General features: G+C 32.6%; 58 protein-coding genes and 3 tRNA genes (1 of these 61 cut by a window edge). 30 read left to right on the plus strand and 31 right to left on the minus strand.

What is annotated here, in order from left to right; translation table 11 throughout:
- The 3 genes from dnaA to ACXHHC_RS00015 are packed head-to-tail and all read left to right on the plus strand — an operon-like array spanning position 1 to position 2,604.
- The gene (gene dnaA / locus ACXHHC_RS00005) at positions 1–1,431 is read left to right on the plus strand and encodes a chromosomal replication initiator protein DnaA (protein ID WP_458227597.1); all 1,431 of its coding nucleotides are present in this window, start codon (positions 1–3) and stop codon (positions 1,429–1,431) included.
- Positions 1,432–1,433: 2 nt separating this feature from the next.
- Positions 1,434–1,895: a low molecular weight protein-tyrosine-phosphatase gene (locus tag ACXHHC_RS00010; protein ID WP_458227598.1), complete on the plus strand. Its 462-nt coding sequence runs from the start codon at positions 1,434–1,436 to the stop codon at positions 1,893–1,895.
- 4 nt (positions 1,896–1,899) lie between these two features.
- Positions 1,900–2,604 (plus strand): SAM-dependent methyltransferase, encoded by a 705-nt coding sequence (locus tag ACXHHC_RS00015; RefSeq protein ID WP_458227599.1) that lies wholly within the window; start codon positions 1,900–1,902, stop codon positions 2,602–2,604.
- On the opposite strand, the gene mltG is transcribed toward ACXHHC_RS00015, so the two are convergent.
- From mltG to dapF, 3 genes are read right to left on the minus strand one after another with little or no spacing between them, the layout of a single operon-like run.
- A complete protein-coding gene (gene mltG / locus ACXHHC_RS00020) occupies positions 2,601–3,623 on the minus strand; it encodes an endolytic transglycosylase MltG (protein ID WP_458227600.1) in 1,023 nt (340 codons plus the stop codon). The two genes, ACXHHC_RS00015 and mltG, sit on opposite strands and share 4 nt — an antisense overlap.
- 7 nt (positions 3,624–3,630) lie before the next feature.
- Positions 3,631–4,152 carry a GNAT family N-acetyltransferase gene (locus ACXHHC_RS00025; RefSeq protein WP_458227601.1) on the minus strand — a complete coding sequence of 174 codons (522 nt, stop codon included), beginning with the start codon at positions 4,150–4,152 and terminating at the stop codon, positions 3,631–3,633.
- On the minus strand, positions 4,145–4,933 hold the full coding sequence (dapF, locus tag ACXHHC_RS00030) for a diaminopimelate epimerase (protein ID WP_458227602.1): 789 nt from the start codon (positions 4,931–4,933) through the stop codon (positions 4,145–4,147). The genes ACXHHC_RS00025 and dapF overlap by 8 nt, the downstream gene beginning before the upstream one ends.
- A 132-nt stretch (positions 4,934–5,065) precedes the next feature.
- On the opposite strand from dapF, the gene ACXHHC_RS00035 reads away from it, so the two are divergent.
- The 10 genes from ACXHHC_RS00035 (at position 5,066) to ACXHHC_RS00080 (ending at position 15,093) form a co-directional block, all read left to right on the plus strand.
- The gene (locus tag ACXHHC_RS00035; protein WP_458227603.1) at positions 5,066–6,313 is read left to right on the plus strand and encodes a hypothetical protein; all 1,248 of its coding nucleotides are present in this window, start codon (positions 5,066–5,068) and stop codon (positions 6,311–6,313) included.
- Between the two features lie 145 nt (positions 6,314–6,458).
- Positions 6,459–6,809, plus strand: coding sequence for a phage holin family protein (locus ACXHHC_RS00040; protein WP_458227604.1), 351 nt, complete (start codon positions 6,459–6,461; stop codon positions 6,807–6,809).
- Positions 6,810–6,864: 55 nt separating this feature from the next.
- Entirely contained in the window at positions 6,865–8,253 is a 1,389-nt protein-coding gene (locus ACXHHC_RS00045; RefSeq protein ID WP_458227605.1) for a trypsin-like peptidase domain-containing protein, read from the plus strand.
- 133 nt (positions 8,254–8,386) lie between these two features.
- The gene (gene dapA / locus ACXHHC_RS00050; RefSeq protein WP_458227606.1) at positions 8,387–9,271 is read left to right on the plus strand and encodes a 4-hydroxy-tetrahydrodipicolinate synthase; all 885 of its coding nucleotides are present in this window, start codon (positions 8,387–8,389) and stop codon (positions 9,269–9,271) included.
- Between the two features lie 10 nt (positions 9,272–9,281).
- Positions 9,282–10,094 (plus strand): outer membrane protein assembly factor BamD, encoded by an 813-nt coding sequence (locus ACXHHC_RS00055; protein WP_458227607.1) that lies wholly within the window; start codon positions 9,282–9,284, stop codon positions 10,092–10,094.
- A 17-nt stretch (positions 10,095–10,111) separates the two neighbouring features.
- Entirely contained in the window at positions 10,112–10,438 is a 327-nt protein-coding gene (locus ACXHHC_RS00060) for a DNA-directed RNA polymerase subunit omega (protein WP_458227608.1), read from the plus strand.
- A gap of 4 nt (positions 10,439–10,442) precedes the next feature.
- The gene (coaBC, locus tag ACXHHC_RS00065) at positions 10,443–11,654 is read left to right on the plus strand and encodes a bifunctional phosphopantothenoylcysteine decarboxylase/phosphopantothenate--cysteine ligase CoaBC (RefSeq protein ID WP_458227609.1); all 1,212 of its coding nucleotides are present in this window, start codon (positions 10,443–10,445) and stop codon (positions 11,652–11,654) included.
- Positions 11,647–12,543 (plus strand): type IX secretion system protein PorD, encoded by an 897-nt coding sequence (gene porD, locus ACXHHC_RS00070; protein WP_458227610.1) that lies wholly within the window; start codon positions 11,647–11,649, stop codon positions 12,541–12,543. Before coaBC ends, porD begins: the two co-directional genes overlap by 8 nt.
- An 18-nt stretch (positions 12,544–12,561) precedes the next feature.
- Entirely contained in the window at positions 12,562–14,220 is a 1,659-nt protein-coding gene (gene recN / locus ACXHHC_RS00075) for a DNA repair protein RecN (RefSeq protein ID WP_458227611.1), read from the plus strand.
- 57 nt (positions 14,221–14,277) lie between these two features.
- Positions 14,278–15,093, plus strand: a complete 816-nt coding sequence (locus tag ACXHHC_RS00080; RefSeq protein ID WP_458227612.1) for an enoyl-ACP reductase FabI — start codon at positions 14,278–14,280, stop codon at positions 15,091–15,093.
- Positions 15,094–15,170: 77 nt separating this feature from the next.
- On the opposite strand, the gene ACXHHC_RS00085 is transcribed toward ACXHHC_RS00080, so the two are convergent.
- Positions 15,171–15,830: a hypothetical protein gene (locus ACXHHC_RS00085; RefSeq protein WP_458227613.1), complete on the minus strand. Its 660-nt coding sequence runs from the start codon at positions 15,828–15,830 to the stop codon at positions 15,171–15,173.
- Positions 15,831–15,988: 158 nt separating this feature from the next.
- On the opposite strand from ACXHHC_RS00085, the gene ACXHHC_RS00090 reads away from it, so the two are divergent.
- On the plus strand, positions 15,989–17,308 hold the full coding sequence (locus ACXHHC_RS00090; protein WP_458227614.1) for an aspartate kinase: 1,320 nt from the start codon (positions 15,989–15,991) through the stop codon (positions 17,306–17,308).
- Between the two features lie 84 nt (positions 17,309–17,392).
- Complete coding sequence (locus ACXHHC_RS00095; RefSeq protein ID WP_458227615.1) at positions 17,393–17,560, plus strand: hypothetical protein; 168 nt, start codon at positions 17,393–17,395, stop codon at positions 17,558–17,560.
- 142 nt (positions 17,561–17,702) lie between these two features.
- Here ACXHHC_RS00095 and ACXHHC_RS00100 read toward each other — a convergent pair whose 3' ends face one another.
- The 6 genes from ACXHHC_RS00100 to ACXHHC_RS00125 form a co-directional block, all read right to left on the minus strand.
- On the minus strand, positions 17,703–18,959 hold the full coding sequence (locus ACXHHC_RS00100; protein ID WP_458227616.1) for an ammonium transporter: 1,257 nt from the start codon (positions 18,957–18,959) through the stop codon (positions 17,703–17,705).
- 5 nt (positions 18,960–18,964) lie between these two features.
- Positions 18,965–19,303, minus strand: coding sequence for a P-II family nitrogen regulator (locus ACXHHC_RS00105; protein WP_458227617.1), 339 nt, complete (start codon positions 19,301–19,303; stop codon positions 18,965–18,967).
- Between the two features lie 139 nt (positions 19,304–19,442).
- On the minus strand, positions 19,443–19,781 hold the full coding sequence (locus ACXHHC_RS00110; protein WP_458227618.1) for a P-II family nitrogen regulator: 339 nt from the start codon (positions 19,779–19,781) through the stop codon (positions 19,443–19,445).
- Positions 19,782–19,880: 99 nt separating this feature from the next.
- Positions 19,881–21,110: an ammonium transporter gene (locus tag ACXHHC_RS00115; RefSeq protein ID WP_458227619.1), complete on the minus strand. Its 1,230-nt coding sequence runs from the start codon at positions 21,108–21,110 to the stop codon at positions 19,881–19,883.
- 34 nt (positions 21,111–21,144) lie between these two features.
- Positions 21,145–21,483, minus strand: coding sequence for a P-II family nitrogen regulator (locus ACXHHC_RS00120; protein ID WP_458227620.1), 339 nt, complete (start codon positions 21,481–21,483; stop codon positions 21,145–21,147).
- Positions 21,484–21,572: 89 nt separating this feature from the next.
- Positions 21,573–22,613, minus strand: a complete 1,041-nt coding sequence (locus ACXHHC_RS00125) for a porin (RefSeq protein WP_458227621.1) — start codon at positions 22,611–22,613, stop codon at positions 21,573–21,575.
- Positions 22,614–22,828: 215 nt separating this feature from the next.
- Here ACXHHC_RS00125 and ACXHHC_RS00130 point away from each other — a divergent pair, with 215 nt between their 5' ends.
- The 3 genes from ACXHHC_RS00130 (at position 22,829) to ACXHHC_RS00140 (ending at position 25,291) form a co-directional block, all read left to right on the plus strand.
- Complete coding sequence (locus ACXHHC_RS00130; RefSeq protein ID WP_458227622.1) at positions 22,829–23,248, plus strand: MarR family winged helix-turn-helix transcriptional regulator; 420 nt, start codon at positions 22,829–22,831, stop codon at positions 23,246–23,248.
- Between the two features lie 27 nt (positions 23,249–23,275).
- A complete protein-coding gene (locus tag ACXHHC_RS00135) occupies positions 23,276–23,839 on the plus strand; it encodes a YceI family protein (protein WP_458227623.1) in 564 nt (187 codons plus the stop codon).
- Between the two features lie 120 nt (positions 23,840–23,959).
- On the plus strand, positions 23,960–25,291 hold the full coding sequence (locus tag ACXHHC_RS00140; RefSeq protein WP_458227624.1) for a dihydrolipoamide acetyltransferase family protein: 1,332 nt from the start codon (positions 23,960–23,962) through the stop codon (positions 25,289–25,291).
- Positions 25,292–25,368: 77 nt separating this feature from the next.
- On the opposite strand, the gene pafA is transcribed toward ACXHHC_RS00140, so the two are convergent.
- Positions 25,369–27,003, minus strand: coding sequence for an alkaline phosphatase PafA (gene pafA / locus ACXHHC_RS00145; RefSeq protein ID WP_458227625.1), 1,635 nt, complete (start codon positions 27,001–27,003; stop codon positions 25,369–25,371).
- A gap of 93 nt (positions 27,004–27,096) precedes the next feature.
- On the opposite strand from pafA, the gene ACXHHC_RS00150 reads away from it, so the two are divergent.
- From ACXHHC_RS00150 to ACXHHC_RS00170, 5 genes are all read left to right on the plus strand, one after another.
- Positions 27,097–27,837, plus strand: coding sequence for an MlaE family ABC transporter permease (locus ACXHHC_RS00150; RefSeq protein WP_458227626.1), 741 nt, complete (start codon positions 27,097–27,099; stop codon positions 27,835–27,837).
- Between the two features lie 6 nt (positions 27,838–27,843).
- Entirely contained in the window at positions 27,844–28,605 is a 762-nt protein-coding gene (locus tag ACXHHC_RS00155) for an ABC transporter ATP-binding protein (RefSeq protein WP_458227627.1), read from the plus strand.
- A 71-nt stretch (positions 28,606–28,676) separates the two neighbouring features.
- Positions 28,677–28,749: transfer RNA gene (locus ACXHHC_RS00160), tRNA-Lys, on the plus strand.
- 30 nt (positions 28,750–28,779) lie between these two features.
- Positions 28,780–28,861 (plus strand) — tRNA-Tyr (locus ACXHHC_RS00165).
- An 8-nt stretch (positions 28,862–28,869) separates the two neighbouring features.
- Positions 28,870–28,942 (plus strand) — tRNA-Lys (locus ACXHHC_RS00170).
- An 88-nt stretch (positions 28,943–29,030) separates the two neighbouring features.
- On the opposite strand, the gene ACXHHC_RS00175 is transcribed toward ACXHHC_RS00170, so the two are convergent.
- Genes ACXHHC_RS00175 through ACXHHC_RS00185 form a run of 3 tightly spaced genes read right to left on the minus strand, consistent with a single transcriptional unit; the run spans position 29,031 to position 30,356 of the window.
- Positions 29,031–29,363, minus strand: a complete 333-nt coding sequence (locus tag ACXHHC_RS00175; protein WP_458229267.1) for an ISL3 family transposase — start codon at positions 29,361–29,363, stop codon at positions 29,031–29,033.
- Positions 29,270–29,983, minus strand: coding sequence for an ISAon1 family transposase (locus tag ACXHHC_RS00180; protein WP_458229268.1), 714 nt, complete (start codon positions 29,981–29,983; stop codon positions 29,270–29,272). The genes ACXHHC_RS00175 and ACXHHC_RS00180 overlap by 94 nt, the downstream gene beginning before the upstream one ends.
- A gap of 19 nt (positions 29,984–30,002) precedes the next feature.
- Positions 30,003–30,356 (minus strand): ISAon1 family transposase N-terminal region protein, encoded by a 354-nt coding sequence (locus ACXHHC_RS00185; protein ID WP_458227628.1) that lies wholly within the window; start codon positions 30,354–30,356, stop codon positions 30,003–30,005.
- A 450-nt stretch (positions 30,357–30,806) separates the two neighbouring features.
- Between ACXHHC_RS00185 and ACXHHC_RS00190 the strand changes: the two genes are divergently transcribed.
- Positions 30,807–32,345: an aldolase catalytic domain-containing protein gene (locus tag ACXHHC_RS00190; protein ID WP_458227629.1), complete on the plus strand. Its 1,539-nt coding sequence runs from the start codon at positions 30,807–30,809 to the stop codon at positions 32,343–32,345.
- A gap of 236 nt (positions 32,346–32,581) precedes the next feature.
- On the opposite strand, the gene ACXHHC_RS00195 is transcribed toward ACXHHC_RS00190, so the two are convergent.
- The 10 genes from ACXHHC_RS00195 to ACXHHC_RS00240 form a co-directional block, all read right to left on the minus strand.
- Positions 32,582–33,595, minus strand: coding sequence for an ISAon1 family transposase (locus ACXHHC_RS00195; RefSeq protein ID WP_458229269.1), 1,014 nt, complete (start codon positions 33,593–33,595; stop codon positions 32,582–32,584).
- On the minus strand, positions 33,585–33,926 hold the full coding sequence (locus tag ACXHHC_RS00200; RefSeq protein WP_458227630.1) for an ISAon1 family transposase N-terminal region protein: 342 nt from the start codon (positions 33,924–33,926) through the stop codon (positions 33,585–33,587). The genes ACXHHC_RS00195 and ACXHHC_RS00200 overlap by 11 nt, the downstream gene beginning before the upstream one ends.
- Before the next feature lie 73 nt (positions 33,927–33,999).
- Positions 34,000–34,746 carry a carbon-nitrogen hydrolase family protein gene (locus ACXHHC_RS00205; protein ID WP_458227631.1) on the minus strand — a complete coding sequence of 249 codons (747 nt, stop codon included), beginning with the start codon at positions 34,744–34,746 and terminating at the stop codon, positions 34,000–34,002.
- A 7-nt stretch (positions 34,747–34,753) separates the two neighbouring features.
- Entirely contained in the window at positions 34,754–35,245 is a 492-nt protein-coding gene (locus tag ACXHHC_RS00210) for a TlpA family protein disulfide reductase (RefSeq protein WP_458227632.1), read from the minus strand.
- A gap of 15 nt (positions 35,246–35,260) precedes the next feature.
- A complete protein-coding gene (locus ACXHHC_RS00215; protein ID WP_458227633.1) occupies positions 35,261–35,722 on the minus strand; it encodes a pyridoxamine 5'-phosphate oxidase family protein in 462 nt (153 codons plus the stop codon).
- A complete protein-coding gene (locus ACXHHC_RS00220; protein WP_458227634.1) occupies positions 35,722–37,149 on the minus strand; it encodes a DUF389 domain-containing protein in 1,428 nt (475 codons plus the stop codon). The genes ACXHHC_RS00215 and ACXHHC_RS00220 overlap by 1 nt, the downstream gene beginning before the upstream one ends.
- A 9-nt stretch (positions 37,150–37,158) precedes the next feature.
- Positions 37,159–37,752: a SprT-like domain-containing protein gene (locus tag ACXHHC_RS00225; RefSeq protein WP_458227635.1), complete on the minus strand. Its 594-nt coding sequence runs from the start codon at positions 37,750–37,752 to the stop codon at positions 37,159–37,161.
- A gap of 4 nt (positions 37,753–37,756) precedes the next feature.
- Positions 37,757–38,440, minus strand: a complete 684-nt coding sequence (locus ACXHHC_RS00230; protein WP_458227636.1) for an SDR family NAD(P)-dependent oxidoreductase — start codon at positions 38,438–38,440, stop codon at positions 37,757–37,759.
- Positions 38,433–39,839, minus strand: coding sequence for a hypothetical protein (locus ACXHHC_RS00235; protein ID WP_458227637.1), 1,407 nt, complete (start codon positions 39,837–39,839; stop codon positions 38,433–38,435). Before ACXHHC_RS00235 ends, ACXHHC_RS00230 begins: the two co-directional genes overlap by 8 nt.
- Before the next feature lie 52 nt (positions 39,840–39,891).
- Complete coding sequence (locus ACXHHC_RS00240) at positions 39,892–40,920, minus strand: glutaminyl-peptide cyclotransferase (protein ID WP_458227638.1); 1,029 nt, start codon at positions 40,918–40,920, stop codon at positions 39,892–39,894.
- A 121-nt stretch (positions 40,921–41,041) separates the two neighbouring features.
- On the opposite strand from ACXHHC_RS00240, the gene ACXHHC_RS00245 reads away from it, so the two are divergent.
- Positions 41,042–41,293 carry a type B 50S ribosomal protein L31 gene (locus ACXHHC_RS00245; RefSeq protein WP_458227639.1) on the plus strand — a complete coding sequence of 84 codons (252 nt, stop codon included), beginning with the start codon at positions 41,042–41,044 and terminating at the stop codon, positions 41,291–41,293.
- Between the two features lie 131 nt (positions 41,294–41,424).
- The gene (locus ACXHHC_RS00250) at positions 41,425–42,264 is read left to right on the plus strand and encodes a hypothetical protein (RefSeq protein ID WP_458227640.1); all 840 of its coding nucleotides are present in this window, start codon (positions 41,425–41,427) and stop codon (positions 42,262–42,264) included.
- A gap of 59 nt (positions 42,265–42,323) precedes the next feature.
- On the opposite strand, the gene ACXHHC_RS00255 is transcribed toward ACXHHC_RS00250, so the two are convergent.
- The 5 genes from ACXHHC_RS00255 to ACXHHC_RS00275 form a co-directional block, all read right to left on the minus strand.
- Positions 42,324–43,655 carry a PhoH family protein gene (locus tag ACXHHC_RS00255; protein WP_458227641.1) on the minus strand — a complete coding sequence of 444 codons (1,332 nt, stop codon included), beginning with the start codon at positions 43,653–43,655 and terminating at the stop codon, positions 42,324–42,326.
- A gap of 238 nt (positions 43,656–43,893) precedes the next feature.
- Positions 43,894–44,847: a hypothetical protein gene (locus ACXHHC_RS00260; protein ID WP_458227642.1), complete on the minus strand. Its 954-nt coding sequence runs from the start codon at positions 44,845–44,847 to the stop codon at positions 43,894–43,896.
- A 283-nt stretch (positions 44,848–45,130) separates the two neighbouring features.
- On the minus strand, positions 45,131–48,061 hold the full coding sequence (locus ACXHHC_RS00265; RefSeq protein WP_458227643.1) for a glycoside hydrolase family 2 TIM barrel-domain containing protein: 2,931 nt from the start codon (positions 48,059–48,061) through the stop codon (positions 45,131–45,133).
- Between the two features lie 79 nt (positions 48,062–48,140).
- Entirely contained in the window at positions 48,141–49,181 is a 1,041-nt protein-coding gene (locus tag ACXHHC_RS00270; protein WP_458227644.1) for an ABC transporter permease, read from the minus strand.
- A gap of 3 nt (positions 49,182–49,184) precedes the next feature.
- Entirely contained in the window at positions 49,185–51,296 is a 2,112-nt protein-coding gene (locus ACXHHC_RS00275) for a carboxy terminal-processing peptidase (protein WP_458227645.1), read from the minus strand.
- A 141-nt stretch (positions 51,297–51,437) separates the two neighbouring features.
- On the opposite strand from ACXHHC_RS00275, the gene surE reads away from it, so the two are divergent.
- The 4 genes from surE (at position 51,438) to ACXHHC_RS00295 (ending at position 55,715) form a co-directional block, all read left to right on the plus strand.
- The gene (gene surE, locus ACXHHC_RS00280) at positions 51,438–52,217 is read left to right on the plus strand and encodes a 5'/3'-nucleotidase SurE (RefSeq protein WP_458227646.1); all 780 of its coding nucleotides are present in this window, start codon (positions 51,438–51,440) and stop codon (positions 52,215–52,217) included.
- Between the two features lies 1 nt (position 52,218).
- The gene (locus ACXHHC_RS00285; protein ID WP_458227647.1) at positions 52,219–52,500 is read left to right on the plus strand and encodes a hypothetical protein; all 282 of its coding nucleotides are present in this window, start codon (positions 52,219–52,221) and stop codon (positions 52,498–52,500) included.
- A 64-nt stretch (positions 52,501–52,564) separates the two neighbouring features.
- Positions 52,565–53,671, plus strand: a complete 1,107-nt coding sequence (gene lpxB, locus ACXHHC_RS00290; RefSeq protein WP_458227648.1) for a lipid-A-disaccharide synthase — start codon at positions 52,565–52,567, stop codon at positions 53,669–53,671.
- A gap of 25 nt (positions 53,672–53,696) precedes the next feature.
- The gene (locus ACXHHC_RS00295; RefSeq protein ID WP_458227649.1) at positions 53,697–55,715 is read left to right on the plus strand and encodes a ComEC/Rec2 family competence protein; all 2,019 of its coding nucleotides are present in this window, start codon (positions 53,697–53,699) and stop codon (positions 55,713–55,715) included.
- Here the strand turns inward: ACXHHC_RS00295 and ACXHHC_RS00300 are convergent.
- Complete coding sequence (locus tag ACXHHC_RS00300) at positions 55,699–56,223, minus strand: thioredoxin family protein (protein WP_458227650.1); 525 nt, start codon at positions 56,221–56,223, stop codon at positions 55,699–55,701. The genes ACXHHC_RS00295 and ACXHHC_RS00300 overlap by 17 nt on opposite strands.
- Before the next feature lie 48 nt (positions 56,224–56,271).
- A protein-coding gene (locus ACXHHC_RS00305; RefSeq protein WP_458227651.1) for a peptide MFS transporter crosses the window boundary here: on the minus strand, positions 56,272–56,920 show its final stretch. It continues 1,124 nt past the right edge of the window; only the last 649 of its 1,773 coding nucleotides appear in the window; its start codon lies off the right edge, out of view; it ends in the stop codon at positions 56,272–56,274.

Raw genomic sequence — 56,920 nt, forward strand, 5'->3', positions numbered from 1 at the left:
ATGATAAAAACAGCTGGAGATGTATGGGCTTCTTGCTTGCAATTTATTAAGGACAATATTACCCCTGTTGGATTCAAAACTTGGTTTGAACCAATCGTTCCTGTAAAGTTGGAAGGAAGTGCTTTAACAATTCAGGTGCCAAGTAAATTCTTTTTCGAGTTTTTGGAAGAAAACTATGTGAAAATTATGAGAAGTGCTTTGGTAAGAGAATTGGGTAAAGACGCTCGTTTACTATACGATGTTCGTTTAGAAAATTCTTATAGCAGTAAAGTTCCCCAGACTGTAAAAATACCAAGTGCCAACAGAGCACCTATGAAACCACAAGATGTTTCTTTTACTTCTAGAACTGCAAGTAGAGAAGTAAAGAACCCTTTTGTAATTCCAGGATTACAAAAAGTAAAAGTGGAATCTAATTTAAATCCAAACTACAACTTCGATACTTATATGGAAGGAGAATCAAACCGTTTGGGTAGGTCTGCTGGTATGGCTGTTGCTAATAAACCTGGAGGTACCTCTTTTAACCCGTTAATGATTTACGGAGGAGTAGGATTGGGTAAAACACATTTAGCTCACGCTATTGGAGTTCAGGTAAAAGATAAATACCCAGACAAAACAGTATTGTATGTATCTACAGAAAAGTTTATACAACAATATGGAGATGCTGTTTTAAAAAATAATAACAGAAATGACTTTTTACATTTCTATCAAATGATAGATGTGTTGATTATAGATGATATTCAATTTTTGTCTGGAAAGACAAAAACTCAAGATGCATTTTTCCAAATATTCAATGAATTACATCAGAATGGAAAACAGGTAATTTTAACTTCGGATAAGGCACCTGTAGATATGCAAGATATTGAACAGCGTTTGTTGTCTCGTTTTAAATGGGGATTGTCTGCAGAATTGCAAGCACCAGATTATGAAACAAGAGTAAGTATCTTAAAAAACCGTTTGTTTAGAGATGGTGTTGAGGTTCCTGACGATGTAATTGAATTTATAGCAAAACATATCAAAAGTAATGTACGTGAGTTAGAGGGAGTAGTTACTTCTTTAATCGCTCAATCTGCTTTCAACAAGAAAGAGTTTACGCTTACATTGGCTAAGAGTATTGTAGATAAGTTTGTTAAGAACACTAAGAAAGAAGTTTCTGTTGATTATATTCAGAAAGTTGTTTCTAAATATTTTGAAATAGACTTGGCAACATTGCAATCTAAAACAAGAAAAAGACACATTGTTCAGGCTAGACAATTGGCAATGTATTTTTCTAAGAAGTTAACAAAATCTTCTTTGGCAAGTATTGGTGCTCAGATAGGGAAGAGAGATCATGCTACGGTGTTACATGCTTGTAAAACAGTAGATAACTTATCTACTACAGACAAGCAGTTTAAGAAGTATGTAGAGGATATTTCTAAAAAATTATCTTTCTAAATATGGCTACTGTTAAGATTCTAATGGTGTGTTTGGGGAATATTTGTCGTTCTCCATTGGCCGAGGGTATCTTAAAGTCTAAAATTGAAGATTTAAATATAGTAGTAGATTCTGCAGGAACTGGAGCTTATCACGTGGGCAATTTACCAGATGTTAGATCTATAGAAGTTGCTATGAAATACGGAATTGATATTACAGACCAAAGAGCTAGGAAATTAGAAGCTTCAGATTTAGAGGAGTTCGATTTTATCTATGCGATGGATGCTAGTAATTATAGGAATATATTAAGTATAGCAAGAACTCAAGCGCAGGAGGCTAAGGTGAGGATGATTATGAACGAGCTGGTTCCTGAAAGTGATGTCTCTGTTCCGGATCCTTACTATGGAGGAGATCAGGGTTTTGAGAACGTTTATAAGATGTTAGATCAAGCCTGCGATGTAGTTGTCAACAAATTAAAGCAATAATAAAATGAAAGGTAATTTGTATTTAATCCCCACTACTTTAGGGGATAATGAGCCATTGGAGGTAATGCCTATTTCTGTAAAAGCTACGGTAGAGCAGTTAACTCATTTTATTGTTGAGAACGAAAAGTCAGCTAGGAGATTTATAAAAAAAATTACTCCTTTAAAATCACAGCCAAGTTTACAGTTAAAATTAATAGATAAGTATGTAGATCCTGTTGAGGTAAATTCTTATTTGGATGTATGTATGGAAGGGGAATCTGTAGGATTGTTGTCCGAGGCTGGAGTTCCTGCTGTTGCAGATCCAGGTTCTGATGTGGTTAAGTTGGCACATAAAAAAGGGATTAGAGTAGTGCCCTTGGTAGGACCATCGTCTATTCTAATGGCTATGATGGCTTCTGGAATGAATGGTCAGAGTTTTACGTTTAACGGATACTTACCTATTGATAAAGCAGATCGAAAAAAAGAGATTAAGCGTTTGGAGCGTATTTCTAGAGAACAGAATCAATCACAGATTTTTATAGAAACACCGTATAGAAATCATAAAATGTTAGACGATTTAAAAGCGGCTTTATCTCCTAAAACAAACTTATGTATTGCGGCTAATATCACTATGCCTAACGAATATATAAGGACTTTTACAATTGCTGAATGGCAAAGAAAATCGCCAGAATTACATAAAATTCCAGCGATTTTTATCTTACACGCTTAACGATTAATACGTTGTTTCCTTAACCATTTATGATAAGCACTAGCGTTTCTATTGTGTTGGCTTAAGGTTTTGGCAAACTTGTGTGTTCCTAGTTTTTCTGGGTTTACACAAAAGTAATAATATGCGTGTCTTTCCGCATTTAATACAGCATCTATAGCATCTACATCTGGCATGGCAATGGCAGAGGGAGGAATTCCTCTATGGGTATATGTGTTGTACGAGGATTCTATTTTTAGGTCTTTTTTTAAAACTCTTTTAATAATGGTTTCTCTCCCTTGTTGTTCTTTTATAGCGTATATAATTGTTGGGTCTGCTTGTAGTGGTATTCCTTTGCGAATTCTGTTAAGGTATACTCCTGCAACTTTTTTTCTTTCGGGCTTATTTTGAGTTTCTTTGTGTACAATAGCAGCTAAAGAAATTACTTCATTTGTAGTTAAATTCAAACGATGTGCTTTTTTAAGTCTTGTTTTGTTCCAAAAACGCAGGTATGCATTGAATAGTTTGGTGCGTAGTTGGTTTGGAGTGATGTTCCAGTAGCAATCATACGTATAGGGCATGCAGTAGTTAATGGCTGTTTTGTAAGTAAAGCCATGCTTTTGCAAGAAGTTTTTATCAAGTAAACTGTTTACAATAGAGGTAGAATCAGCTTCTATTTGTTGTGCCAACCTTCCTGCTAAATTTTCAATATAGTTTTGATTGTTAAAGGTTACTTTAACTGGGGTTTGATTTCCGCTTCGTAATAGGTTGATAATTTCGTTTGAAGTCATTCCTTGTTTAAGGCTGTACTTACCTGCTTTAACTTTGGTGTACTTTTTAAATTTAATGACTTTCTTAAGTGCTTCAATATCGTTGCAAACATCTTTTAAATGAGATATTACTTGTGGAATTGAATCAGTTGATTGTATGTATATAGCACTGTCTTTGTCAACTTGCTCACTGTTGATGATAGAGTTGAAATAAAAAACAATACCTAGTCCTGTTAGGAAAAAGATTCCTAATCCTATAAATATTTTTTTCATTGTTGATTTAAGAATGAATCAATTGGTAAAAGGCAACATCAGAAAATGTGCCGTTGTAATACATCCAGTTTTTGCGTGTTCCTGTGTGAATGTATCCAGATTTTTCGAATAATTGTATGCTTTCTGTATTGTTAACGTTTATGTTAGCATACAATTGTTTTAGGTTAAGGTAAGGAAAGGCATACTCTCTAATTAGTTCTAAAGCCTCTGTTGCATAGCCTTTTTGCTGGTGCTCTGTTAAAACTAATATGCCAACTCCTGCTCTGGAATGTTGAGGATTAAAGTCGAATAAATCAATAAGTCCTACAGGAGTATTGTTTTTATTTTGAATCACTAATCTTAATTGTTTGGCAGTGTATATGTCTAAATGAGCATTGTCTAAATACTGTTTTAAAATAGCACGAGAATAAGGAGTTTGGGTAGTGCTTACTTCCCAAAACTCCTCGTTATTTTCAACCGTAAATAGAAAATCTAAATCAGAAGGCTCTAAGGCTCTAAGTTTGATATGTTTTCCTGTTAACTTACTCATTGTAGTTTATACTTCCCTTAAAGACAAAGGTAGCAGGGCCTTTTAGGAATACCTCTTTGTAGGTGTTTCCTTCTTTTTTAAACGATACCTCTAGTTTACCACCTTCTACCTGGAGTTTTATTTTGTTGTCCGAAGCTATCTTTTTTTCGAACATTGCAATGGCTACAGCTGTTACACCCGTACCACAGGCTAAAGTTTCGTTTTCAACTCCTCTTTCGTAGGTTCTAACTCTAAAACTATTGTCGTCTTCAAGTGGTTCTACAAAATTTACATTGGTACCTTCTTCAAAATAAGGAGCTCCGTATCTAATTTTTGCACCATTCTCTACTACATTAAAGGATCCTATGCTTTTAACTTCTTGAACATGGTGTGGAGAACCAGTATTTAGAAAACAGTGATTTTCATATATGTTTACACTGTCTACATCTATCATTTGTAGATTGGTAATACCATTTTCAAAACTAGCATAGTGCAGACCGTCTACTGCATCAAAAGTAGTTTCTTTTCCTATAATTCCTAGTTGGTTTGCAAAAGCAACCAAACATCTACCTCCATTTCCACACATAGTACTTTCTGTACCATCGGCATTGTAGTATACCATGGTAAAGTCATATTTGTCAGATGGGTTTAATAACATTAACCCATCGGCACCAACACCAAATCTACGATCACATAAAAAGTTAACCAGTTTGGTGTTCTCTCTAGGAAAGCTTAAATCTCTATTATCGATAATAACAAAGTCGTTTCCTGTTCCTTGATATTTATAAAAAGTAAATTCCATTTTTTAGAATAATTGTGACAGCAAAAATACAAAGAAAAACAATTAGAAAAGCTTGTAATGGATTAGATAAATTTGATGTTTTTTTGATTAGGTGTTTTTTTTGAAAAAGTTATTTTAGCTGCAAAAAAAAATATGAAAATAAAAATTGCTACAGTATTTATATTAATGGTTGTGTCTATCGGTTTTTCTCAGTCGGATTACAGAAAGGGGTATATTGTTAATCATGATAATGATACAATTCAAGGTTTTATTAGCCATCGCGGGGATGTTTCTAATTCAAGGAAATGCTATTTTAAAAAAGAATTAGGTTCAGAGACAATTAAGTACTCACCAAAAGAAATTAACGCCTATCGTTTTGATGAAGGAAAATACTATGTAGCGAAACAGGTAAATATTGATAACAATACGAAAAATGTCTTTTTAGAATTTCTTGTAAACGGTGTTGTTAAGGTTTATTACTTAATAGATTTAGTTCATCATGTATATTATTTTATTGAAGATAAAAATGGTGTTTTACATGAACTCCAAAAGAATAATAAAATTATTGAAAATGGTCAAGGGGAATTCAATGTAGAATCAAACCAATATAAAGGTATATTGAAGTTTTTATTTAAGGATGGGGAAAAAACACTTAAAAAAGTAGATAACATTTATTTAAGTAAAAAATCCTTAATCAATATAAGTGAATATTATCATAATGAGGTTTGTACAGATGGAACGAAATGTATTGTGTATAAGAAGAAAAAGAAAAATACACAAAGGTCTTTTGGTTTTATAGCTTTAGGTCATTTGGCTTTTGTGGATCAAACAAATGTTCCGGAAAGAATCGATTATTTAGAAGGAGCTGATTTTGAAACTTCTTTTTACCCTTCATTTGGAGTGTATTATAAACAGAGTATCCCGAGTTGGAGTGAAAATATTTTTTTTCAAGCTAATTTGTTTTATTCCAAGTATAATCTTTCAACATATATTGATGATTACCACTCAAATTTTTCATCAACAAGACGAACATATGATGTAGATATAGATGTAAATTCAATAGATTTAGATGTTTTATTAAAATTTGAATTAAATAAAAAGTTTATCAAACCAAATTTTCATATTGGTACATTTGGAGAGTATAAGTATAAAAATAAATTTGAGACGGACTTTACAAGTTCTATACTTTCCTCAGGTACTATATTAAGTAAAAGGATAATTGATGAAAGTTATAACTTGTTAGATTCTAATTTAGGTTTTATAGTTGGTGTAGGTATTAGAAAGGAGATGGATAAAAAAGAAATTAATATTGATTTGAGTTACAAGCGTAGCATGGGACATAGTAATTTCAGTGATTTAAATATTATTTATTTAACTCTAGGGTTTGGTTTTCTTAATTAATAAAGTTCTTGGTATCTTTTATTTTTGAATAAACGGCATTTTTATTCCTTTAAAGAATATCATAAGACTTATTGTTCTTGTTTAATTGTTTTGGAGTGTAGTGTGTTTTTGTTGTAATTTCATTTGTACAAATAGACAAAATAAAATGAAAAAATATTTAGCTCAATTACTAGTAAATGCAATTGCGGTGTATGTAATTGCTACTTTCTTGCCAGGTGCTATTATACATAGTTACGGAGCTGCAGTGTTGGTTGCTTTTTGGTTAAGTTTATTAAATGTATTGGTGAGACCTATCTTGGTTTTGTTTACGTTGCCAATTACAATACTAACCCTTGGCTTTTTCTTGCTAGTTATTAATGCTATAATAATTAGTATAGCAGATTCTTTAATAGCAGGTTTTTATGTGACTAATATTTTTATTGCATTAATTTTTAGTTTGTTACTGTCTGTCGTTCAGTCATTTTTACATTCTCTATTTGGGATTGACGACTGGTAGTTTTCTGTTGGCATAGTTTTTGGAAAAATATTTTTGAAATAAAAAATAGAAGAACATGAAACAGAGTATTAAATTATTTGCAGTAGCCTTGTTAGGAGGTTTTATTTCATTGATAACATACAACCGTTTTTTTCAGAAAGAAACGAAGGTGATTGAAAGAGTAAAAGAGCAACAATTGCCTGTTTTTACATCCAATCCTAACGGTTCTATAGTTGCGGCTGAAAATTTGACAGATTTTACAAAAGCAGCAGAGTTAACCTTAAACGCAGTAGTACATGTTAAAAATACAGCTGTAGGTGTGCAACGAGATCCATTTGCAGAATTGTTTTTTGGACAAGGCTATGGAGGTAGAGAGTACGAAAGAGTTGGTACAGGTAGTGGTGTGGTAATTTCTCCTGATGGATACATTGTAACGAATAACCATGTAATAGAAGGTGCTAAAGAAATTGAAATTAGTTTAAACAATCAAAAAAAATATATTGCCGAGTTGATAGGTGCTGATAAAAGCACAGATATTGCTTTGTTAAAAATTAAAGCAGATGACGATTTAAACTTTTTAACTTTTGGAGATTCTGATGTTTCTAAAGTAGGAGAGTGGGTGTTGGCTGTAGGAAACCCTTACAATTTAACATCAACAGTAACAGCAGGTATTATAAGTGCTAAAGGAAGAGATCTAGAAGGGAATAGAAATATAGAATCTTTTATTCAGACAGATGCTGCAGTAAATCCAGGAAATAGTGGAGGAGCTCTCGTAAACACCAAAGGAGAATTAATAGGTATTAATACGGCTATCTCTTCGCAAACAGGTTCTTTTGTAGGGTACTCTTTTGCGGTTCCTTCTAATATTGCAAAACGTGTAATAGAGGACTTAATGGAGAATGGTGCTGTTAAAAGAGCGTTTTTAGGAATTGTAAGAGATCCAGAGAAGCTAAATGTAGATGGTGTTTTTGTAGAGTCTGTTGCTAAAGGAGGTGGAGCAGAGAGGGCTGGAATAAAATCTGGTGATATTATTAAAAAAGTGAATAATGTTAAAATTCATAAGTTTTCAGATTTAGTAGGGCAGTTGGTGGCAAAAAGACCAGGAGATTCTGTGGTTGTAACTGTAGACAGAGATGGGGTTGATAAAGTGATAAAAGTAACATTAACAGAGGTGATTAGTTTTGCATCGGAGGCTTTTGGAATGGAATTTGGAGAGTTAAGTCTTAAAGATAAGAAGCGTTTAGATATTTCTAACGGGGTTAAAGTAAACAGCATCAACAATAAAGATTTACAAAAAATAGGAATAAAACCGGGGTATATAATTTTATCTATTAATAATTATTCTGTGAACAACACCGCTGATATAGAGAAGATTAAAAAGATAGTAAAGTCTGATAAAAACATTAACAAATTGGTAGTGATTAACTTAAGAGGAGAAAAAGAAACTTTTTCTAGAGGTTGGTAATAATACCGTTGCTCATTTCTTATTTTGTTAAATTCTTAAACTTAATAGCTATAGTGATTATTTAAGTGGATATTCTCTAAATAAAATAGTAAATTTGCACGCTAGCACAATTAATAAAGATCAAAAGTAAGAAATGAGTGATTTTTTGGGTACAGGAGTTGCATTAGTAACCCCTTTTGATAACAATGGAAATGTAGATGTACAAGCACTGGAGAAGCTTGTTGAGTTTCAGATTGATAATGCAGTTGAATACTTAGTAGTATTAGGAACTACAGCAGAATCTGCAACATTAACTAACCAAGAAAAAGAGTTAGTTAAGCAAACTGTTATAAACACAAATGCAGGAAGATTGCCAATTGCTTTAGGAATTGGAGGAAATAACACTGCAGCTGTTATAGAAGAAATTAAGAACACCGATTTTTCAAGCATACAAGGAGTGTTGTCGGTATCTCCTTATTACAATAAACCAAGTCAAGAAGGAATATATCAACACTTTAAAGCAATTGCAGAGGCTTGCCCTGTAGATATTATATTATACAATGTTCCTGGTAGAACGAGTTCTAATATAAAACCAGAAACTGTAGTTCGCTTGGCAGAAATTTCCAATATTATTGGAATTAAAGAAGCCAAAGGAGATATGGATCAGGCGTTAAAGTTAATTAAATCGGTACCAGATAATTTCTTAGTAATTTCTGGGGATGATATGTTGGCATTGCCAATTACATTAGCGGGTGGTTCTGGAGTAATTTCTGTAATAGGACAAGCGTTTCCATCGGAGTTTACACATATGATTCGTTTAGGTATTTTAGAAGAGTCTAAAAAGTCTTTTAGAATGCATTACAAATTACAAGATAGTATTGACTTAATCTTTAAAGAAGGAAATCCGGTAGGGATTAAAGCTTTGTTAGAAATTCTAGGATTATCTTCTAGTGCTGTTAGATTGCCATTAGTAGCTGCTTCTCCTGAATTAAAGAAAAAGTTAAGAACTTTTGTAGAAGCTTTCTACGTAGCTTCATAAAAAACAATTTATGATTAAAATAGTAAAATACAGCATAGTAGCTGCTACTTTTATGTTATTACAATCTTGTGGTGAATACAACAAGGTTTTAAATAAAGGAACAAATCCAGAACGTTATAACTTAGGTAATAAGTTATATAAAGAAGGAGATTACGATAAGGCAATTCGTATGTACGAGTTAATATTACCTTCTTATGCAACAAAACCTCAGGCAGAGGTAATTGTATTTCGTTTGGCAGATGCAAACCGAAAAATAAAAGATTATACTACTTCTGTATACTACTACGAAAAGTTTTTAAGAAGCTATCCTAATAGTACAGAAATTGATGTAGCACAATTTAATATTGCAGAAAGTTATTATCAACTTTCTCCAAAATATAGTGTAGATCAGGCTGATACGAATAAAGCGATTCTAGCTTATCAAAATTTTATTGATGAAAATCCTGAGTCGGAAAAAATTGTAGCAGCAAACAAAAGAGTTAAAGAACTAAATTATAAGTTAGAGAAAAAAGCTTTTGAAGTAGCGAAACAATATTATAAAATTGGAAATTACAAGTCTGCTATCAAAGCATTTGACAATGTAATTTTAGATTTTTTAGGAACAAGCTTAAAAGAAGAAGCTATGTTTTATAAGTTTAGATCTGCTTACGAATTAGGAACAAAAAGTGTTCTTTCTAAGAAAGAAAAGAGAATAAAAGAAGCAAAAAAAATATACCAAAGGTTCCAAAAGGCTTTTCCAGAGTCAGAATTCTTAAAGGAAGCTAAGAACTTATATGGTAAATTGTTAAAAATAAAGGTTGTAAAACCAACGTTGAATAGTTAAGATAATAAGATAATATTATGGATTACAAAAAAGTCGATGCTCCATTGTCTACGGTAACGTATGACAAGTCTAAGGTAGAAGAAACAACTGAAAATATTTACGAAGCTATTGCAATTATTGCAAAAAGAGCTACACAAGTTGGAAGTGACTTAAAAAAGGAATTAGTTGATAAATTAGACGAGTTTGCTACTTACAACGATAGTTTAGAAGAGGTGTTTGAGAACAAGGAACAAATTGAAGTTTCTAAATTCTATGAAAAATTACCTAAGCCTCATGCTATTGCTGTAGAAGAGTGGTTAGAAGGTAACATTTACCACAGAAGAGCAGAATCTAAAGAAGAATAGATATATGAGCATATTAAGTGGGAAAAAAGTTTTATTAGGTGTTACAGCAGGTATTGCAGCCTATAAAACGGCTCATTTAGTAAGACAGTTTATAAAAGCAGGTGCTCAAGTACAAGTTGTACAGACACCTGCTTCTAAAGAATTTGTTACACCGTTAACACTTTCTACTTTATCTAAAAATCCAGTGCATTCTACCTTTTACAACGAGGAAGATGAGAATGCAGTATGGAATAACCATGTAGACTTAGGGTTGTGGGCAGACATTATGTTAGTTGCCCCTGCTACAGCAAACACATTGTCTAAAATGACCAATGGAGTTTGTGATAACCTATTGCTAGCTACTTACTTATCTGCCAAATGTCCTGTTTACTTTGCACCAGCAATGGATTTGGATATGTACCAGCACCCATCAACAAAAAACAGCATAGAAAAGTTAGTTTCTTACGGCCATGTATGCATTCCTGCTACTAGTGGAGAATTGGCAAGTGGTTTGGTAGGAGAGGGGAGAATGGCAGAACCAGAAGACATTGTTGCTTTTATAGAAAATGACATAACTTCTAAATTACCATTAAAAGGCAAAAAAGTATTAATTACTGCGGGGCCTACATACGAGGCTATAGATCCTGTTCGTTTTATTGGGAATCATTCTTCTGGAAAAATGGGGTTTGAGATAGCCAAAGTAACGGCCAATTTAGGAGCAGAGGTAATTTTAGTTTCTGGACCATCTAACGAACAAGTAGCGCACTCTTTTATAAACAGAATAGATGTAGTGAGTGCAGAAGATATGTACAAAGCGTGCCATAAACATTACAAAAATGTAGATGTTGCTATTTGTGCTGCTGCTGTGGCAGATTATAAGCCTTTAAATGTAGCGAATCAGAAGATTAAGAAAAAAGATGCGAGTTTGCAAATAGAGCTAACTCCTACAAAAGATATTTTAGCATCATTAGGTGCTGAAAAAGAACAGCAGTTATTGGTAGGTTTTGCATTAGAAACGAATAACGAAGAAGAAAACGCAAAAGGTAAAATTGCTAGAAAGAATTTAGATATGATCGTTTTAAATTCTTTACGAGATAAAGGAGCAGGTTTTGCTAAAAATACCAATAAAATTACTATTATTGATAAGGATTTTAATGCTCAAAAATTTGAGACAAAAACAAAATCTGAAGTAGCAAAAGATATTCTAACAGTAATAATTGAAAAATTGCATGTATAAGCAGTTTCTTTTCTTTTTAATGACATTGGTTTTTACAATTGTAAAAGCCCAGGAATTAGATTGTAATATTACAGTCAATGGCGATCAGATTGCGGTATCTAATAACAGGATTTTTAAAACGATGGAAAACTCTTTAACAGAGTTTTTAAATCAGCAAAAATGGACCAATGTAGAGTTTAAAGAACACGAACGAATTAAATGTTCGTTTACTTTGCTACTAACTGAGCAATCAGGACCTAATACATTTAAAGGAAGTTTACAAGTGCAAGCTTCAAGGCCTGTTTTTAATTCTACTTATTACAGTCCTATTTTTAATTACAAAGACGATAATTTTACAATAAATTATGTAGAATTTCAGCCATTGAATTACAATCCTAATGGTTATGAATCTAATTTAATATCTGTTTTGTCTTATTACAGCTACTTTATACTAGGTCTGTATGTAGATAGTTTTAGTCTTAAAGGTGGAGATGAGCATTTTACAACAGCTTTAACCATTGCAAATCAAGCTCAACAATCTGGGTTTAATGGTTGGTCTAATTCAAGATTAGATATCAATCGTTTTACTTTGGTAGATAAGTTTCTATTACAAGATAATGATCGTTTTAGAGAGGTGTTCTTTAAATATCATTTTGATTGTATGGATGCCTTTGAAAGGAATCAGAGAAGAGCTGTTACCAATATTTTAAGGACTTTAAAACCTCTAAAGGATATATATGATGAAAACCCTAATAGTATTTCAATTAGAATTTTCACCGATGCAAAATCCGATGAGCTGGTAAATATTTTTAGAAAGAACAGAGGTGTAGATGCTTCTGAATTAGTATCTATTCTAAGAAGAGTTGCTCCTAACAACTCAAAAAAATGGAAACAAATTTATACCAATTAATAAAATTTCTTTTTTCATATGTTAACTTCTATAGCTGTTCAAAATTATGCTTTGATCAAGAGATTACAAGTGGACTTTACACAAGGTTACTCTGTAATTACAGGAGAAACAGGTGCGGGTAAATCTATACTCTTAGGAGCTTTGGGCTTGGTGTTGGGGAATAGAGCCGATTTAACCAGTTTAAAAGACAAGGAAAAGAAATGTGTTATCGAGGCTGAGTTTGAGATCGGTTCTTATCAGTTGCAAACTGTTTTTGAAGAATTAGATTTAGATTACGAATCGTTAACAATTATAAGAAGAGAGTTATTGCCTAGTGGAAAGAGTAGAGCTTTTGTAAACGATACTCCTGTAAGTATAAAATCGTTGCAAGCATTAAAAGAATATTTATTAGATATTCACTCTCAACACAATACAATGGCATTGTCTGATAAGAAATATCAGTACTATGTGGTAGATGCTTTAGCGGGTAATTTTGAGTTACTTTCGTTGTATAAAAATTCTTTAAAAGGATATAAGAAGGCTGTAAAAGAATTAGAAGCTTTAAAAGCTAGCCAAGAAGAAGCCAAACAACAGTTTGAGTATAACCTGCATTTGTATGAAGAGTTAGACAATGCTAAACTTAAAGAGTTAGACGAAGTTGAAACTTTAGAAAAAGAGATAGAAAAATTATCGCATGCAGAAGAGATTAAGACCAATTTATTCGAAAGTGTTCAGATAAGTACCGAAGAAGAAATAGGAGCTCAGAGCTTATTAACACGTTTGGAAGTCGCTTTGTCTAAAATAGCATCCTTTGATGATAATTATAGCTCGTTATTTGAAAGAGCAAAAAGTTTAAAAATTGAATTGGATGATTTGGTTTTTGAACTAGAAAAACAAGCGGAAAGAGTAGAAGCAAATCCAGAAGAATTGGAAACTATGAATGCTCGTTTAAGTTTGTTGTTCGATTTACAAAAAAAGCATTTTGTTACTTCTCTAAAAGATTTAATTCAGGTTAGAGAGACATTGTCCGAAAAAGTAAAACAGGTACAAGATGCTGCCGATTTATTAGTAGGAGCAGAGAAATTAGTAGCAAAAACTAAAAAAGAAACTACAGTTTTAGCTAACAAGTTAACTGCAAATAGAAAGAAAGTAGTTGTAGACTTTAAAAAAGAATTGGAAACTATTTTAGCTACTTTAAGTATGGAAAATGCTCAGTTTAAAGTAGAAATAGAAACTTTAGACGATTTTACAGAGTATGGATTAGACGATGTTTCTTTCTTATTATCTTCTAACAAAGGTTCTGCTTTTGGTTTGTTAAAGAAAGTAGCTTCTGGAGGAGAGTTATCTAGAATTATGTTAGGGATTAAAATGATACTCTCTAAGTTTGTGCATTTGCCAACTATTCTATTTGATGAAATTGATACGGGAGTATCTGGAGAAGTAGCGACTAAAATAGCAGATGTAATGCAGGCTATGGGAGAAAATATGCAAGTAATTACCATAACGCATTTACCTCAGGTTGCTGCTAAAGGTAAAGAACATTATAAAGTATATAAGACGGTAAAAGGAGAGCAAACAGAGACTCATTTGGTCTCTTTAGAAAAAGAAGAAAGAATAAACGAGATTGCAGAAATGTTGAGTGGAAAGGATAAGTCTCAGTCTGCGATAGAACATGCCCAACAACTGTTAAGTATTTAAATAGAATCCTTTATATTTGTTGCCATAAAAAAACTTAGAATAATATAAACTACAGATATGTATAATTTATTAAAAGGAAAAAAAGGAATTATTTTTGGAGCTTTAGATTCGAACTCTATTGCTTGGAAAGTTGCAGAAACTGCACATGCCAATGGAGCTGAATTTGTGTTAACAAACGCACCAATTGCTATGCGTATGGGAGCTATCAACGAGCTAGCAGAAAAAACTGGAGCTCAAGTAATTCCTGCAGATGCTACTTCTATGGAAGACTTAGAAAACTTAGTTGAAAAGTCTATGGAGATTTTAGGAGGTAAAATTGATTTTGTTTTACACTCTATTGGAATGTCTTTAAACGTACGTAAGAAGAAGCACTATACAGAAAACAACTACGACTTTACTCACAAAGGATTTGATATTTCAGCATTATCTTTTCATAGAGTAATGCAAGTTTTATACAAAAAAGAAGCAATGTCAGAGTGGGGATCTATTGTAGCATTAACATATATGGCTGCACAAAGAGTATTCCCAGACTACAATGACATGGCTGATAATAAAGCTTATTTAGAGTCTATTGCTCGTTCTTTTGGTTACTTCTTTGGTAGAGACCACAATGTACGTGTAAACACGATTTCTCAGTCTCCTACAGCTACAACTGCAGGTAATGGAGTAAAAGGATTCTCTGGATTTATTAACTATGCAGAAAAAATGTCTCCATTAGGAAACGCTTCTGCTCAGGACTGTGCAGATTACACAATAACATTATTCTCAGACTTAACTAAGAAAGTAACGTTACAGAACTTATTCCACGATGGAGGTTTCTCTAACATGGGAGTTTCTACAGAAATTATGGAAGCTTTTGATAGCGAAGAATAGTTTTTAAAAGAATACCAAATAAAAAATCCCGTTCTAATTTAGAACGGGATTTTTGTTTTATACACAAAGCCAAATAATTAGCTTTTCTTCATATCTATTAAAATAGAGAAAGTTTTGTTAATGTCTTCTTCTTTTACAACAATGGTAATTTCGTGTGTAGTAGAAATAATTTCTTGTACAGGAATATCTGCCCAAGCCAATTGTTTTAAAATAAAGTAATAAATTCCAGATTGTTCCGAGTTAGACTTGGGTAACTTAATAGTAATAGAAGCTAAATCTACAGAAGCAGATAATAATTGTTCTGTTTTAAAAATCTCTTCTACCTTGTCGTGTAACTTTTTACTGGTAATGATATTCGTCTCAAAAATACCCTGAGAAATTGTAAAGAAGTAGTCCTTGTCATCTCCAAATTCATGGATTAAATCGGAAATACATCTAAGTAGTGTAGGGGTGTTTTTAAAAGTAAAATTTCCTAAATCAGAACGTACAATAAAGTCTCCTAATGTAAGGGTAATTTTCTTTATATTTTTACGAATTTTCAAGATGCTTGATGGTGACAATCTATTGATAGCCATCATGATGGCTCCAGATTTTACATCTTTATTCAAATCTTTTTCAACATCTGGCTGAATCACTCTAGCTAGGGAAGATACGTTGATTAATTTGTCGTTTAGAGCTTCTTCTAAAAAAGGAGTTTTTCTAATTATTCCTTCCACAGATTCTTGTATGGTCTTCATACGTGTTCAAATTTTAACAATTCGTATTAAGATGTAAAGATATTATTATTTTTTTGGACACAACCCACAATTATAGAACCTTTGCATTTTTTACACAGATTTTTAACAAATTGTGTAAAAAAAGAACCATTAAAAAAACTAGAGACTAAAATAGAATTATGAAAGTATTAAAATTTGGAGGTACCTCTGTAGGGAGTCCTTCGAGTATTAAGGAGGTAGCTAATATTGTAAGAAATGTAGAAGGACAAAAAACAGTAGTATTATCTGCTATGTCCGGAACTACAAATGCTTTACATGAAGTTGCAGACTTAATCATAAAGTATAAAGAAGAGGAAGCAAATCAAATGATTGATGATTTGATTGCTAAATATGTAGAGGTTATTAATGAGTTATTAGCAGAGAAAGAAAACCAAAACGCTGCTATCTCATTGGTTTCTGAAAGATTTGAATTCATTAGAGAGCATGTTGGAATAGAAATTTCATCTGCTCAAATTGAAAAAAATATCGTTGCTCAGGGAGAAGTTTTATCAACAAACCTATTTAATTTCCATTTAAGAGAAGTTGGTGCAAAGGCTACTTTAGTTTCTGCATTTGATTTTATGGCAATTGACGAGGCAAACGAACCTGTTATTTCTAAAATAACGGAAGAGTATGGTAAAATTGTTGCCGCAAATGCTGAAACTGAAATTTTTATAACTCAAGGGTATATTTGTTTAAGTGATACTGGTAAAATTGACAATTTAAAAAGAGGAGGGTCTGACTATTCTGCTTCTTTAATTGGTGCTGCTATCGTTGCTGAAGAAATTCAGATTTGGACAGATATTGACGGAATGCACAACAACGATCCTCGTTTTGTAGAGAATACATTTTCTTTAAAAGAAATTTCTTTTGACGAAGCAGCGGAGTTGGCATATTTTGGAGCTAAAATTTTACACCCTCAATCAGTAATTCCTGCAAGAAAAGCAAATGTGCCAGTATTGTTAAAGAATACTTTTGAGCCAGATGCACCAGGAACAATTATTAAAAACTGTGAAGTGCCTTCTGGAGTTAGAGCAATTGCAGCGAAAGATGGTATTACCGCTATTAAGATAAAGTCTTACCGAATGTTAATGGCTTATGGTTTCTTAAAAGGAGTATTTGAAGTTTTTGAAAAGTACAGAACTTCTATTGATATGATTACAACATCAGAAGTTGCTGTATCTATTACAATTGATGATACTACTAATTTAAAAGAAATTATTTCTGAGTTAGAAGAGATTGGTGCAGTAGAAGTTGATACTGATTTGAGTATTGTTTGTTTGGCAGGAGATTTTTCTAAAGAGAGAACAGGAGCAAGCTCACCAATTTTTAATAGTTTAACAAACATTCCTATTAGAATGATTTCTTACGGAGGTTCTAATTATAATGTTTCTTTGCTAATTAATACAGAAAATAAGAAAGAGGCTTTAATAGCGTTAAATAAAGGAGTTTTTGCTTAATAATAATTTTAATATAGTAGTGTTACTATTAAAAAAAATTATATTTTTGCTTTCATAAACTAACAGAAAAAAGATTTAGAAAAGATGATGGATTTTTCTCAATTCTCAGGATTTTTAGCGTTCTTATTTGTATTTACAACAGGGTTTTGGTTGTTGTTATTCTTATTAACGTTTGTAGTTCCTTACTGGATTACTGGAACAATTATTGAAAACATTCAATTAAAAGCTGCAGCAAAAAAAGGGAATCAATAAAGAGGAACTTTTATACAATATAAAGTAAACCACAAACAATTTTGTTTGTGGTTTTTTTATGTCTTATAATTAACATCTATGCATAAAAAAACATCCGCTTCTACAAGCGGATGTTTAAAATAAATAAAAGCAACAACTATTGCTAGTTGTTATCGTTTAAGTTGATGTCTTCATAAGCGTTCATTCCATGCTCATGAATATCCAATCCTTGTTTTTCTTCGTTTTCGCTAACTCTTAAACCAATAGTTTTCTTAATTGCAAAAAGAATAACGAATGAAGATGCAATACAAGTAATACCAATTACCATTATTCCGTATGCTTGTGTTCCCAGCTGAGAAAATGAACCTGTTGTAAATACACCTTTATCTCCCCATATACCAACTGCTAGGGTTCCAAAAATACCACATACTAAATGTACTCCAATAGCACCTACAGGGTCGTCCAACCTTAAACGATCTATTATACCAACTGCAAATACAATAATAACTCCTGCAATTAAACCAATAATAATAGCGTCTGTAGGCGACATTAAGTCTGCACCGGCAGTAATACCAACCAAACCAGCTAAAGAACCGTTAAACGCCATTGTAACGTCGTAGGTTTTAAATTTAAGGTAAGATGTTATAAAAGCAGAAACAATTCCTGAAGCTGCAGCTAAGGATGTTGTAACTAATACCAAAGAAACCAATCCTGGATCTGCAGATAAAACAGAACCCCCATTAAATCCAAACCATCCAAACCATAATAAGAATACTCCTAAAGCGGCCAGTGGAATGTTGTGTCCAACAATAGGTTTAATAGTTCCATCGGGTAAATATTTACCTAAACGAGGTCCTAATAAAATAACGGCTACTACAGCAGCCCAACCTCCAACAGAGTGTACAAGCGTAGAACCTGCAAAGTCATAGAATCCCATAGCGTCTAAAAAACCAGCTCCCCATTTCCAAGAACCAACAATAGGGTATACCAATCCTACATAGATTAAAGAAAATAAGAGGAAAGAGTTTAATTTAATTCTTTCGGCTACGGCACCAGATACAATCGTTGCAGCCGTTGCAGCAAACATACCTTGGAATAAAAAGTCTGTCCAATAAGTATATCCCTCGTTGTATGCCTGTGTTAATCCTCCTTCTGGCAGTGCCAATCCCCATCCAGCAAATCCAAAGACTCCTGTAGCACCTTCTTCAAAGCCAGGGTACATTAAGTTAAACCCACACAATGTATAGGTAATTAAACCAATGGCAACAATCATAAAGTTTTTAAATATGATGTTAATTGCGTTTTTAGATCTAGCCAACCCAACTTCTAAAGCGGTAAAACCTAAGTGCATAATAAAAACCAATGCTATGGATACCATCATCCAGACATTGTTTGTAATAAAATTTTGTGTAGCTTCCATCTATATTATCTTAGTGTTTCTTCTCCTTTTTCTCCCGTTCTAATTCTGTAGGTTTCTTTTACATCATAAACAAATAATTTACCATCACCAACTTCACCTGTACCAGCAGCTTTAATAATAGTGTCAATTGTTTTTTGTTCAAAATCATCATTTACTATAATAGATAAGTAACGTCTTTGGATGTCTGCAGTACTAAAAGTAATACCACGATACACTTTTCCGATTCTTTCGTTTCCTAATGCGGTTACATCCCAATAAGAGAAAAAGTTTACACCAATTTCGTGCAAAGCATTCTTAACTTCAGAAAATTTCGACTTTCTGATAATCGCTTCGATTTTTTTCATAAATAAAAAGTTTGTTTTATACTCAGCTACAAATATAAAACCTTATGTTAAATTAACCTTAACAAAAAAAATACGTAGCCAACTTGTTGACTACGTATTTTTTAACTAAAATCGTATTTCTACGTATTTAATATGCTTTTTATCTTAGAGTTTCACCACCTTTTTCTCCAGTTCTAATTCTGTAAGTTTCATCTACATCGTATACAAAAATCTTACCATCACCAACTTCACCAGTGGCAGCAGATTTAATTAATGTTTCTATAGTAACTTCTTCAAAATCATCATTAACGATAATTGATAAATAACGTCTTTGAATGTCTGCAGTACTAAATGAAATACCTCTATATACTTTACCTATTTTTTCATTACCTAAAGCAGTTACATCCCAGTATGAGAAAAAGTTTACACCTACTTCGTGTAAAGCGTTTTTTACTTCGGTAAATTTTGATTTTCTAATAATTGCTTCTATTTTCTTCATAATGTGTGGTTTTATATAAAAGTAAAAAAAATATAAATAAAACAGCCTAATTCTAAAAAGAATTAGGCTGTTTTTTATTCATTATTTTGAACCTAGAAATTAGTCGTTGTAAACTCCAATTCCGTGTTCAGCTTTATCTAATCCTTCGATTTCTTCTTTTTCAGAAACTCTTAATCCGATAGTGAACTTTAAGATACTGAAAACGATGATAGACATTACGATTGCCCAAGCAGCGTAAGCTAAAACTCCAATAGCTTGCACTCCTAATAAAGCAGCTCCACCACCAGAAATTAATCCTCCATCAGTAGCAAATACACCAACTAATAAAGTACCTAAAGCACCACACACACCGTGTACAGAAACAGCTCCTACTGGATCATCAATTTTTAATTTCTCATCGATGAAAGTAATAGACATTACAACTACAACACCTGCAATTAATCCCATGATGATAGCAGATCCTGGAGATACAGCAGCACAACCAGCAGTAATACATACCAATCCAGCTAAAGCACCGTTTAATGTCATAGAGATATCTGGTTGACCGTAACGTAACCAAGTGTAGAATAACGCAGCAGCAGCACCTGCAGCAGCAGCTAAGTTTGTAGTAATTAATACAGAACCTACAGCTTTAACATCGTCAGCAGATCCGAAAGCTAATTGAGAACCTCCGTTAAATCCGAACCATCCTAACCATAAGATCATTACCCCTAAAGCACCTAATAAGATGTTGTGTCCAGGAATAGCTTGAGAAACACCATCTTTGTATTTTCCAATTCTTGGTCCTACCATGATAGCACCTACTAAAGCAGCCCATCCACCAACAGAGTGTACTACAGAAGATCCAGCAAAATCAACAAAACCTTTAACGTTTAACCATGCATTGTCATCAAATGGCCAGTACCAGCTTCCTGATATAGGATAGATAACAGTAGTCATAATTAAAGAGAAAATAATGTATGTAGAGAATTTTGTTCTTCCTGCAACAGCTCCAGATACGATAGTTGCAGCAGTAGCAGCAAATACAGTTTGGAAGAATAAGTTGTAGTAGTCATCAGCACTAAAGAAGAAGTATCCTTGTTCAGTTGGACTAGTTCTTCCTAACCAACCTCCAGCGATTAAATCACTTCCGTACATAATTCCGTATCCAATAGCCCAGAAACCAATAGAACCTACGATTAAGTCCATTAAGTTTTTCATAATAATGTTTCCTGCGTTCTTAGAACGAGTAAACCCAGTTTCAACTAATGTGAATCCAGCTTGCATAAAGAATACTAAAATCCCTGCAATCACAATCCACAGTGCTCCTAAAATATCACTTAATTCCATAATTTATATAATTTTAATAGTTTTAGTTTTTTGATTATTTTAAAGTTTCTCCACCTTTTTCTCCTGTACGGATACGGTAAGTTTCTGATACGTCTGATACGAAGATCTTTCCATCTCCTACCTCACCAGTCGCAGCAGTTTTTAATAAAGTGTCAATTGTGATTTGCTCAAAGTCATCGTTAACAATGATTGATACGTGACGTCTTTGGATATCGTTAGTACTGAAAGATACACCTCGGTATACTTTTCCTACTTTTTCGTTTCCTAATCCAGTTACGTCCCAGTAAGAGAAGAAGTTTACACCCACTTCGTGCAAAGCTTCTTTTACCTCAGAAAATTTAGATTTTCTGATGATAGCTTCGATTTTTTTCATGTTTGAAAAGTTTAAATTTAGGTTGAATATATTTTGATATCAGGCAAGGCTCACACCTTGCCTGATGATTTTATGTTCTTTTCTAAGAATTAGAAAGAGTATACAGCAGCAACTAAGAAAGAAGTTAAGTTATCTTCAGCAACACCATCTTTAAGGAAAGTTGGCTCAGAAGCAGTATCCATTCTTAATTCAGGAATTAAAGTTAAGTTATCGTCTAACTTAATGTTACCTGTTAAAGTTAAAGCTAATACATCTGCTTCACCTGCAACATCTTCAGTTAAAATATCAGCAAATCCTTCAGTAGCGAAGTATTCAGGACGGAAACCTAAAGAGAAAGAGTCAGATACAGCATATTGTAAATATAAAGCAGCTCCGTAGTAAGTAGCATCATCAGTAGCACCTTCAGTAGTGTTGTAAGATGCGTTGATCCCTACATAGAAAGAGTCAGATAAATCAAAACCTCCAGTATAGTCAATTTGGAATTGGTCTCCAGATCCACTGTTTCCGTAAATTAAGTTTAAGTACTGACCTTTGTATCCAATTTGTCCACCTAATACTACGTTTCCTGTAATGTTATACTCAGTGTTGTCAGTTCCATTCATTGCAGCTAACATGAAAGATAAATCTTCAGTAGCAGCATAGTCTAACTTAACCCCAGTATGAGAGAAAGGTCCGTAAGAGAATAAGTAAGAAGTAGAATAGTTAAAGTTAGCAGCAGGAGAAATTACTTCGTACCCTAAGAAAGTATTGAAGTTACCTAAAGTAACAGTAGTGCTTTCAGAAATATTGTAGTAAGCGTACAATTGGTTAACGATTGTTGAGTTACCACTGATTAAAGTACCATCAGCTAACTCTTGTTGAGAACCAAATACAGCATCAGCACCTCTTGGTCCAAATACTAAATCTGCAACAACTCCAGACTTAGATCCTTCGTAAGAAGCAATAATGTTAGCCATACCGATAGCAAAACCAGATTGGTTAGCAAAAGATGATCCAGGAGTTTGTCCATGGTCAGCGTTTAAATTAGTCTTAGCGTAAACATCAGCAGTTCCTGAAATACTTAATTTTGACTCTTGTGCGAATGTTAACATACCTGATAACATTAATGCAGATAAAATAATTTTTTTCATGATAAAGTTTTTAAATGTTTTAAGTTTTATCTGAGACAAAGCTACGTATTAATACGTATCGTCAAAGAAAAACCTACCTGTTTTTTCGCAGTTATATACGTAATCCCTTTATTTATATACTAAGTAGCTGTTAAAAAAACTTAAATTTTTCTTGTTTTTTCTGATTGTTGTATATACATTTGTTGTAGTTACAATTAATAAAAACTGTCAAACAAATGAATAATCTTGAAAATAAAGCTGTGATAAACTTAATTGTTGCTGGCAATTTTGTTGTGGAACAGCTAAATGGATTTTTTAAAATTTATGACTTAACAGTACAGCAGTATAATATATTAAGGATATTAAGAGGGCAGGATGGATTGCCAATAAACTTAAACACTTTACAGCAGCATATGATCCATAAGATGAGTAATACTACAAGATTGGTAGAGAAATTACGACTAAAAGGTTTTTTGGAGCGTAAGGAATGTGTGGCAAATAGACGAAAGGTAGAAATATTTATAACAGACAAAGGCTTAGGGTTGTTGGCTGGTATAGATCAGGCTTTAATAGATTTTGAAAAAAAGATAACCTCTAATTATAATAAAGAGGAGTTGTCTGTGTTGGTACCTTTATTAGAAAAAATTAAATCTTAAATAAATAATAATTAAAAACAATTTACAATGAAAACAACAAAAATTAAATCAGTAGTATTAGCAGTGTTGGCTGTATTAACAATTTCTTTTACTGCAAATGCAGATAATAAGAAGCCTATTAAAAAAGAAAAGAGTACTATTAAGTGGGTTGGAAAAAAAGTAACAGGTAAACATACAGGTACTATTGACTTTAAAAGTGGAGAAGTAACCTTAAAGCAAGGGAAACTAGTAGGAGGTTCTTTTGTGGTGGATATGAAAACAATTAATGTTACAGATTTAACGGGAGAGTACAAAGGTAAGTTAGAAGGTCATTTAAATTCTGATGACTTTTTTGGAGTAGCTACTTATCCTGAAGCTAAATTTGTAATTACAAGCGTAGATGGAAACACTGTAAAGGGAGACCTAACAATAAAAGGACACACAGAAAAGCAAGCTTTTACTTTAGTTAAAAAGGGAAAAACTATTTCTGGAGATGTAAAAATAGACAGAACTAAGTTTGGAATTCGTTATGGTTCTAGCTCTTTCTTTGATAACTTAAAAGACAAAGCAATTAACAATGAGTTCGAATTGTCAATTCACATTGAATTCTAAGAAACAGTATTTTATATTTAAAAATAAACCCGATAGTTTAACTATCGGGTTTATTTTTTTCAATACCTATAAAAGACAGGTATATTTATTAAATTCGCAGAACAAAAAATAAGCATATAGATGTCTAGATTCGAATTAAGATTACCTCAAATGGGAGAGAGTGTTGCAGAAGCAACTATTACTTCGTGGTTAAAAGAGGTAGGAGATAGTATAGAGATGGATGAATCTGTAGTAGAAATTGCTACGGATAAAGTAGATTCAGATGTGCCTTCGGAAGTAGATGGTGTTTTGGTGGAGAGAATGTTTCAGGAAGGAGAGGTAGTAAAAGTAGGAGAGGTGTTTGCTATTATTCAAGTAGAGGGGGATTTGAAACAAGACACTACTGTTATTGCTCCAATTAAAGCTGCAGAGGTTCAGGAAAAAGAAGCGGTAGCGCTAGTAGAATCAGAAATAAATGAGTTGATAGAGAAAAATGCCACAGAAACTACTGTAATTACTAATACAGAGGATAAGTTTTATTCTCCTTTGGTTAAAAGTATTGCTGCAAAAGAAGGAATTTCTCAGGAAGAATTAGATACTCTTGTTGGAACTGGTTTGGGTGGAAGAGTTACCAAAGAAGATATTTTAGAGTATATAAAGACCAAAGGTGTTTCGTCTCCAAAAAAGGAGCAAGTGGTAAAAACTAAAACAGCAACTCCAGTTATCAATAAGGAAACTCCGGTTGCTATCACGTCTCAAGAAGGGGATGAGTTAATTACGCTATCTAGAATGGGGAAGTTGATATCTGACCATATGGTACATTCTCAGCAAAAAGCAGCGCATGTACAATCTTTTATAGAGGTAGATGTAACCAATATTGTTAAGTGGAGAAGCAAAGTAAAAGATGCTTACTTTAAGAAAGAGGGACAAAAGCTTACGTTTACGCCTATTTTTATGATGGCCGTTGCACAAGCGATTAAAAAATATCCTTTGGTAAATATTTCTTTTGATGGTGTTGATAAAGTTGTAGTAAAGAAGGCAATTAATTTAGGAATGGCTTCTGCCTTACCAGATGGTAATTTAATTGTACCTGTAATTAAAAATGCAGAGAATTTAAATTTATCGGGAATGACCAAAGCTGTAAATGATTTGGCCAGTCGTTCTAAAACGAATGCTTTAAAACCAGAAGATGTAAAAGGAGGGACTTATACTGTTACGAACATAGGAAGTTTTGGGTCTATTTTTGGAACTCCTGTTATCAATCAACCAGAGAGTGCAATTTTGGCTTTGGGAGCTATTAGAAAAGTACCCGCAGTAATAGAAACACCAGATGGTGATTTTATTGGGATAAGACAGAAAATGTACATAACTCATGCTTACGATCACCGTGTGATTAACGGAGCTTTAGGAGGAATTTTTATTAAGGAGATTAAAGATATTTTAGAGGCTTGGGATGTAAATGCCGATATATAAGACTATAAAGAATAACAAAAAGCAAAAACCCTCTTGAATACTCAAGAGGGTTTTTGCTTTTAGCATACAGATATATTTTATTTGGTATCAAATACTTCGGTTAAAATTCCATGTTCGCTCATATTAGGTTCCTGAATTTGTAATAGGTTAGAAAGTGTAGGAGCAATTTGAGTGATGGTAACAGGTGTTTTGACTTTTTTTCCTTTTGCAATATTAGCTCCGTAGAAAATAATAGGAACGTGCGTGTCGTAATTATAACCGCTACCATGTGTAGTTTGTTTTACTCCTTTTATATAAGCAGGATTTAAAACTACTAATATGTCTCCAGATCTTTTTTGATTGTATCCGGCTTGTAAAAGAGATAAGGGGGCATTTTTAAACTCAGTTCTTTGCAAAGTATGAGCCGAAACAGCTTTATATATTAAAGGATAGTTGATGATCTCTGCAATAATTTCGTTCTCTACTTTTTCAGAGGATACGTTTAATTTTTTAAGTTCACTCCTATTTAAGAAAATCTGATCATTGGATATATTTTCAATCAACTTTTTGGATTGATATTTTTGAAATAGAAATTGATTTAATTTTTGGTAGAACTCTTTACCGTTTAGATGACCTCCAGGAAGTTTGTGGGCAACTAAATGCTGTGGGTAATGAACTACTGCATGATCTGCTGTTAAAAACAAAACGTAATTGTCTTTTCCTACATTTTTATCTAAGAAGTTTAGAAAACTATCTAAATCGTCATTTAAACGAATATAGGTATCTTCTATTTCTTTGGAAGCAGGACCATATCTATGTCCAATATAATCTGTACTAGATAAACTAACAGCTAAGAAATCTGAATAGGTCTCGTTTTTCCCTAATTTTTCATTTTCTATAATTGCTTTTGCAAAATCTAAGGTGAGTGTGTTTCCGTGTGGGGTAAATTTTAATAAACTATAATGACCATTTTTGTTTTTTAATTTTGGCAAATCATGCTCAAAAACAGGAGCTTCTTCTCCTTTGTGTTTCCATTCAAAATCTCTATCGTCTATATCGCTTTCGTGGTATGTCTCAATATTGTTTTTTGTAGCCCAAGGGGTTGCTAAATAAGTATCTAGTATCGGTTGGTTTAAATAGTTGTATTTTTCTATCCAATTAGGAAGCTTATCTGCATAATAAGTACTACTTACCCATTTTCCTTGCTTTCCTCCATCAAACCAAAAAGCCATATTTGCGGCATGACCAACAGGAAGAATGGCAGATCTATCTTTTATAGCAACCCCAAAAACTTTTCCTTTAAAGTTCTGTGCTAGTCTTAACTCATCGCTAACTGTAGAGGCAATTAAGCGTTTAGGAGATTTTTTACCTTCTTTAGAAGTACTACCTATAGTTGCGTAATTTGCATCGTCTACTACGTAGATCGATTTTTTCTCAAATTTATCGTACCAATTGTTACTTATAATTCCGTGGTTACTAGGTGTTGCTCCTGTATATACAGAAGAATGTCCAACAGCTGTATAAGTAGGTATATAATTAAAGTGTCCGTTTTCAAAATTAGTTCCTTTGTTTATTAATTTGTTAAATCCTTTGGAACCGAATTTGTCTTTAAATCTTAATAGGTAATCGTATCTCATTTGATCTACAACAATTCCTATTAGCAGTTTTGGTTTTTTTTGAGCATTTACACTAACACTAATGGCTAGTAATAAATAGGCTATTGTTTTTTTCATTCTATGTATACAAATAGTTTTATCAGGTTAAAAGTAGTTAGTTTACACTACTTAATTGTTAAGGATTTGATATTTTAGCTAAAAATCTATTGTATGAACTACATAAAAAGCATAGGTGCATATTCATTAATGCTGCTTAGTGTCTTTAGAAGGCCTCAGAAAGGGAAAATTTTTAGAGAGGCAGTATTTAGAGAGATAGATGACTTAGGAATTAAGTCAATTGGAATTGTTGCTTTTATTGCCTTTTTTATAGGTGGTGTAGTGGCTATACAGACTGCTTTAAATTTAGAAGATCCTATGATTCCAAAAGACCTTATAGGTTTTGCGACCAAAAGGTCTATGATATTAGAGTTCTCTTCTACTTTTGTAATGGTAATTTTAGCGGGTAAAGTAGGTTCTTATATTACGTCTAGTATTGGTGCTATGCGAGTTTCTGAACAAATAGATGCATTGGAGGTTATGGGGATTAACTCGTTAAACTATTTAGTGCTTCCTAAAATTATTGCGACAGTTTTATTTTATCCATTTATAGTATTGCTAGCCATGACGCTAGGTATTTTTGGAGGTTGGGTAGCTGGTGAAATTACAGGGTTGTTTGAACAAGCTGATTATATAAAAGGAATTCAGACCGATTTTAAGCCTAGTTTCATTAGGTATAGTTTAATTAAGTCTACGGTATTTGCCTTTTTAATAGCCACCATACCTTCTTATTTTGGTTACTATGTAGAAGGAGGTTCTCTAGAGGTTGGTAGAGCAAGTACCAAAGCAGTGGTGTGGACCATTGTAATGATTATTATTACCAATTATTTTTTAACTCAAATGTTGTTAAGCTAGTTTGTTATGATAGAAGTAAAAGAGTTGCATAAAGGTTTTAATGGAACACCTATATTAAAAGGTATAGATGCTGTTTTTAAACCTTCGGATACGAGTTTAATTATTGGACAAAGTGGGTCTGGTAAAACGGTGTTTTTAAAAACCTTGTTAGGCTTGCATCAACCAGATAGTGGAGCTATATCTTTTAATGGAAAGTCTACTGCAGATATGTCTACAGACGAGAAGCGACAATTGAAGCAAGATATAGGAATGGTATTTCAGGGAGCGGCTTTGTTCGATTCGCTAACTGTAGAAGAAAATGTAATGTTTCCTTTAAAAATGTTTACGAAAAAAACAAAAGAGGAAATGTTAGAGAGAGTAAACTTTGTCTTAAAAAGAGTAAATCTTGTAAATAGTAATAGTAAGTACCCTGCAGAGCTGTCTGGAGGAATGCAAAAACGTGTTGCAATTGCAAGAGCTATTGTTACAAAACCTAAATATTTATTTTGTGATGAGCCAAATTCAGGATTAGATCCAAAAACGGCCATTGTAATAGACAATTTAATCCAAGAAATTACCGATGAATATGAGATTACAACGGTAATAAACACCCATGATATGAACTCTGTGATGGAAATTGGAGAAAAAATTATTTTTTTGAAGGATGGTTTAAAAGAGTGGGAAGGGACCAATAATGATATATTCAAAACTGATAATGAAGCGGTTGTGGATTTTGTTTATAGTTCCAATTTATTTAAGAAAGTTAGAAAGGCATATTTAGAAGAATAAAATCGAAAAAATGTTTTGTACAACTATATAAATGTGCTATATTTGCACCCGCAATAACGAATGGTATTCATGACCTGGTAGCTCAGTTGGTAGAGCATCTCCCTTTTAAGGAGAGGGTCCTGGGTTCGAGCCCCAGCCCGGTCACAAAGACTAAAAAATAACATTCAATTGCATGGTGAGATACTCAAGTGGCCAACGAGGGCGGACTGTAAATCCGCTGACTATGTCTTCGAAGGTTCGAATCCTTCTCTCACCACAACCAACGACCTGGTAGCTCAGTTGGTAGAGCATCTCCCTTTTAAGGAGAGGGTCCTGGGTTCGAGCCCCAGCCCGGTCACTTAAAGCTTCTCTGTAAAGAGGAGCTTTTTTGTTTTATAATGGTGCGTAAATTTTGTGTTATTTTGGATCATTCCTAAAAGTTGTGTTTAAGCAAAAATATTGGTTAGTCTAAAAAGGAAGAATTCTACATTTTTAACCCCTCTAAACTGAGCTCTAAATGCTTTGATTTTGGCATTGAAGGATTCCGCAGCTGCATTTGTACTTCTATTGTCAAAGTAATTTAATATTGATCTGTAGTTTATATATATGGTGTTTGCTATTGTATTAAAGGCTTTACATCCTGATTTTTCAACTTGATTGTACCATCCCGCTAGTTTTGTATATGCTATTTTAATTGATTTAGCATTGTTGAATATATTTCTGAGATTTTGTACCAAATCAAATGCTTTTTTGATATCAGGATAGTGTTGGAATAGAATTTTACTTCTGTAGTATTGATTTTGTGTCCAATCAACAGGAGCTTTGTAGAGCAAATACCTACTTCTGCAAGTAATTGTTTTCTAGAGTCTCCATTTTCAAAAGTTTCAGGAATAAAGAGTGTCTTTTTCTGTTTTGCTAGTTTTATGGAGTTGTTTTCCCTATCGATAGCTTCCCATCTGTGTTTTATTCTGATATCTTGTAAAGCTTCAAGTGCTAGCTTTTGTACATGAAATCTATCGGTTACTTGTGTAGCTTTTGGGAAGCAAACTTTAGCAATTGTTTTCATAGAGTTTGCCATGTCTAGCGTTATTTCCTTGACTTTATTTCTAACTCTAGAAGAGATTTTAAGCAGTTGCTCTATGATAGGTTCTGCCTTAGTTCCCGCACATATGGCTACAATAGAACCTTTTTTACCTTTTGCTTTTTTGTTAGTGATGATGGTATAGAGCTCACCTTTTGATAGAGCAGTTTCATCAATAGAGAGGAATTTGCCAATATTCTTAGGATATATTAGGTATTGTTTGGCATGCGTTTTTTGTTTCCACTGTTTAAACTCGCTTAAATAGTCTCTGTATTGCCTTTGTAGTTTTTTACCATTGAGATTATAGAATCCTGCTATGGTATGACAATCACTGGCTTTAGTATCTACTAATTTCTTTTAAAAAAGAGGCAAATTCGTTGGTTATACGAGTTCCCTTAGCTACTAGATTCCAGTCTCTTTGTACAATTTGTCCGTTATCTTTATCAAGCCATCTTCTACGTTTGATGTTTAGGTATACTGTATTTCCTCTAATGGGAAAGTCTTGTACAGTTATTTGTTTATGGAATCCGTGTGCAATAATAATTTGATTCACAAACTCTTTAGGAACTGTAATTTTCTCTTCAAAATATAGATGAAGTGTCTCATCTGCTTTAGTGTGTTTTACTAAGTCGAAGTTATCGATTAAGAATTCAGGAAGTATAAGTTTTAGTAAGTCTAGTGATAGTTCCAATACAATAATATTTAAACTCCAAAACTAAACCTATCTTAATTCACACACAACTTTTGTTCTTGATCCGAAGATGGATCATTCGGAAATATTAGTTAGTCTAAAGAGAAAGAATTCTACATTTTTGACTCAAGCTAAATAGTTCTAAAGCTTGTTTTATCACTTTTTAATGTATGTTATATTTTGAAAAAGTACTTCAATATCTTTGAGATGTATTCTATTGGTTTTATAAGTTGCTGTTCTAAATTAGGAATGTTAAGTAAAGATTAAAAAGGATAATTATGTTTTTGATTTATCCTATATTCTTCAAATCTTTTGATTTTATATATAGATAATAGTTGTTGAAAGTCAATTTTATGGTGATAAAAAATAATATTTTTTTATATGTAAAAAATGGAGATTTAATATGAAGTATTATACTTTTGGGTTCATAACAAAAAACAAAACCAAATAATGAAAATTTTAGATTGTACAATTAGAGATGGTGGTTATTACACTAATTGGGATTTTAGTGATTCCTTAATTAAAGAATATGCTCAAGCCATGGAAAGTCTTCCTGTTGATTATGTTGAAGTTGGGTATAGGAGTATCGTCTTAGATGGCTATTTAGGAAAATATTTTTATTGTCCTGATTACGTCTTAAAAAACTTAAAATTATTAATGCCTACAAAAAAATTAGTGGTAATTTTTAATGAGAAAGATATTCGGGTAGAGCATGTAAATGATTTGTTATCAACCTGTCTTGATTATATTTCAATGGTGAGAATTGCTATTGATCCTAAGAATATAACAAGAGCTTTAAAATTAGCTAAGGCTGTTAAGAAATTAGGTCTCGAAGTAGCATTTAACGTTATGTATATGTCTAATTGGATGAAAGACCCTTCTTTTCTTGATGAGATTGAAGGAATAGAGGATTATGTAGATTATTTTTACATGGTTGATTCATTTGGAGGTATTCTACCGAGTGATGTGAAGGAGATTATTGATTTGGTTAAGTCTAAAGTATCTGTACCTATTGGTTTCCATGGACATGACAATTTGGAAATGGGGTTGATTAATACAATTACAGCTCTAGATGAAGGTTGTAGTATTGTTGATGCAACTATTACTGGTATGGGAAGAGGTGCTGGTAATTTAAAGATGGAATTGTTGTTAACTTATCTTGAAAGTAAGGAGAAAGTATCTTTTGAATATAATTCTTTAAGTTCTGTTGTAAGTGAATTTGAGAATTTGAGAAAAGATTATAGCTGGGGGACAAGTTTACCGTATATGTTCTCTGGAGCAAAATCTTTGCCTCAAAAACAAGTTATGGAGTGGGTTGGTTTGAATAGGTATCCTATGAAAGACATTATTAATGCTCTTAATAATCAAACGCAAGAAGTTGAGGATAATTTAAAGCTGAATGTTTTACAGCAAGAAGAGTTGTATTCCAAAGCTATTATTTTAGGAGGAGGAACTTCTGTAGAATTACATAGAGAAGCAATTTTTAAGTATTTAGAGAAAAATAAAGATAATACATGTCTTATTCATGCAGGAACTAGAAATGTTAATAAATTTATTGATATTGAAGAAAATCAATATTTTGGATTAGTAGGGATTGAAAGTGAAAAATTATCTAGAGAAATAGGAAGTTTAAATAAAATTACTCAAACATGTGTTTTTCCACCATTCCCTAGGAAAATGGGAACAATTATTCCTGAGGAAATTAAAGAGGTGTCGAAAGAATTAGAGAGTATTAACTTTACTGATTTGGATACAGAGTCTCCAATGGCAATTGCCATACAGGTAGCTTTGGATTTGGGAGTTAAAGAAATTTATTTTGTAGGTTTTGATGGGTATGATTTAAGTATTAATCAAAATCAGTTTGTTATGGCAAATGAGAATCAAGCTATAATTAGAGATGTGATGAATTTTGAAGGAGTAGATGTAGTGTTTTTAACCCCAACAAAGTATAAGGATGTTAATGTTTCTTCGATTTATAATAAATTGTAATTGAATTCAAAAGTATTGTTTTGTGATAATACTTTTGAATAATAAAACTAACTAGCTTTAAAAAAGTATTAATTAAAAATATTTTTTTATTTATTCCAAATAATATAAATGATTTTGTTCACATACTTAGTTAATTATAAGTTTAGTTTCATACTTTTAAAAGAGCACTCAAAGAAATTTGGGAGCTTTTTTTTATTGCCTTATTTTCTTTTTTGCAGAGAAGATCCAGGATCAAGCTATATTTTAGGGGACTTAAAAAAATAGGCATATAATTTCATTAGTCTATAGAGGAAGAATTTCACGTCTCTCACCCCTCTCAATTGGTTTCTGAACTCTTTGATTTTAGCATTAAAAGATTCGGCAGATGCATTTGTACTTCTATTGTTAAAATAGTTAAGAATGTTATCATAATGATTCTGTATTGATCTAGCGATTGTATTGAATGATTTAAAACCTTCTTTTTCTACTTTTTTGTACCACTGAGCTAATTTAGTTCTAGCTATATTTTTATCCGTATTATTTTCGTAGATATACTTTAGTTTTTGAGCCAGTTTATAGGCTTTTTCTATACTAGGATATAATTTGAAAAGTATACTCGCTCTTGTTTTTTGAGAGTTTGTCCATTTAGATTGAGTTTTAAATAAGAGGTATCTACTTCTGGCTAACAATTGTCTTTTGGTATCTCCGTTTTCAAGAACTACTTCTTTATATTTTGTGTGTTGTTTTTTAGCTAGAACTATTGCTTTATTTTCTTGTTCTATAGCTTTCCATCTATATTTTATACGTTGTTCCTGTACAGATTCTAATGCTAATTTTTGGACATGGAATCTATCTGTAGCACTTATAGCTTTAGTAAAGCACTTTTTAATAACTAGATTCATATTAGGAGCCATGTCTACGGTAACTTCTTTGACCATTTTCCTTCTACTTGAGCTGATTTTTTTAATGACCTCTATAATATCCGAAGCTTTAGTTCCTTTGACCATAGCTACAATACTCCCCTTTAATCTTCTAGCATCTTTATTAGTCAGTATGGTATACAACTCACTATTAGATAAAGATGTTTCGTCAAGGCTGAGTCTCTTACCTAAGTTTTTTCCATATAGTAACCAGTCTTTTGCATGTTTCTTCTGAGGCCAAGTTTTATAGTCACTTAGCTTATTTTTATAGTGATTTTGTAAACGCTTACCGTTAATTTTGTAGTAATCACCAAATCGTTTAGCACTTACAGCATTGGTGTCAAGAGATATCTTTTAAAAAAGAGGCAAACTCATTTGTAGTACGAGTACCCTTAGCAACCAAATTCCAGTCTCTTTTTACAATCTTACCTGTGTTTACAAGTGTCCAACGTCTTCGTTTTATATGAAGTAGTACTGTTTTACCTCTTAAGGGGAAGTCTTCAACTGTGATTTCTGGAGAGAATCCTTTTGATTTAGCGATCTCTGTTTGATATTCTTTAGGAAGTATATTCTTTTCTTCCAAATAGAAATGAATCTTTTCTGATGTTGATGTATGATTGACTATGTCAAAGTATTCTAAAATACCTTCTGGCAAAAAGTAACGGGCTAATTCTATATCCAAAATCTTCTAAGTTAGAAGACAAAGGTGAAAAAGTCCCCAACTTTTTAGCTTGAGCCCTCTTAAGAGCCTCTTTTTATTCTTGTGTTTTCTCAGAAAAGGTTTGCCAACTATTCTTTTCTTTTTCAATAATTAGTAGTCCTTCGTGTTCTAGGGTTAATGCATCAATTTTAGATCCGTTATTGTCCCAAAATGCACTTTTGCCACCAGCTACTATATTCCATGTTTTACCGCAGTAATTACTCATTAATATTGGAATGTTAAATTCTTTGGCATAGTTGCTTAAAATTGAATGTGCTTCTTCCATTCCGTTTTCTGAATAGAAAATACTAGGGAGATAAATAGTACTATTATTACAGTGGGCTGTCTTTATATGTTCTTTGTGATTAATTTCAGCGCATATGGCCAAAGAGATACGCTCTTGGTTAATTTTAATAATAGGGTTGTAGTCTAGAGAAGATTGGTAATAAAGATCTTCTCCTGTGTGTAAAAACCTCTTAATATAAGTATCTACTGGCTTGTTTGGGTATATAATAAAAGAACCTATAAAAAGTGTTTTGTTTAGTTTTATAGGAGCACCAGCAACAATAATTAAATTTCCTTCTGTTGATAGTTTCTTTAATTGATTTAATTCAGGACTATCACATGTAAGGGCGAGCTCATTTCCTTGTTTACGAGTGTATCCTGTAATAGACATTTCGGGAAAGGTAATAAGAGAAACATTGTTTAGAATAGCTTGTTGAATGTACTGATAGTGCTTTTTTAAATTTAACTCTAAGTTTCCTACGGTAGAATTTAGTTGAGCAGCAGCTATTCGAATCATAGTTAAATTACTTATATTTTTTAATGATAGATTTAATGACCTCAGAAGTTAATTGATGTCCTTTTAGCAATGGATAACCTTCCCAGCGAACAATTCCCTTAGGGTCTATTAAAATACAATGTGGAATGGCTTTTATTTTTAACTCTCTGTAAATTCTAGATTTGGAATCTACTGCGTTAGCGTATGCTATTTTTGGAGTTTTTAATCTTTTTACTTTTTTGGCAGATTCATCACTTAAGCCAATAACAACTAAGTCTTTGTTAAATTCTTCTTGAAAGTGGTTTAGTTCTGGTATAGCTCGCTTACATGGACCGCACCAAGTAGCCCAAAAATCAATTAAAATAAATTTCCCTTTGGTTTCAGGAGCATCTGTTAACCATTCTTCTACTACTAATTCAGGAGCTTTTTGATGAATAACCGATTTAGCCCATATTTTTTTTTCTTGAGCATTAGAGTTAAAAGCGATTATTGAGACTATTAGTAAGAATAATTTTTTCATTATTGCTGTTTGATGTTATTCGTTGTTTAATTTGTAAGTGTTTTTAGCACTTTCTATTTGTTCCTGTTCTGTTGTTTTGGGATACAAAACATATTTAGGAGCTAAAATAGGTTTTGACGTTTCTATTTTAATTTGTGTAATACTGGCAAACGGAAAGGCTCCTTTGGTTATTCTGAGCAAAATCTGTTCCCTTTTAGGAAATTCTGTATCGGTGTTTTTAAGAATTTTAGCTTTCCCTTTAATTTGACAACCTTTTTGAACTAAAACATCTATAAAACTGATGCATACATTTTCATTTTCTAGAATATTTTGAACGGTTTGAGGAGAAGCAATGTTGGCAATAATAATTTCATCATTTCCATAATGAGTAAATACCTCTTTAGGAGATACATTAGGAATATTGTCTTTAGAGGAGGTTGCTAACCAGCAAAGAACACTTTGATCGATGTATTTTAAGATGTTAGCAGTTAATTCCATTACTTTATAATTACTTCAATTTTATTATTTTCCAATCGCTGTCTTAACCAAGACCTTAATTTTAATTTGGCTTCTACATCAGGTAAAGAGTCTTTCCATTGGGCTTCAAAAACGGTAATAGTGTCTATGGTTTTAAAGTCGTTTACAATTTTATTAGCGTAACTAAGTTTGTTAATTCCGTTAAATAAAATCACAGCTTCATCGCATATACTTACAAAAGGAATTTGTTTTCTTTTTAAATCTTGGAGTTCTTTTTCTTTAGCGATTAGAGCTGCATCCTTTTGAAGGATGAGTTCGTCTTTGGTAGCAATTAGGTGTTGGTTTTTTAGGTATGAGTTTTTTATTTTAGAAATCTCATCTTCTAAAAAAGTTGCTTTTTCATCTTGTTGAACAATTAATTTAGTATTCTCTAGTTTAAAATCTTTTAATTTATTAGACCAGATTGTTTTGTCTGAATTGTTAAGATTGCTTCCTAATACAACAATTTTTACAGTTCGTTTATCATAATCTATTTCTGTATTGATAATTCCTGCACCTGTTTTGTCTTGCATTGCAATGATAAAATCTTCTGCATTTTGCTTGTATTTATTTGCTTGAAACAACAAATAAAATTGATAGATACTAAATCCTAAAATAAGCGTAGCTACAAAACCAACCAGTCTTGCAATTTGTTTTCTCTTGGCTTGGTTTAAATATTTAACAACGGGAAAACGGAGGAATTTAACTACAACAAAAGTAGCTAGGGCTATAAATATTAAGTTGATAAGGAATAAAAACATTGCACCAAAAAAGTAGTTTAAATTCCAAGTACCTAAACCATAACCAGCAGTACACAAAGGAGGCATTAAAGCAGTAGCAATAGCAATACCTGCTATGGTGTTGGTCATTTCTGTTCTTCTACTTAGCGCAATAATCAATACAAAACCTCCTGCTAAGGCAATTAATACATCTCTAACGTCGGGTGCTGTTCTAGCAATAATTTCTGGTGTAGCTTCTTGAAAAAGAGGAATGCTGAAGAAAAGAAATGAAGTGGTTAGGGCCAATCCCACCATAACACCTAAATTAATTAAGGATCTTTTAAGTGTATCAATATCATTAATACCAATAGAAAGACCTAAGCCTAAAATAGGACCCATTAAAGGGGATACTAGCATGGCTCCAATTACTACTGCAGTAGAACTAACATTTAAACCAATAGAGGCTATAATAATTGAGAAAATTAAAACCCATGCATTATGGCTTTTTACAGCTATTCCAGATTTAATTTTGGTGATGGTTAGCTCTTTGTCTGTTTCCTCACGTATATTTAAGAGATTGGTTATAAAGTCTACAAAGGCAGTAAAAAAGCCTTTAAATTCTTCTTTAACCTCTTTTTTTTTGTTTTCTAAATGCTCATCCTGATTTAGAGTGTCTTTATTCTCTTCCATATTATAATCTTAGTTAATTTTTTGAACCAAGGCATTTCCGCTTACCAAATACTTCTTCTTAGTTTTAAGTTCTAAACATAAATAACGAGTTCTTCTCTTGTTTAGAATTTTAAACTCTCTATTGTTTAGTTGAAAAATACTGTCAGGTTCTAAATCAAATATAAAACTTTTATTGCTGTCAATAAGTGTGTTTTTTTCTCTAAGTAATAGTGAAAGTTTTGGGTCTGAATCTGTTGTTGCCTTTGGATTTATTAAGTGTTTGGCTAAAGGTTTTAGTATTTCATCTTTAAAAATAGTAGGGTGTAAAAAGGGGAGCATTAATTGCTGAAAACAATATTTCCACTCTTTTCCATGAGGTTTAACCCCTTTGTGTTGATGATAGACATGTAGGTGTGCAATTTCGTGAACCAGTGTAATTAGAAACTGTTCTTTAGAAAGGTTGTTGTTAATAGTAATAATAGGAATGGGGCTAGAGGGTCTAAAATCGCCTCTTTTAGTTTTTCTTCCTCGGGTAATTTTTAAATGAAATGGGTATGTTTCCAACAAGGCCTCTAGCTTATCTTTGGCAGCTAGTGGTATATATTGGGTAAGTTCAGCTATCATGTAATTATGGAGTTGAGCTAGAAACTTCTAAAACTTTTCCATTGTAGAACTTATGTCCGTTAATGGTGAAATCGTATATGTATGCAGCCATTTCATCTGGGTTTAATGGTGCTTGGTATCCAGGAAAAGCCTCTTCTAACATTTCTGTTTGCACGGCACCTAATGCTAATACATTAAAAGCAATTTGTTGTTCTTTGTATTCTTCTGCTAGTAGTTCTGACAATGTAATTACCGCTCCTTTAGAAGAGCTATAAGCTGCTAATCCAGGGAATTTTAAACTACCTCTTACACCACCCATACTGCTAATAGTAACCACGTGACTGTTTTTAGGCAAAAAAGGAATTAGCTTTTGTGTTAACAATGCTACAGAAAATACATTTACTTGATATACCGTTTGAAAATCTTCTTGTGTAATTTCGGTAAAAGGTTTGTTAACCAATTTACCTGCATTGTGAATAACACCTGACAATTCAATGTTTTCTTTTTTGATATAATCAACTACTGTATTTACTTCCTTTTCTTTGCTTAAATCCACACCAAAAGTTTTGATGTTTTCTATTTGTAAAGCATCAACAGTGCGTGTATTTCTAGAGATGGCTAATACTTTATAATTGTTTTTAGCAAACAGTTGTGCCAATTCAAAACCAATTCCTCTACTAGTTCCAGTAATTAATACAGTCTTACTCATCTTCTTCTTTAGGTTCTAATGTTTTAAAATCTATATGTTGATAGGCTCCAATATCTGGAGCGCTTGTTCTGTCTGTTCCAATAATATCCAAAGGGGCTAAAGCCGAATTGCTATTGTCTGCTTTGTTAATTCCTTCGTTTTCTAAACCAATTCTTAAGTCGTTGATAGATGTGTTTCTAAAATGTAAATTTTTATTAAAAAGACAATTTAAATAATAGGTAGTATTATCTGTATCTAAGAAATCTTCTTCTTCGTTTTTTTCTAAGTTGATCAAACAGTTATTAAAAGAGAAGTTAAAAATGGCAAACTCTTCTTTTTTGTCAAATTCAATTTCACTTTTTCTATTACCCGCAATAATACAGTTTACAAAGCTGGCTTGTTGTAAAGGAAGTTCTGTGGTGGTATCATCTTCGTTAGTACTGTAATTAGAAAGCACTAGGTTTTTGTTAAATCGTATTCCTTTGCTCCAGTAATTTGCAAACGTACAATGATTAAAGCTATGGTTTCCTCCTTTAAGATTTAAATTGGCCAGTCTGGCTTGTCCTAAAACGAGATTTTCTCCGTTTAGAATGGCGTTTTCGGCAAAAACACTGTAATCACCTGCATTGTAGACTTCTGTGTTTTTTATACTAACAGTACTGTTGTTACCAATACTTAAACCAATAATAGGATTTAGTACTTTTAAGTAATTAATAGTTGCTGTTGCCTCTTCTTGTATTTTTATCCCCGACCACTGCCCTGCAACATTGTCGTAAATATAGCTCAGTCTATCGCCTCTAAACACAACCGAGTCTTGTAGGGTACCTGCTACGTTAAATGTACTCCCGTTAGATAAGGTTAAACTTGCATTTTCATGAAAATAAATAGTACTACCAGCCTCTATGGTTAAAGAACTGTTGTCGGGAACAATTGCATTACCATATATAACGTAAGGTTTTTCTTTGGTTAGAGTGCTTTCGCTTAGTTCAAAGTCAGTTTCTCCTGTAACAGGGTAGAGTAGGGTAGCTTCTTTAACCAAAGTTACCAAGTCTACATCTTGTTCATTTCCATCAGGATCAAAGAGAATTTGATCTGTATACAGCATTTCGTCATTGGTGTCAGAAATAGCTGCGGTAGTTTCAATAAAAACAAAGATACTATCTTCTTTTAAGACTAAAATATCATCAAACTCAGTTCCAGGTATTCCGTCTACATTTAAGCGATATTTAGAATTTGTTTTTCCCAATTGAATTTTAGGGATGGTAATGTCGTTCTTGCTTTTGTTGTAAACAGTTAAAACCTGTGTAGTTGTGGTTAAATTGTTAAAAACGGTGTCTAGAAAAATAGTGTCGGCAGAAAAGGTAAGAACTCCATTACTGCTAATTGTATCAAAATCTTTTCTACAAGATATTTGACTCATTAGAATGAAAATGAAAACTATTTTTAGGGTATTATATAACCACTTCATACGTTTATTTTACAAGTTCAATTTCAAATAATTTATCCCAGTTTTTACCCGTAACGTATAACTTTTTTGTTTCATTATTATACGCAATTCCGTTTAAAACTTGATCTGTAGAATGCTGTATGGTTTTATTATCTAATTGTTTTGGCAAATCGGATAAGTTGATAACAGATTCAATAGCACCATTTTTAGGATTGATGATCAAAATAGCGTTTTTAGTCCAAACATTGGCGTAAATTTTTCCGTTTATGTATTCCAACTCATTTATATCTACAACCTTTGCTTTATTGGTATAAACTTCAATAAAGTATTCTTCTTTTCCTGTTTCTGGGTTTAGAAACCAAATCTTTTCGGTACCGTCAGATTTAATTAAATGTGTATCGTTGTGAGTTAAACCCCAACCTTGTTTGCTATTTTGATAATTAAATGTTTTGGTTACTTTAAAAGAGTCAACATCATAGATAAGTCCAATTTTAGATTGCCATGTAAGCTGGTATACTTTATCGTTAAAGATAGTGATCCCTTCTCCAAAGTATTTATCGGCCAATTTTTGTTCTTTTAAAACGGTACCAGTCTCTAATTCCACTTTTCGTAAAACAGATTTACCACGTTGTCCTGTACCTTCGTACAATTCGTTTTTATAAAACTCCAAGCCTTGTGTAAAAGCTTCTCTATCGTGTGGGTAAGCTTTAATTACATTAAACTTTAATACTTCTGGAGTTTTAGGAGCTAAGAAGGTAATTTTTTTAGTCTTAAAAACTGTATCGGCACCTTGTACAACTCCAACTTTTAAAATATGCTTTCCTAGTTTTTCGTTTTTTATGTCTAAAGTTAAGACTTCGTTAGTGCTTACTTTTTTACCATCTAAATAATAAACCATGCTCATATCAGATTCTAATGGCATGTCTATTTGTGCTGTTAATTTTGCACTTGTTTGTAATTTTTTAGAGGTTTCTAGCTTAAAACTAGTTTCTTTTTGACAAGAATATAAACCAACAAATGCCGAAAAAATGTATATATAGGTGCTAATTTTCATAAGTTTGCTATAAATCAGGTAGATTGATGTAAATTATTTCTTTTTATATTTTTATTATCCAAAAATATGGTTAAATTTGCAGTCTCAAAAATAAAAATACGGTTAAAACATATATATAATTATGAAAAAAGGGATTCATCCAGAAAATTATAGAATGGTGGCGTTTAAAGATATGTCAAACGATGATATCTTCTTAACTCGTTCTACTGCTCCTTCAAAAGAAACAATAGACGTTGATGGTACAGAGTATCCATTAATTAAAATGGAAATTTCTAGAACTTCTCACCCGTTCTACACAGGTAAATCTAAATTGGTTGATACTGCAGGACGTATTGATAAGTTCAAGAACAAATACGCAAAATTTAAGAAGTAATTCATTACTTTTTCAAAACATAAAAAAATCCGCTGAGACATTCAGCGGATTTTTTGTGTTTATAATTTAATGTTTTTTATTGTTAGAGATTGAATCTTAGTTGGTAATTCTTTAAGTTTGAAGAAAAAACCATGAATAAATTATTAGTCTTAATTTTATCTTTTACGATTTTTTCTTGTGCGAATGATGATGGTATATATTATCAAGAAAATAAAGGACTTATAAAAAAAATAAAATTTAGAGAAAATAGCTACAATTATTCGCAGTATTTCACTTATGGAGAGGAAAGGAAGCTTATAGAATATAGAGGTGAAATTTTTACTTCGGGACTTATGGGTAAATATGAATATGATAATTTAGGTAGGCCTATTACAAAGTATTCAAAAACCAATTATTCGGAGTTCAAAATATCATATAAATATGATGATAATAACAGGTTAATTTCAGTTTGTAGTTATGATACTAAAAATGAATCTGACTGTGGTAATACATACAGTGAATATAAGTATTTGCCTGGTAATAAGGTTGAACTCTATGTTTATAACAGAGGAGTTCTATGGGATAAAGAAATTTATACTTTAAATAATAAAGGCAAGATAGAACAGGAAGTAGTGACTTTAAGTAGTACAATAGAAAGAAACACCAAGATTTCTTATACATATGATGAAAAGGGAAATCTAACGGAAAGAGTAATAATCGTTCCAAGGATTAGTGCTCATCTTCAAGATGATGTTACAACAGTTTCTTATACATTTCACCACGATATCAAGAATCACATGTATTATGCATTTGAAGGGTTATCAAAATACTTATATTTAATATTCTTTAGAGCTCATAGTTATAGGGTTTTAAACCCTGATTTGTTTACAGATAATCGTGTTTATATTAAAAATAAAAATGGTTTTCCTGCTTCTGGAAAATCTCGTCCAGATTACAAAGATGATTTGGGTAAGGAGTTTTTTTATTACTAATGAAATTATAATAACATGTAATAAAAAATCCGCTGAGACATTCAGCGGATTTTTTGTGCTTATAATAAATCATTAGCCAAATTTGCTAATTCTGATCTTTCACCTTTTTCTAGTTTAATGTGAGCGAATAACTTGTGGCCTCTTAATTTGTCTATCAAATAAGTTAAACCATTACTATGCTCGTCCATATATGGAGTGTCTATTTGGTTAATGTCTCCGGTAAAAATTATCTTAGTACCCTCACCAGCACGAGTAATAATGGTTTTTACTTCGTGTGGTGTTAAGTTTTGAGATTCATCAACAATCATAATAACATTGGCTAAACTTCTACCTCTAATAAAAGCAAGTGCAGTAAGTACCAATTCTTCATTTTCTTCCATATCATCCAAAGCCTTTCTTTTTCTAGAATCTGCTTTGTATTGAGATTTAATGAACTTTAAGTTATCGAATAAAGGTTGCATGTAGGGAGAAATCTTTTCTTCTGCTCCTCCAGGTAAAAAACCAATATCTCTATTACTTAAAGGGATAATAGGTCTGGCTAAAATTATTTGATTGTATAGATTCTTTTGTTCTAATGCTGTTGCCAGCGCAAGTAAGGTTTTACCTGTTCCTGCAATTCCCTGTAGGGCAATTAATTTAATTTCCTCGTTTAAGAGTGCATCAATGGCAAAAGTTTGCTCAGCATTCTTTGGTTTTATTCCGTAGGCATAACTTTTTTCTACACGCTCTATTTTATCGTTCTCAGCGTTGTAACGTGCTAGTACCGAGTCTTGGTTGTTGTTTAGAATGTAATAACCGTTGGCCATTTTCTGATCTGCTAGAATACCATTTTCATCTATTGCGTTGTTTTGGTACAATTCTCTAATTACATCAGATTCTAAATCGTCTAGGTTTATAGAACCTTTAGATACCTTTTTTATATCTACAACTTTACCTGTTTTGTAATCCTCTGCTCTTAGCTCTAAAGCTTTTGCTTTAATTCTTAAGTTAATGTCTTTGGTTACTAGGGTAACTTTGGAGTCTTCGTATATTTCTTTAAGCTTTAACGCTGTGTCAATAATTTTATGATCGTTTTTTCCTCGTCCATAAGTATCTTGTGCACTTTTACTATCTGGGTTGTCTTTCATAGAGATCATTAAATCTCCTAAGTTGTCACCTAGACTAATCCAGCCATTAAGATCATTATCCATAGAAATTTTATCCAAAAATCGGATGATGGTTCTTGCCTCAAAGTTTTTAGTATCGTTTCCTATTTTAAAATTATCCAATTCTTCTAATACAGTAATTGGTATAACCACATTATTGTCTTCAAAGTTGGTAATAGAATTATGATCGAACAGTAATACAGAAGTGTCTAAGACAAATATTTTTTTAGGGCTGATTTTAACCATACAGAAGCGTTTTATTTTCTATTAAATGTAGCAATCTTTTTTGTGGGAATCAATTGCTAAAACGCAGGTTTGGTTTTTTAGATTTTAAGAAGAACTTATAAATTGTTAATTAATTTCTGTTAAAGTGTTAGGAATGAGCTTTAAAGTGTGCAGTATTGTTTTTTTTAATTGTGAATAACTAAAAAAGCATTGGCTATTTAGCCAATGCTTTTTTAAAATTATAATAAGTGTGTAAGAATTAATTTTCTAGATAAGTTTGTCTTACAGTATCCCAGTAAATTTCTGCAGAACCACCTTTACAGCGATATGCACCAAATCTAATTTTAGCTTGATATCCTGTTTGATATTTTGTTTGACCGTTAATAACTACTTGTGTATTTGGTACTCTAAAGCTTTCGCTAACAGATCCAACAGTAACATCTACCCATTGTTGATTGTCTTCTTTAAAGTAGTTTTTCATTACTATCTTGGTTCTTGTGTCAGGAGCAATATTTGCTACAAAGTCTAGTACTCTACCAGTAGTACCAGATCCACCTCGTTTTGTAATTTGTTCTCTGTATACTTCAAAATAATCGATACCACCACCAGATTTAAATTTAGGTTTTGCTACAAGTAAAAGTATTGCAGGATCTGCAGATCCTATGGTAGCGTTGTAATGTTTTCCTTTGGCTTGAATTATATACGTACCAGTACCATCTCTCATATCACTACGATCGTAACTATCGTTTACATATCCTACTTTTTGGATGGTTACATAACCTGAAATTTCTACAAAACTTCCTTTTTTTAACGAGTTAACTGTTTTAGAAGCACGTTCTATTCTAGGTTGTGTACTGTCTCCAGGGTTGTTTTGTGTTCCTGCAGCAATTTCATATACACCAACTACTCTACCATTGTAACTTTTTTGGTAATAGTCGGCATGACAAGTTCTATCATCAATTTCAGCTGTTTTAAAAACTTGAGTTTTATTCACATCAGTTCCTCCTGGTACTAGATCTGTAAATCTGTACAATCTTCCGTGAGTATTTGGTCCACATGAAGAAGAGGTTTGACTGATTCTACTTTCAGTTTCTAATTCACTGATTGTTTCTTCGGATGAGACAATGTTTTCTTCTGTAGAACATGAGAAAATTAGTGTTGTGATTGCTGCAATTAAGCATGTCTTTAATTGTGTAATTCGCAATTTATTCATTGTTTAAAAGTTAATTTTTTAGTTAAATTCAAATTTCTTTGATATTACTGTATTAGCTGTGCTGCTCAGTACTGGTTGTTTTTGTTTTAAGTAAAAAAGAATCAATTAAAGAGTGTCTATTTTGCAAATAACTCTAAATCATAAGGTTGTGTGTATTGTTCTGTAATGTACTGTAAAGCTTTTTAAATACTAGGTTTTAGACCTTGTGATATGATCAATTAATAAATCTGTTCAATTTTTTCTGAACAGATTTATTAACCAATGTTTATATGTGGGATTAGTTTTATTTAGACAGGATAGTATTCCATTCCGTTATTTCTATGGCATTTATCCAAATACCTTTATTTCCTAGGCTTGTATAGTTAATAACGGTCGGGTTTTTTCCATCCGAAGTAAATATGATTTCTGAAGTTGCGGGTGCTTGGTATTGCATATTTTTTCCTTCGGATACCTTAGATGCTATTTTTTTACCATCCATGCTATTTGCAGAGGAGATTAAAATTTCTTTTTCATAAGGTAGTTTGTAGATTTTTTGAGATTTTAATTTATTGGTGTTCGGATCCATTAAGTCAGAATTGGTTCTGGGTGCATGATGCCATGTTTTTAGTTTGTAAGTTCCTTTGGGAAGATTTTTGAATGTTAAATTAATTCCCTTGTTGTCTATACCTATAACACCATCTGCATATGCAAATCCATATTTTCCTACAATATTCATTTCCCCTAACCATCTAAGAATTCCGTTTTTAGAAGCGGTTCTAATTAAAATTGAACTATTATCGAAAGCTTTTAGACGATAGGTGTTTGTTGTAATAGAGTCGTTACCATTCCAATAATTCCAACCAAATTGTGTTAATTGGTCTGAGGCTCCTAAGTCTATTTTTTCTTTTTTAAAGTCGTAAATAGCTAAGGCATTTTTAATAATTTCGTTGTCTTCTTTTGCGATTAATGTAGTGCTTGCTTTTGCCTTTTTTAATCCTTTACAGGTAGCAGTAATTGTTGTTGTTCCTGTGTTTTTTCCTGCTTTAATCAATACAGGTGCTACTCCATATTCTGTAAACATGGGGTTGGCATTTATGTTAGCTTTGTCTCCAATAATATGGCAACCATTTGTAACAGAGAATTTAATTTTTTTATTGAAATCGTTAATTGTAGTTCCATTTTTATCTACTACAGTAGCATAAGCCATTATAATATCATTTTCATCGGCAGTAAAGGTTCTTCCTTTATCGTCTATCTTAAGCTGAATAGCGTATGGTTTTAAAGGAGTTTGCTTTTTGGCTACTAAAGTTTTTCCATTATTAAAATATGCTTTGGCTGTAATTTTCCCTTTTTGGTAATTTAAATTTCTAAAATGAAATGGAGCATGCGCTAAACCAACATAACTGGTGTCTTTACTTGGTTTGTTTTTAGCAATGCTTTGTCCGTTTATAAACAACTCCACTTCCTTAGCATTACTGTAAACAGTAAGTTCTTTTGTATTCTTTTTCCATTCTTGTAAAATCTTTACAAAAGGTTCCTTTTTTAATTCAGTTTTATACCAATCCAACTCTGGACGAGGAGCTCTAAAAATAGTCATCATTCCGCTACGTGTTCTGTCTGTAGGGTGGTTGGCTTTAGCGTGCGTAGGATGAAAAGTGTAGTAAGCATGAGCAGTCCAAGAGATTAATCCAGTCATTAAAGGATCTCTTTTGTAAGGAGCAACTGCAGTAGCACCATGTCTTCCTTCCATGGCAAACATTGGTTCCGTTCTATTCCAGATAAAAGGACCATACAACATATTTGCATTGATATCTGTTAAACCAGAAGCTTGCCAACCTGTCCAACGTGCCCCCTGAGAAGCAGTTAGCCTTGTAGGGTCTTCTTGTTTAATAGTGTTATGAATTCTGGGAACATAACCTCTGTGGTTTACACCAGCTCCCCACATTACTACAGAGGGGTGATTTCTGTGGTTTCTTACCAAAGTTCTAGCGGCTTTTTCTAGATTGTTCCACCAGGCTTCTTTTTGAGAGATAGAGATCCATGTAGGAGCTTCTTCGTAGACTAAAATTCCTAATTCGTCACAAGCATCAAGCAATGCGTTGTCGTGAGGATAGTGAGCTGTTCTTAAGATGTTAAAACCGTATTCTTTAAACTGTAAAACATCTTTATAATGTAAAGAATTAGGTACTGCATCTCCAATATATGGAAATTGTTGATGTCTATTTGCTCCTAATAATTTGATAGGTTTATTATTTAACATAAAACCTTTTTCTGGGTCTAATTCAAATTTTCGCAATCCAATTCTTTGCTCTGTAAAATCTACTTTTTTACCATCTACAGAAATTACACTGTTTACTCTGTACAGGTATGGGTTTTCGGTATTCCAAAAATGAACATCGTCTTCTAAGCTTCCTATTTGGTTGAATTGAAATTCTTGGTTTGGTAAAATCTTAGAAGTGTTTTTTAAGCTTAAGACCACTAAGCCTTGTTTGTTTATAATGCGAGTATTAATATTACATAGGACTGTTTTATGGTGCTCGTTTTTTACACCAGTTTTAATGTTAATGGTTGCGTTTTTATTTACTACATCTATGGTAGGTGTGGTAATATGTACACCGGAGTTTAAGCTTTCCCAGTTAAATGTTACGTGTAAAGGATTGGTTTCTACCAAATACACATCTCTATAAAGTCCACTGAATTTTACATAGTCAAATGGCCCTGGATCTGGAGGAATAATTTCGTTTCTTCTATTGTCTACCAATAAGGTAATTTGGTTGGTAGCTCCTTTTTTTACGAAGTCCGTAATATCAAAATGGAAAGGAGTATATCCTCCAACAGCATATTTGCCTACGTGTGTACCGTTAACCCACAGATCTGTTACTTGATGCGCACCTTCGAATTCTAAAAACACCTTTTTTTGTGAATGTGAGATTTGAATGTTTTTTCGGTACCATCCTACAGTCCTATGAAATACCAACTGTGTTTTTTCATCTTGTAGGCCATCTAACGTAAGCGAGGTAAGTTTTAAGGTGTGGGGAATACTAACTTTTTCCCATTTGGCATCATCAAGGTCTTTTAGGTAATTTTTAGCTTCTGGATTTCCTAACTGAAACTTCCAGTTGTTTTTTAAATTAAGTTTAGTACGGTCTGTTTTAGGAAAACCGTTGGGTAAGTTTTGTGCTTTAAAAGTAAAGCTAAACAAACAAAAAAGGAATAAAAAGGACAGAGTTCTCATAGGGTGCTTAAAATATTTTAAGCGAAGCTACAATAACATCAAACTGTAGAGTAGAACATATGATTTTAAAAAGGCTACCTTAGTTTTTTACATCCCACTTATCTCTAAGTGTGTTACCAATAATCATAAAAGATAGAACCAGCATAACAATTAAAGTTCCGGGTATAACTGCTAAAAAAGCTTTACCTGTTACAATGTAGTTGTAGTGGTTTTTAATGATAATTCCCCAAGAAGGAGTAGGGGGTTGTGCTCCTAATCCTAAAAAGCTTAATCCACTTTCTACTAAAATTGAAGCCGCAAAATTAGATGCAGAAATTACAATAACCGGACCTATTATATTAGGTAGAATGTGTTTAATAATAATGTGTAAATCTGAAAGCCCTAGTACTTTAGCGGCTTCTATGTATTGTCTGTTTTTAACACTTATAGTTTGTCCTCTAACTACTCTTGCAACCTCTACCCACATGGTTAACCCTACGGCAACATAAATTTGCCAAAGCCCTTTGCCTAAACTTACAGTAATGGCTATAACGAGTAATATGGTTGGTATAGACCATGTTACGTTTATAAACCACATAATAATACTGTCTATAAACCCTCCGTAGTAACCTGCAATGGCTCCTAAGAGTAGTCCTATCAATAAAGAAATAGTTACAGCAACTACACCAATGGAAAAAGAAATACGAGCCCCTACAATTAACCTACTTAATAAATCTCTACCGTATTTATCTGTACCCAACCAGAATGTTTTTTTTACAATATCAATGTTCTCTTTCTTTGCTATAGTTGTAAACTCTTCTTGTAATTCTGGTTTAAATTTTAGCTGAGTATCTGTTATTGTAAAATCAGGGGCAATGGGAGTTTCTTTTACAAAGGTGTTTTTTCCATTTATAAATTGATCCCATAGGCTTTGCTTTTTACCTTCTTGAATTTCCTGTACTACATAAGTTGAAAAACCAGGAGGTTTGGCTTGTAAAGTAACATGCATGGTATTTGCATTTGCAGTAGTATCTGGAGCAATAAAATAGGCAAACAAGGCTACTAAGCTACCTAAACAAATAAAGCCAACACAAAGGTTGGCTAGTCCATTTTTTATAAAGAGATTTTGGAATAACCTCATGTGTTAATTCACTGTTTTTAATTTACTTAAGGTTTTAAGAGCTGTGTGAACATAAATGTCTTCGTTTAATTTTTTATGCCAAGCGTTACGTTTGTCTTTTAATATAGTATCCGTTTTAATTAATTCTGCCTCATATGCAGGAAACGAAAACTTATTATTTCCCTTGTACTTTAATATATCTTTGTACTGTTTAGCCTCTACATTTAAAGCTTCCTGATCTTCTTGATATGTCTTTAAGTTTAAAGAATAAGTAACGTTGTCTTGGTTGCTTTTTAACCATTTTGCGTAAGAATCAATTTGATTAAACTGTTTGTTTTGGTTGATTTCTTGTTGCATTTCTTTAACAACCTGCGCAAAGTTAGAGTAGTAATTATTGTTTTCGTACTCCGCTTTTGCTATCTGATCCCATTGTAATGAAGTATCGTACTCTCCTTCAGAAATATTTAAGTAGCTATACCTGTCTGGCATCACAATATCAGAACTAACACCTTTTAATTGTGTAGAACCACCGTTAATTCTATAAAACTTTTGAATGGTTAATTTTAAAGCTCCTAAATCACTTTGGTAGTTTATGTATTGATTGATTGGTATAATGTTTTGCACTGTTCCTTTACCATAGGTCTTTTTACTACCTATAATAATAGCTCTATTGTAGTCTTGCATGGCAGCTGCTAAAATTTCCGATGCCGATGCCGATAACTCATTTACCATAATAACCAATGGACCGTCCCATACTATTTTACCATCTGTGTCTTTTCTAATGTTTGGTTTTGTTTCTTTGTATCTAACCTGTACAACAGGTCCTTTGTTAATAAACAATCCTGCAATTTCTATAGCAGTACTTAAAGAACCACCACCGTTATTTCTTAAGTCAATGGCTAAACCTTCAACCCCTTCTTTTTTAAGAGCTTCTACCTCTCTACGCATATCTTTTCCACAGTTTACATTTGGATTTCTAAAATCTATGTAAAACTTTGGTAAGTGAATAATACCAAACTTTTTACCATCTTTAACTGTAATAGATGATTTAACAAAAGTCTCTTCAAACTTTACAATATCTCTAACTATGGCTATTTTCTTATACGTGTTGTCTACCTTTTTTACGGTAAGAGTAACGGTAGTTCCTTTTTTTCCTTTGATGAGTTCAATAGCATCGGACAAACGCATTCCAACAATATCTGTAGGTTCTCCATCACCTTGTGCTACTTTAACAATAAAGTCTCCTACTTCTAAGTCTCCCTGTTTGTATGCAGGCCCTCCAGCAATTAGCTCTACAATTTTGGTATAACCTCTTTCGTCAGATAAACGAGCTCCAATTCCTTCAATAGATCCAGACATACTAGAGTCAAATCTCTTTTTCATTTGCGGTGCAAAGTAGTTGGTATGAGGGTCAAATTCAGCAGTAATACAGTTTAAGAAAGTAGAAAAACGCTCTAAGTCAGTAACTTTTTTCTCAAAGTAGAATAAGTCTTTAATACTTTCTAAGGTTTTCTCTCTTGCCTTTTTCTCTAATTCATCAAACCCTTTCTTTTGATAAGCTTTGTCTTCTTTAGCTTTGTCTTCTTCTTCTTTTAAGTAGTCGTTTAACTTACTAAGTGTAGAAAACTTTAAATGCTTTCTCCAAACATCTTTTTGTGTTTTTTTGTTGATTGGAAACTCAGCAGTTTTCTCATCTAAAGAGATTGATTCTTTTTGAGAGTAGTTGAACTTTTTACTTAAAATGTCTTCATAAAAACCTTCTGTTTCGGCCAAACGAGCTAAATAAGTGTCTGTTACATCTTTGTAAAAGTCGAACTTTCTTCTAATAATTTGATTGTCTATATCGTGGTAATATTTTTTAAAACCAGCAACGTCAGAAGCTAAAAAGTATCTTTTATAAGGGTCTAGGTTTTCTATAAACTTATCAAAAACAGCTTCAGAAAAATCATCATTAATTTGTTTAGGCTCGTAATGACCTCTTTCTAAAATAACTCTTAGTGTTTCTATTAGTATTTTATCTCTTTCCGGATCGTTATTAGATTGGTTGCTTTGGAAACTAAAAAAAGCAGTAATTGCAACAATTATAACAGGTAAATAAAGGTGTTTTGCGTATTTTCTCATGTCAACATTCATCATAAATAGTAGCTACTAAAATAATTTATTCGAGGGCAAATTAAAAATTTGAAATCTAACTTTTAATTGAAACCCTAAACTAAGGAATTCTAATTGTTATTTTCTACTTTTAAACTAATAAATTTGCACTTCAATACACAAACTATGTCAAATAATAGGCCAAAAATATTAGTTACAAACGACGATGGTATTACTGCCGTCGGAATCAGAACTTTAATTGCAGAAATGTGTCAGTTAGGAGATGTATATGTAGTTGCCCCAGACAAGCCGCAAAGTGGAAAAGGACACGCAATTACCATTGATGCAATTTTAGAATTAAAGCCTCAAAAGGTAGATGGAGATGCTTTGGTAGAGGTTGCCTGTACTGGTACACCGGCCGATTGTGTTAAGTTAGCTATTAATGAGGTGCTAGATACTAAACCAGATTTATGTGTTTCTGGAATTAATCATGGAAGTAATTCATCTATTAGTGTCATCTATTCGGGAACGATGAGTGCTGCAATAGAAGCTGGTATAGAGGGGATTCCTGCAATTGGTTTTTCTTTGTGCGATTTTTCTAAAGAGGCTGATTTTACAGAAGCTAAACCTTATGTTCGTAAAATAGCACAGGAAGTATTAGAAAATGGTCTGCCAGATGGAATAGTGTTGAACGTGAATTTTCCTAAAATGTCTGATGAGCCATACAAAGGTGTTAAAATTTGTCGTCAAGCAAGAGCCAATTGGAGAGAGAAATTTGATAAGAGAACCAACCCTATTGGAAAAGAATATTTTTGGTTAACAGGTGAGTTTGAGAACTTAGATACTGGGGAAGATACAGATGAATATTGGTTGGCACAGCATTATATTTCGTTGGTGCCAATTCAGTTCGATTTAACGGCACACCATATGATTCAGAAACTAAATACCTGGAAGTTAAATGCATAAAATGTACAAAGATATATTGATTGGTTTTGCGTTAGCAGTGCTAATAAGTATGGTAGGTTCTATCTTGTATATTAAGGCGGTATTGCCAGCCAATGAGCTACAAGAAACAATTGCCAAACTATACCAAGGAGGTCTAGTAACTAAAGTTATAGCTTTAGGAACCATTCCTAATGTTTTTGTTTTTCAATTTTTGATTAAAAGAAATCAGATATACAAAGCAAGAGGTATATTATTAGCGGTGCTGTTAGTAGCTTTGGCTTTTGCCTATGTAAAACTTACGTAGTTGTGAGCGTTTTTTGCTGTAAGAATAGATAAGTGTGTGATATTGTAAAAGAAATTAAGAACTGATGAAATATTATTTGATAGCAGGAGAGGCTTCGGGAGATTTACATGCTTCTAATCTAATGAAATCTTTAGCAGAGAAGGATGCAAGTGCAGATTTCCGATTTTTTGGAGGAGATTTAATGGAGCAAGTAGGAGGAACTTTGGTAAAGCATTACAGAGACTTGGCTTTTATGGGTTTTTTAGAGGTGCTACTAAATATTAGAACTATTTTTAAGAACATAGATTTTTGTAAAGAAGACTTAATTACATATCAGCCAGATGTTCTAATTTTAATTGATTATCCTGGGTTTAATTTACGTATTGCTGAATTTGCCAAGCAAAACGGAATTCCAGTTCACTATTATATTTCTCCAAAAATTTGGGCTTGGAAAGAGAGTAGAATTCATAAGATTAAGCGAGACGTAGATTTTATGCATGTGATATTCCCTTTTGAAATTGATTTTTACGAGGGCAAGCATAATTTTCCTGTAAACTACGTGGGTAATCCTTTGTTAGATGCTATTAATGAAAGAGAAAAGGTAGATGAGCTTGCATTTAGAAAAGAGCACGGTTTGGGAGAAAAACCAGTTATAGCTTTGTTACCAGGAAGTAGAACCCAAGAAATCATTAAGATTTTAAGCGAAATGCTTACGGTGATTGATCGTTTTCCAGATTATCAATTCGTAGTAGCAGGTGCACCAAGTAAAGACAAGGCTTTCTACGATCAGTTTATCCAAGGGACGGATGTAAAGTTTATAAATAATCAAACATACGATTTATTGTCAATAGCTACTGCTGCTTTGGTTACTTCTGGAACAGCTACGTTGGAGACTGCTTTGTTTAAAGTACCTCAGGTGGTTTGTTATATAGCGAATAGTGTTTCTTATGCTATAGCTAAAAGGTTGGTAAAGTTAGATTTTATTTCATTGGTGAATTTAGTAATGGACAAAGAGGTGGTTCGTGAGTTAATTCAGCATGAATGTAATACGGAAACGTTGACAAAAGAATTGCAAAAAATAGTAACAGAGCCTGGAAGAGCAGAAATGCTATCTAATTACGAGGTATTACACAAAAAACTAGGAGGAGAAGGAGCCTCTGATAAATTAGCAAATAGCATTTTAGGACTTTAATTTTTTTTCTTAGCTTTAAGTAGCTATGAGAGTGATTTATACTTATATACCTTTTCAGGTGTTGATAGGTGTATTGTTGGGGATACTATTTCCTCCTACAACTACATCCTATTTTTCTATTTTAGGAAGTCTTTTATTGGTGCTTTTTTTAGTGTTGATGTTGCTACATGTAAAGAAAAAGTATCCATTCAATACAAAGTTCTTTTTTGTATTGTTGCTTTTGTTTGGAGTATTGTCTAGTTGGTTGTCTCAACATATAAACAATCAGTTAAACTGTTCAAAACACTACCAATTTAGAGTTAAAGACAATCATGTTCTTCAGTTATTATTGTTAGAAAAGCTAAAAACAACTCAAAAATACCAGCGTTTTTATGCGGAGGTTATTAGTGTTGATCATCAAAAAACCTGTGGTAAGGTTTTGGTTCAGGTAGCAAAGAAAACAGGCAATAACATAGAAATAGGAGAGGTGTTGCTTTGTAGAAATAAAATAACACCTGTAGATTTACCTCCGTCTACTTACCATTTTGATTATAGAACCTATTTGGAAAGAAGAAATATCTACGGGAAGGTTTCTGTACATCACTATATTAAAAAAGGAGCACAACTAAACTTGTTTATAGGGATTCAACGCTTAAGAAATTCAATAGTAACAAAGTTGAATGCTACTATTTTGTCAACACAAACCAAAGGCTTGTTAATGGCAATGCTTTTGGGAGATAGAGATGGTATTTCTGCGGATACGCAAAAAGCTTTTGTAGATGCAGGTGTTGTACATCTTATTGCAATTTCGGGAATGCATATTGGAGTATTATATTTTTTATTACTCTGTACTTTTGGCTTCTTAAAAAGGTTTAAATACGGTAAGTATTTTCAGGTGGTATGCATCTTAGTTTGTTTGTGGGGTTTTGCTGTTTTCTCGGGTTTATCTAGCTCTGTAGTTAGATGTGTAACCATGTTTAGTTTTATTGTACTCTCTAAATTAATCCAAAGAAAGGCTTTGCTGTTAGAACCAATTATTAGTTCGGCTTTACTGTTGTTGTGGATAAAACCTAATTTCTTATACGATGCAGGTTTTCAGTTGAGTTATACTGCAGTAATTAGTATTGTGGTGTTTTACCCATTAATTACTAGAAATTACAAGTTCAGCAATAAAATAGGACAATATTTTTTCGATGTTTTATTAGTTTCCATCATAGCGCAATTGGGGGTGCTACCTTTGTCTTTGTATTATTTTCATCAGTTTCCATTTCAATTTTTAGTCGCTAATTTTTTTGCAGTCTCCCTATTGCCTTTTGTTCTTTATGGCGGGCTGATTGTCTTATTAAAAGTCCTCTGTATCAACTCCTATCATTTTATAGAACTGTTGTTTGATAAGGGGATTGTTTTCTATTTAGAAATCATCCAGAAAATATCTTTGCTAGATGCGTTTATTGTAAGAGATGTATTTTTTCATGAAAGCTATGTAGTGGGGTATTACTTGGTTGTTCTTTGTTTGTGGAAATTGTTTGATGGTTTTAAGTTTAGAAATTTGGCCTATTTGCTAATGGCTGTTTTGTTTTTTCAATCGTCAATATTGTTTCAGAACTATCGATTAAACCATCATAAAGAATTGGTAGTAGAAAATGATTTCTTTACACCTTGTGTAAATTATCTTAATGGGATGAGCTTACATTTAATGGCAAAGGATTCTTTAACAACCAATGATTTGTTGGGAGTAAAGTCAATATGTACAGACAATAATATTACAAGTGTTACGAATTACAGCAATGATGTTTTTCAGTTTAGAGGAGATTACTATGTTATAGTGTCTAAAAAGTTACAATACGAAATGCTTTCTAAAGAAGGTTTAATTTTGATATTAAGGGACAATCCAAGAATAAATCTAGAACGGCTTGTAAAAGATTTAAAGCCCCAAAAAATAATTGTAGAAGCAAAGAACTATAAAGCGAATGTTTTAAAATGGAAAAGCACTTGCAAAAAATTACAAGTGCCCTTTTATAATGTAAGTACCAATGGTGCTTATGTTATTAAGGTTGACTTTTAAACTCTTTTACATATGTAGGGAAATCTTGGTTAACATATTTTTCTTGAGCCATATACGAAATTACTTTTTCCATAAAATCAGGTTGTAAAAAACCAGGAACAGCCTCTACATAATCTGTTTTCTTATCTAAAAAAACAGTGGAAGGATAGCTTAACTTTCCTCTTAGTAAGACATATGCAAGCTCATGAACTCCTCTTCGTCCACTTTCTATATAATTAAAAGTTTCTCCTTTGTATTTTACAGGTTCTTTTTGTTCCGCATTAAATTTTACAGCATAAAAATTTTCGTTAATGTAGTTAACAATGGTCGTGTTTTCGTAGGTAACTGCATCCATTTTTTTACAGTATCCACACCAATTGGTGTAAATATCCACGATAATAGGTTTAGGATTCTTTTTGCTCAATTCAATAGCTTTTTCAAAACTAATCCAGTTTATTTTTTTAGTTGTTGGTTTGTTAGAGAAAGCTAACAATGGAATGATGAAAAGTGTAACTATTATATTTTTCATAAAAATGATTTCTTCTTTGGTCGCTAACTAAAATTAGGTCTTACAAATTTACGTAATACCGTGCATTTTTTTTATCAATGTTTTGTTTAGTAGCGTAACAAGAATACCAGATGCAATTGGTACAATCGTAAAAATTAAAAAGAAAGTTGTTAAATCATACTCTTTGGTAATGTTTTCAATTTGTCCTCCAAGTGATCCTGCTAATTTATTACCTATTGCAATGGCTAAATACCACATACCGTACATAAAACCAATCATTCTAGCGGGGATTAACTTACTTACTTGCGACAAACCAACAGGAGACAGACATAACTCTCCCAAGGTATGGAATAGGTAGGCTAATATAAGCCATATCATACTAACTCTTATTGCTCCAGCCGCAGCTCCAGAAGGAACTACTCTAGCTCCGTAAGCTAAAAAGGCAAAACCAATACCTAATAACACCAAACCAATACCGTATTTCTGAGCCGAAGTAGGGTTGTATTTACTTTCCCACCATTTAGAGAATAATGAAGCAAAAGCAATAATAAAAAAGGAGTTTAGGGTGCTAAACCATGATACGGTAACCGTAACAACATCGGCAGAAAATTGTTCGTAAATTTTAACACCAACAATTCCCCAAATACCTATAAAACTAATGATTAATAGCCAGTTAGAGATGTTAATTAGTTTGTGCGTTTTCTTGTATAACAAAAAT

The sequence above is a fragment of the Wenyingzhuangia sp. IMCC45574 genome (genome assembly GCF_054182685.1).

What these genes read in the sequence shown, in the direction of transcription:
- ACXHHC_RS00045 (WP_458227605.1), top strand. Translation starts at nt 6,865, where the DNA reads ATGAAACAGAGTATTAAATTATTTGCAGTAGCCTTGTTAGGAGGTTTT.
- ACXHHC_RS00100 (WP_458227616.1), bottom strand. Translation starts at nt 18,959, where the DNA reads ATGGAAGCTACACAAAATTTTATTACAAACAATGTCTGGATGATGGTA.
- ACXHHC_RS00245 (WP_458227639.1), top strand. Translation starts at nt 41,042, where the DNA reads ATGAAAAAAGGGATTCATCCAGAAAATTATAGAATGGTGGCGTTTAAA.
- ACXHHC_RS00190 (WP_458227629.1), top strand. Translation starts at nt 30,807, where the DNA reads ATGAAAATTTTAGATTGTACAATTAGAGATGGTGGTTATTACACTAAT.
- ACXHHC_RS00120 (WP_458227620.1), bottom strand. Translation starts at nt 21,483, where the DNA reads ATGAAAAAAATCGAAGCTATCATCAGAAAATCTAAATTTTCTGAGGTA.
- ACXHHC_RS00285 (WP_458227647.1), top strand. Translation starts at nt 52,219, where the DNA reads ATGTACAAAGATATATTGATTGGTTTTGCGTTAGCAGTGCTAATAAGT.
- ACXHHC_RS00300 (WP_458227650.1), bottom strand. Translation starts at nt 56,223, where the DNA reads ATGAAAAATATAATAGTTACACTTTTCATCATTCCATTGTTAGCTTTC.
- ACXHHC_RS00255 (WP_458227641.1), bottom strand. Translation starts at nt 43,655, where the DNA reads ATGGTTAAAATCAGCCCTAAAAAAATATTTGTCTTAGACACTTCTGTA.
- ACXHHC_RS00060 (WP_458227608.1), top strand. Translation starts at nt 10,112, where the DNA reads ATGGATTACAAAAAAGTCGATGCTCCATTGTCTACGGTAACGTATGAC.
- ACXHHC_RS00110 (WP_458227618.1), bottom strand. Translation starts at nt 19,781, where the DNA reads ATGAAGAAAATAGAAGCAATTATTAGAAAATCAAAATTTACCGAAGTA.
- ACXHHC_RS00115 (WP_458227619.1), bottom strand. Translation starts at nt 21,110, where the DNA reads ATGGAATTAAGTGATATTTTAGGAGCACTGTGGATTGTGATTGCAGGG.
- ACXHHC_RS00210 (WP_458227632.1), bottom strand. Translation starts at nt 35,245, where the DNA reads ATGAAAAAATTATTCTTACTAATAGTCTCAATAATCGCTTTTAACTCT.
- ACXHHC_RS00135 (WP_458227623.1), top strand. Translation starts at nt 23,276, where the DNA reads ATGAAAACAACAAAAATTAAATCAGTAGTATTAGCAGTGTTGGCTGTA.
- ACXHHC_RS00150 (WP_458227626.1), top strand. Translation starts at nt 27,097, where the DNA reads ATGAACTACATAAAAAGCATAGGTGCATATTCATTAATGCTGCTTAGT.
- ACXHHC_RS00275 (WP_458227645.1), bottom strand. Translation starts at nt 51,296, where the DNA reads ATGATGAATGTTGACATGAGAAAATACGCAAAACACCTTTATTTACCT.
- ACXHHC_RS00220 (WP_458227634.1), bottom strand. Translation starts at nt 37,149, where the DNA reads ATGGAAGAGAATAAAGACACTCTAAATCAGGATGAGCATTTAGAAAAC.
- pafA (WP_458227625.1), bottom strand. Translation starts at nt 27,003, where the DNA reads ATGAAAAAAACAATAGCCTATTTATTACTAGCCATTAGTGTTAGTGTA.
- ACXHHC_RS00265 (WP_458227643.1), bottom strand. Translation starts at nt 48,061, where the DNA reads ATGAGAACTCTGTCCTTTTTATTCCTTTTTTGTTTGTTTAGCTTTACT.
- ACXHHC_RS00155 (WP_458227627.1), top strand. Translation starts at nt 27,844, where the DNA reads ATGATAGAAGTAAAAGAGTTGCATAAAGGTTTTAATGGAACACCTATA.
- ACXHHC_RS00105 (WP_458227617.1), bottom strand. Translation starts at nt 19,303, where the DNA reads ATGAAAAAAATCGAAGCGATTATCAGAAAGTCGAAATTTTCTGAAGTT.
- mltG (WP_458227600.1), bottom strand. Translation starts at nt 3,623, where the DNA reads ATGAAAAAAATATTTATAGGATTAGGAATCTTTTTCCTAACAGGACTA.
- dapA (WP_458227606.1), top strand. Translation starts at nt 8,387, where the DNA reads ATGAGTGATTTTTTGGGTACAGGAGTTGCATTAGTAACCCCTTTTGAT.
- ACXHHC_RS00125 (WP_458227621.1), bottom strand. Translation starts at nt 22,613, where the DNA reads ATGAAAAAAATTATTTTATCTGCATTAATGTTATCAGGTATGTTAACA.
- ACXHHC_RS00035 (WP_458227603.1), top strand. Translation starts at nt 5,066, where the DNA reads ATGAAAATAAAAATTGCTACAGTATTTATATTAATGGTTGTGTCTATC.
- coaBC (WP_458227609.1), top strand. Translation starts at nt 10,443, where the DNA reads ATGAGCATATTAAGTGGGAAAAAAGTTTTATTAGGTGTTACAGCAGGT.
- ACXHHC_RS00215 (WP_458227633.1), bottom strand. Translation starts at nt 35,722, where the DNA reads ATGGAATTAACTGCTAACATCTTAAAATACATCGATCAAAGTGTTCTT.
- ACXHHC_RS00040 (WP_458227604.1), top strand. Translation starts at nt 6,459, where the DNA reads ATGAAAAAATATTTAGCTCAATTACTAGTAAATGCAATTGCGGTGTAT.
- dnaA (WP_458227597.1), top strand. Translation starts at nt 1, where the DNA reads ATGATAAAAACAGCTGGAGATGTATGGGCTTCTTGCTTGCAATTTATT.
- ACXHHC_RS00250 (WP_458227640.1), top strand. Translation starts at nt 41,425, where the DNA reads ATGAATAAATTATTAGTCTTAATTTTATCTTTTACGATTTTTTCTTGT.
- ACXHHC_RS00295 (WP_458227649.1), top strand. Translation starts at nt 53,697, where the DNA reads ATGAGAGTGATTTATACTTATATACCTTTTCAGGTGTTGATAGGTGTA.
- ACXHHC_RS00130 (WP_458227622.1), top strand. Translation starts at nt 22,829, where the DNA reads ATGAATAATCTTGAAAATAAAGCTGTGATAAACTTAATTGTTGCTGGC.
- ACXHHC_RS00140 (WP_458227624.1), top strand. Translation starts at nt 23,960, where the DNA reads ATGTCTAGATTCGAATTAAGATTACCTCAAATGGGAGAGAGTGTTGCA.
- ACXHHC_RS00015 (WP_458227599.1), top strand. Translation starts at nt 1,900, where the DNA reads ATGAAAGGTAATTTGTATTTAATCCCCACTACTTTAGGGGATAATGAG.
- ACXHHC_RS00270 (WP_458227644.1), bottom strand. Translation starts at nt 49,181, where the DNA reads ATGAGGTTATTCCAAAATCTCTTTATAAAAAATGGACTAGCCAACCTT.
- ACXHHC_RS00025 (WP_458227601.1), bottom strand. Translation starts at nt 4,152, where the DNA reads ATGAGTAAGTTAACAGGAAAACATATCAAACTTAGAGCCTTAGAGCCT.
- ACXHHC_RS00225 (WP_458227635.1), bottom strand. Translation starts at nt 37,752, where the DNA reads ATGATAGCTGAACTTACCCAATATATACCACTAGCTGCCAAAGATAAG.
- ACXHHC_RS00095 (WP_458227615.1), top strand. Translation starts at nt 17,393, where the DNA reads ATGATGGATTTTTCTCAATTCTCAGGATTTTTAGCGTTCTTATTTGTA.
- ACXHHC_RS00080 (WP_458227612.1), top strand. Translation starts at nt 14,278, where the DNA reads ATGTATAATTTATTAAAAGGAAAAAAAGGAATTATTTTTGGAGCTTTA.
- ACXHHC_RS00240 (WP_458227638.1), bottom strand. Translation starts at nt 40,920, where the DNA reads ATGAAAATTAGCACCTATATATACATTTTTTCGGCATTTGTTGGTTTA.
- ACXHHC_RS00055 (WP_458227607.1), top strand. Translation starts at nt 9,282, where the DNA reads ATGATTAAAATAGTAAAATACAGCATAGTAGCTGCTACTTTTATGTTA.
- lpxB (WP_458227648.1), top strand. Translation starts at nt 52,565, where the DNA reads ATGAAATATTATTTGATAGCAGGAGAGGCTTCGGGAGATTTACATGCT.
- recN (WP_458227611.1), top strand. Translation starts at nt 12,562, where the DNA reads ATGTTAACTTCTATAGCTGTTCAAAATTATGCTTTGATCAAGAGATTA.
- ACXHHC_RS00085 (WP_458227613.1), bottom strand. Translation starts at nt 15,830, where the DNA reads ATGAAGACCATACAAGAATCTGTGGAAGGAATAATTAGAAAAACTCCT.
- porD (WP_458227610.1), top strand. Translation starts at nt 11,647, where the DNA reads ATGTATAAGCAGTTTCTTTTCTTTTTAATGACATTGGTTTTTACAATT.
- ACXHHC_RS00090 (WP_458227614.1), top strand. Translation starts at nt 15,989, where the DNA reads ATGAAAGTATTAAAATTTGGAGGTACCTCTGTAGGGAGTCCTTCGAGT.
- ACXHHC_RS00235 (WP_458227637.1), bottom strand. Translation starts at nt 39,839, where the DNA reads ATGAGTCAAATATCTTGTAGAAAAGATTTTGATACAATTAGCAGTAAT.
- dapF (WP_458227602.1), bottom strand. Translation starts at nt 4,933, where the DNA reads ATGGAATTTACTTTTTATAAATATCAAGGAACAGGAAACGACTTTGTT.
- ACXHHC_RS00230 (WP_458227636.1), bottom strand. Translation starts at nt 38,440, where the DNA reads ATGAGTAAGACTGTATTAATTACTGGAACTAGTAGAGGAATTGGTTTT.
- ACXHHC_RS00010 (WP_458227598.1), top strand. Translation starts at nt 1,434, where the DNA reads ATGGCTACTGTTAAGATTCTAATGGTGTGTTTGGGGAATATTTGTCGT.
- surE (WP_458227646.1), top strand. Translation starts at nt 51,438, where the DNA reads ATGTCAAATAATAGGCCAAAAATATTAGTTACAAACGACGATGGTATT.
- ACXHHC_RS00260 (WP_458227642.1), bottom strand. Translation starts at nt 44,847, where the DNA reads ATGAATAAATTGCGAATTACACAATTAAAGACATGCTTAATTGCAGCA.
- ACXHHC_RS00205 (WP_458227631.1), bottom strand. Translation starts at nt 34,746, where the DNA reads ATGATTCGAATAGCTGCTGCTCAACTAAATTCTACCGTAGGAAACTTA.